Genomic DNA, 57,671 nt, shown 5'->3' on the forward strand with positions numbered 1-57,671 from the left:
ACCCTTCCATGCCAGAAATACGATCATTTCCAATTCGAATTCGTATTTGGCTGTGCAATATTTCATTTTTCCTATGCGATGGAGCGGATAAAGGCGGTAGCCGGATTGGGTGTCTTCCAGCTTTATACCTGTTTCCAGCTGAAACCAGAAGTTCGAGAATTTATTGGCAAATGTATTTTTACCCGGCATGTTATTGGCTGTCAGATTCCGTGCCCCCACAAGCATCGTATCAGGATGCATTTCTATTTCATTCACAAAGGAAGGTATATCAGCAGGGTAGTGCTGTCCGTCGGAGTCTATCGTTATCGCATATCTGAATCCCTGTTCTTTTGCTGCTGATAATCCATTTTTGAGAGCATAGCCTTTTCCCTTATTTTTTGCGTGGGTAATGATCTGAATGCCGGAGATGGATTTCAGTATTCCGGATGTTGTGTCCGTAGAACCGTCGTTGACCACTATAATATGTTTGCTGTATTGTTTTACCCCTTCAATAACGGATAGGAGAGTCCTGTCGTTATTGTATGTAGGGATAATAACAACGATACCGAGATTATTTAATTTCTCCTGCCATATCATAGTATCTACGGATTCATTCATTTTCAATCTCTTTCAAAGTTGCTTTTACTTTGATGAATACGGTATCTGTACCTTGATATTTTCCTTCTGCAGACAGAGAAGTACGGTTATCGTCCGTATCTTTTAACGAAATATTAAACTCTATCAGGCCATTAACCATCGGGTCGACCAATGACAGGAATTTTGAAGAGGATATATATGAATACATATACTCTTTACCGGATAGTTTTTCGGCGCAGTCTTTTATGATTTGTAATGTGCATACCCCCGGAACTATCGGTTGTCCTGTGAAGTGTCCTTCATATATACGATGCGAAGGATTCAGCTTCACTCTTAAACGGTGAGCGGGGCCACCTTTCATTACATCGGTTATTTCGTAAAAATCATTCAATAACATTGTTCTCTCCCATTTTCTCCAGTCCGATAGTTAATCGTAACCAGGAGTGCTTTATTTGTATTTTCTCAGAATCGTTCTCTGTCACAGGTGTGACGTAAACCACCCCCTTGGATATACCTCCTCCTGTTACAAATTTAGTATATTCTTTTGTTTTTTCTATTTTTTTAACGTTCCTGTCGGATAAAAATAACAGTTTGAAGTCAGTTTCAAAGATTTTCAGTACACGGTCTTTCCGCATAGGTTCTATACAACTGTAAACATTCCAGTTTTCACCTTTCATGCCAAAATCGAACAGACTAAGCCCGAACATGGTAGTTGCAATAATGCGTATCTCTCCATCTTCCATTGTTTTTGCGATAAGCATGCCATTGAAATGTTTACCTCCGAAATCCAGCGTCATATTGTACTTCTGAACTTCCTTTCCAACGGATATAATAGGGGCTGGCCCTGTTTTCAGCGGATATGTATTCTTAGCACAGGAGGCGAAAGTAAGGCACGCCAACAGGAGACTAATTAACTGAAAACTTCTTGTCATCTGTCAGTGTATTAAACTTTTTGTTCTGAAACAGGTAATCGGTATAATCGGTGGCATTCTCGGATATCCGCAGCTTGGATACCGACATGTCTTTTTTGTCCATATAGATATCGAAGCCTGAGATATATGCTTGTACAGATTTATTGGTTGGTTTTATTTTTATCAGATAGGAGTTGGTATCTTCGAAGTATTCCATATTATAACCTGATATTTGCGAAATATTGCCAGACATACATGCGGCGAGCATACTTCTCATTTCACTCATTACTTTATTCGATTTCAGATTCACTACATTTTTTTTACCATCCGAAACTATCTTTAGTTTATCGGCATTGATAACAATCAGGTATTTTGTAGGGGAACTATAATCGAGGCTTATTTTATCATTGTACCTGTAATAGAATTTACCTTTCGAAGTTATATCTTCATTAAACAGGTCGAGATGCTTTATCTGGGTAAAGTCACTTTCTATACTTTTTATAGATACAGCCTCCCGGAGAACACGTTTGTTAAAGGCTTCCACATCTTTCATCTTTTTCATCTGCGCGTTTATCTGCGGTAAACAAATGAAAATAAGTAAATAACAAATATATATGCGTTTCATTTCGTTGTTTTAGGTATATCAAATAATTTATCTACTCTCTGTATGGTGTAATCATTTTCTTTCAGAAGCTCGAGCACTTTTAGTAACAGGCTGTCACTCATAGGTAATGAGTCGTGTAAAAGAATGACGGCTCCCGGCTTTAGTCCTCGCTTTATTCGCTTCAATACCGTGTTTTCTTTCTTACATGTATCTAAAGAGCGGATACTCCAGCCAATAGTCAGACAACCCATTGTCCTGACCACCTTTGCTACGGTCGGATTGGTGATGCCGAAAGGTGGACGAAACAATATCGTTCTTTCTCCCGTTACCTCCTCAATAGCTTTTTCGCAATCGTTTAGCTCTGCTTTCATCCGTTGGGATGTATACAAAGGAAACGAAAAAAAGTGATTAAAAGTATGGTTGCCGATCAAATGGCCTTCCTCTTTCATCCTTGACAGGATACTCTCATTGCCTTTGATCTTACTGCCGATACAAAAAAAAGTAGCTTTGACATCATATTCTTTCAAAATATCGAGTATTTTGGGCGTCTGCTCTTTGTCGGGCCCGTCGTCAAATGTGAGCGCTACTACTTTTCCTTTCTTTTCATTCCGGCATAATGCTTTTAAGTATATTCCCGACCGAATGCTGTAAGAGGCATAGATAAGGAATATAAGCAGTATAGCGGCTATGGATGAAATGAAAATCAGCATTTTTTCAATAATATCAATGAATGATTTACAGTGTAATAATGGTTGTAGATAAGCAGGTATCGTATATCACCGGATTCTTTCAATCGACCTAATCCTTTCCACATACCGAAAGCCGAAGCGGTCGGGTATTCCCCGCAAATGTCTTTGAATGTCGAGTATGAGGTGGATGGGAATAATTGTCCTATATTATTATAGATGGAATCATCCGCAGTGTTGCCATTACGTCCGGTGATAAGATGCTGAATAGAATCGGGCTCTAAATTATTTTCTTTCAAAAATATCTTTATCTTTTGCAATATTTCCTCCGAAGACATCTTTCCTGTAAATGTCCTGACAGCTGCCAGTTCTGCAACAGTATATAATTCTTTGTCAGCCGCTAATGTAAAAAACTGGGAGCCTTCGCCCAATATAATATTATTCAGCATACCCAGCCTTTTCAAAATAGTATGTTCGGCCGGTAACGCTTCATCGGCAGCGCCGACCAGGATCTGATTGTCACCTTCCCATATTCTCATCATGCCGTCGATCAGGGCGCTTTCGAAGCTAAGGCCACGGTGCACATAGGTATTGTTATAAAAATGGCTGCCTGTAATCAGGGCGATCTGAGCGCCTATGACATTGAATGTAGATTGTATAAAAGCCGAAGGATTCAGCAGTTGCTCCTCATTTTCTATGAGATTATCCAGAAACTTTTCTGTATCGGCCAGGCATCCTAGTCCGGTGGCTGTAATAATGGCATCTATATTTTTGTTTCCACTTTGTTCCAGACAAACCAATCCGCACGCAACACCCATCTTTACAATGTGGCTCATACGGCGGCGCATATTTGCGTTGGTTATGATGTGCTTGTAATCCGGCTCAACCGCATGCAGCATCCCATCCTCTCCGGTAATACCATCGGGGTGGATAGATGCAAATGAGTTTATATAACAAGGTCTTTTCATAACTAAGTGTTGTAAAATATTTATAGATATATTTTAATATTCTATTATTTAATGTGATTATACTACGCGCAATCAAAGATTGCTTGTGTTCCTTTTGCCCAAAGCCGCAAAAGGAACCAAAAACGCTTTAGCGCCCCGCCTCAAAGGCCGACCCGTAACGGACAAAAGGACGAAACGGAAAAACTCGCACTGAAAATTCTATAATCCGAATCGGCAGATAAGCTCAAACACGTTTCCGTTTTTTTCGTCTTTTCGCCCTACGGGTACCCCGTCCGTGAAGCTAACGGCGCTGGCTGACGCACTATCGGAGCAAAGCCCCTAAATCCAATATGCGTCAGCCTTGTCGTGCGTCAGCATCTGCGCATTAATTCCGCAGGCGGGGCACCCACGCGGTGCAGCTGGCGTTGAAAGGGATGGCGCGATAGCCCATTTGTCCCTTTCAGCCGGCAAACCGGTTGTGGGTCGCCGAGGAACGAAGCGCTAGCTTTTTGCTTCCTTTTGGGCAATGCCAAAAGGAAGGACAAGCCCGGGAGGGCGCGGCAGGAGTGAGCCAAGTCTCTAAAAATAAACAAAGACGGTAGCTATGCATTAAACAATTGAACATTATAAATATATCATTATTTTTTTGTTTACTTAATAATCTATTCTATTGCCGAAAAAAGTAAAGAAGAATCATTCCCTCCGAATCCGAAAGAGTTGGATAAGACATGTTTGATCGGTAAGCCTTCGTCCCATTCTGTAATAGGAATAAGATTCGTATCTTCTATCGGTTCTTTAAAGTTGAGGTTCGGATAAACGATTCCTTTAGATATGGATAATACGGATAAGGCCGCCTCTATCCCTTCTGAAGCTCCTAATGTATGCCCTATGAACGGCTTTAAGGAACTGAATCCAGGTGTACTTTCGCCGAAAAGGCGTATGATTGCTTTCCCTTCCGAAAGGTCGTTGTTAGGCGTTCCCGTACCATGCACATTGATATAATCCACGTCACGGGGTAGTATATTTGCCATTTCAACAGCTTCTCTCATACACAGGTACGGCCCGTCCCCCTCGGGGGAAGTGGCTGTCTGGTGATAAGCGTCATTTGCATTGGAATAGCCGGAGAGGATACAATAGGGTTTTCTTTTTAATGTTTTTTCTGATTGTAATACTAGATAACCAGCACCTTCGCCCAGATTCAGGCCTTCACGGGATTTGTCAAACGGTTTGCATAGTTCTTTATCCAGAATCATCAGCGAGTTAAAGCCATTTAGGGTAAACTTACATAAAGCATCGGTTCCTCCGACGATAACAGCGTCCAGCAATCCGTTTCTGATCATCCTTGCCCCCAGCATTATAGCGTTTCCTGCGGAAGAACAGGCTGTACTTATCGTTGTCATATAATCGGTTATACCCAGATGGGACGCAATCTTTTGAGTGCTGTCGCCGCAATCGTGCGAAACAATATCCCTTAAACGGCCCTTTGCCTTATCTTTTCGGAAGTCAACATAAAAGTTTTCACTTAAATCCATACCACCCACCGAGGTAGAAGATATAAGTCCGGTGCGTTGGGCGTTTACGGCTATATCTGAATCCGATAAGGCCTCTTTTGCCGCCAGTATTCCGAGCAAAGCAGTCCGGGAGCATGTTTTACCGGAAGGTAGAGCTAATAACTCTTTAAGCTGCTCATTTGTATATTTCACCTCACTTACAGGAACATCGAGGCTGGTAGGGAAAAGAGTGACTTTGCCCATACCATGACTTTTGTGCCGGATAGCATACAGGTTTTCTTCTGCATTTATACCTATACCCGATACAATACCTGTTCCTGTAATGTAAATCTTCATTATTTCTGATATGTAGAAATAAATTCGGCTAATGATCTTACCGACTTGAATATTTCGCGTCCTTCACCTTCTCCCGGCTTTTTGATTTTGATGCCATAATTACGTTCGAGAATAAGGATAATTTCGAGAGCGTCGATGGAATCCAGCCCCAAGCCATCTCCGAATAACGGGGCATCAGAATCTATATCTTCTGGAGTCATTTCTTCAAGATTTAATTCCTGTATCAGTTCTTTTTTCAGTTTTTCTATCAATTCTTCCATATTTTATCTTTCTTTATGAGTCTGAATTCAGCTTTGTATTTATTATTAAGATATTCGCACCGGCCGGTGATGCAAAATTGTAATTTACTCCTGTTCATGGCGAGTTTTACATATTCTTCCTGTCTTTCCGGATTATCGGGATATTCGATAAAGAAGGTATTTTCGCCCTGTATTTTATGACGGATACATATTTCACCCGCGACAATATTAGGTAGTGTATAAACAAATACAGCCGGACTGGCAGCATCGTCTCCACCTTCATCTATTATCCGCTGATGTTTTAAATCCGTATCTGATGACGAAAAGTAATTGGATAAGATAATCCCCATTTCATCAGGATTAAAGATAATCCCATCGAGTAAATGTAGCGCTGCTATATATCCCAGTTTGCAGAGATCATCCATCTTATAGAACTTCTGGTTGCTGTCACCTGTATTTTTGAATGCTTCGCGGATGAAAACGGCAAAATCACCGGATGCGGAGTTAAATATGACTTCATCATTTACTTTTATAGAACTATTCTCTATAATACAGCGCTTTATTTCGTTGAATAAATATGTTCCCTGCTCAATTGACTTATGCGAAGGTATTTTGGACAATATAATAGCGGCATTACAACCTCCAAAGCCGGAAGCTGTTTTAATACAGGTGTTTATCGTTTTTCCACAGATGTGGTTATTACTTACATTCAGGGATTGTGAAACACCGTTTGTTTTATAACCTGATGTGCCGTATATGACGTTCTCTTTTAATTGATGTGCGCAAATAATTGTTTCAATGATTCCCGATGCGCCTAATGTATGCCCGAAATATGGCTTTAGGCTATTGACCGGAACTTTTTCCAATTGAGCCAGATGAACAGCTTTTGCTTCCATTTCATCGTTGAAAACGGTTGCAGTGCCGTGCAGGTTTATGCAGTCGATGTCATTGGCTGTTACTCCGGCTTCATCCATCGCGTCCCTTATTGCATAGTACAGACCGTCACCTGTGCGTGAAGGGCCTGATATATGATTGGCGTCGTTGCTTATTGCCCCGCCTCTGATAATTATATTATCCGTTCCGGATTCTGCGGACAAAAGGATGCTACCACAAGCTTCTCCCAGATTTAACCCGTCCCTTTCACTGTCGTAAGGCCTGCAAAGGTTTTCACTCAGGGAACGGAACGACCGGAAACCACTGGTAATAAAATGAGAAAGGACATCTACCCCCGTAACGATTATATGCTTATAGTCTCCATTCAGAAGTAAGCGGCGGGCAATAATAAGAGCCGATACTCCCGATATGCAGGCATTGGAGACAACCATAGCCTTATCGTCCATTCCGAAATAACCTGTAATTTTAGACGCGCTTTCTCTGAGAAAAACGTTTCTGTCAATGTTCTCTGTATGATGTTTCAGTAAGTCTACATTCCCTTTTGTCGAGGAAAGAATGAAACCACACTGCGTCAAATCTATATCTTTTTGCGATAATAAGTCCCTAATCGATAATATGGCGAGTTGTTCGGCCTTGCTGAATTTTTGCAGGCTATACTTTTCTGTCAGTTCATTCAGGATACCGGAATTAATTAATCCGGCAAGAATTGGTGCATCGGAGATTTTTCCTGCTTCGACAGAGGCAATCCCGGATTTATTCAGGCTAATGGCACGGACATTTTCTTTAGTCGTAAATCCTAAAGAACTGATAATGTTATCGGCGGTAATGTATATGTCATTCAGATATTCCATTTCTTCTTCCATTCCTGATAAAAATCGGGATTTGTCCACTCCAGTTCATTATTAGAATTTAAGAATACCTGAACTGTGCTGCCTGTAGCGACAACTGTCTCACCATCACTTTTGTAAACAGTATATTCAAATATTATTTTCGCAGCGTCCGAAGCGATATAGTTTGTTTCCACAATGGCTTCTTCCCCGAATGATAAGGATTGTTTATACTGGCAGGTGAGGTCGACAATGGGCGCGGTGTATCCGTTTTCGTAAATGTCGCAATAACCGATTCCATATCGTTTTCCAAAGGTTTCCCGGCCGTCCTCAAAATACTTGATGTATTGGCCATGCCATACAATACGCATGGAGTCTACTTCACTAAAACGGACTTTTATAGTGGTTCTGTCTGTTAGCGCAGGTTCTTTAGCTTTGTATTTATGTTTTTTCATTCCTTTTTCAAAAATATTTTCATGCGGCATTCGGCGATAAGGTTATCTCCGGTTTTTACTGTCGCGCTTATCAAGGTAATTTCGGCGACTTCCTGTATTATCTTTATCTCGGTATCTAATTTTTCTCCAATCTTGGGCAAGGCGTGAATCGTCATCTTGTCTACAGATCCGATAAAGCCGAGTGGTACAGGTACGTTATTTTGCTTACAGATATATCCCACACGTGCTGCGGCAGATTGTGCGATATGTTCTATAATACCGGGTTCCTTGAAATAATTGTTTTCAATGAAAATATTATCTGGGCTGATTGTCAGTCCCGTATATGAACAATCATCCTCAATCCCGTAAAACTTATCCACCATCACTATTGGCGGACGTTGCGGAATTAAATCTAATATACCTTCACCTCTTATTATTACTAGCTTACTCATATTCGTTTACAGACCATAATGCTATGTCCCAATCCCAATCCATCGTATATTCCGGTAACTTCCAGTCCGGCAGCTTTTATGCAGCGTATCATATCATCAGAATGATACATCTTGCTGTTGCCGTTTGCCAGTGCCGTGAAATACAGGCTGGTGAGGGTGAGGCAATAAGCTGCTGTTTCAAATTTCTGACGGTCCCAGAATGTTTCCATAATGTAAAGGAACGAAGATTTTTCCATAGATGCTGCGGCACGGGACAAAATACTTGTAGCCTCTTCTTCCGAAAAACAATCAAGGAACTGACTCATCCATATAGCATCGAAGCCTCTTGGGAAAGGAACATCTTTGTCCAGCAGATTACAACCATGCCCGTGTATACGGTCGGAGCCGGATTGCCCGGAAGTTTGTTTCTTCATCAATTCAAGTTGCTGGGGTAAATCCATGATGGTTACATCTACTCCTGTGTCGAATTCAACACACTTCATGGCCCAACGGCCTGTATTACCTCCCACATCGAGCAATGTGCGGGGACTGTTTGCAAAAACGATTTCCAATGCTTGTGAAAAAGAATTATCGGAATAGAAATGATCGAAATCGAACCAGCTTTTTTGTACATTTTTGGGCAACTTTGACAGGCCTTCATATATTGTCGGCCATTCGCCAAAAACTTTCAGCCCTTCGGGTTTCCCATTCAGAAGTGCTTCTTCCAGATTGAATAGCCCGAGGTAATTCACATCATGATTGAAGTTCATATTGATACGCGCCATTTCGTCGTTCAATAAGAACCACCCGACCTTAGACAGAGTATATTTATCATCCTTTATCAATACAGTACCAATCGAAAGCGAAGCCTCCAGCAATACTTGCGCTGCATAACGGGATAGTTTTCTATGTTCCGATATTTCATTTAATGTTAGTCCTTCACGCTTCTCTGCTAACAATTCGAATATACCGAACTTGAGCATAAGCCGTGATACCTGAAAAACAATAGGACCAAAGGCTATTTCCTGCGCCATCCGCTGTGCTTCGGCCGCTGAAAATTGCTCTTCGGAATATCTTTTTTGTAAGGAAGGAAATAAGTTCATGATTGATTATATGTTAGTCGGATTATTCGGATTTATTTTTCGTTCCAGAAATTATAATAGTTGAACCACTGTTCCGGATACTTTTTTAAGATAGCTTCAAGGGCTGAAATGTATTGGTGTAATAATTGCTGTTCAGGTCTTATCTCTTCATTCCTATAGACTGGTGTAGCCATCGTGAAATGAAATGTATATGTTTTCTTAGGCTCGCGCATGGAAAAATAAAATACAACAGGCACCTTCATCTTTGCCGCTAATAGAAAAGGCCCTAAAGGAAAGCTGGTTTCTTTTCCCATGAATATACCTTTCAGGCGTCTCTCTTCGTTGATATACCGATCGCCTTGAAAACAAATATACTCCTTATTATCTAAGGCTTCTTTTATAGCGAATACATGGTTTAGATCAGTATCGTTTACGGGAATTACTTTGAAATCAGCAGACGCAGAATTCTTTTGAAGCAATTCTTTTATTCTTCTATACTCAGCATCGTATAAAACGATATTGATCTTCTTACCATAATCATCAAAGAACGGTGTGCCCATCTCCCAATTGCCAACATGCGCCCCGATTATTATCGTACCCGTGTCGGTATTCAATATATTGAGGAACTCATCATAATTCTCGAAACGGAAATTGTATTTGTCTTTCATTCCGTTGCCGATCGCAACCTTATCTATCAGGGTTTGCCCGAACTTGTAATAGCTGCGGAAGAGCATCCCGATAGAAGATAGTAGGCTTTTGTTTAGTATCTTACGGGAATAGATCCAGATGCTTTTGGATGCCTTGGGCGCAAAGGGGATAAAGTATAATACGATAGTGCTTAAAAATGCATAAGCAGCTGTAATTCCTATTTTCTTTATCAGGAAGATAAAGAACAGGTATCCGAATACTCCTCCTCTGGTTTTACCCTTCCATTCCGTCATTTGGCTTGTCGAGATGTTCTATGATGAAATCATAGAAATCCTGAAAAGTTTTTATATTTACAAAGTCATTACCATTTACGGTAAATCCGAAATTCTGTTCTATCAGTACGACCATATCTACAAAGTCGAGGCTATCCATTTCCAGTGTCTCGATCAAAGGCGCATCCGGCTGGATAGTTTCTACATCTACTTCAAACTCTTCGGCTAAAGTCGTTCTTATTTTCTCTATTATCTCTTCGTTCGTCATTTCCATCAGGACTAGTTACTCTTTGAATTTTTTAATTATTAGGGTTGAATTTGTTCCTCCAAAACCGAATGAGTTGGAAAGAAACATGTCAAATGAAGTATCAATACGTTTATTAGGTATATTAAGCAAAGCCGAGGCTTCGTCTGCTTCTTCAAAATTAAGATTCGGAGCGATGAAGTTATTATTCATCATCAATATCGAATAGATCGCTTCGCTGGCTCCTGCCATCCACATTTCGTGTCCTGTCATCGACTTTGTGGACGTTACAAAAGGTTTATGTTCCCCGAGTACCGTGCTGATCGCTTTAGCCTCATTCATGTCCCCGATAGGGGTAGATGTGGCATGCGCGTTTATATATCCGATTTCCTCCGGCTTTACATTCGCATCTTTCAGGCACATCTCCAAAGAACGGATTGGCCCGTCTATATTCGGGGTAGATATATGATCCCCGTTTGAAGAGAATCCATATCCTATTACTTCTGCCATAATGTTAGCTCCACGTCGCACTGCGGATTCGTAGCTTTCCACTACCAGACTGGCGGCACCGCCACTGGGAACAAGCCCGTCCCTGTTCTTGTCGAATGGGCGGGATGCCTTGGTAGGTTCATCTATTAATTTGGAAAATGTACCCAATCCATCGAAACTTCCAACTGCATATGGGTTTACTTCTTGTGCGCCTCCGCAAAGGATACAATCCTGTAAACCGTTTTTGATGAGAAAGTATGCTAATCCGATAGCATGTGAACCACTGGCACATGCGCCTGAAACAGTGAGATTGATTCCTCTCAGCTTGAAAATAACCGAGAGATTCATTGTTACGGTCGAGTTCATTGACTGGAAGATTGATCCCGAGCCAACGAGTACTGTATTCTTTTTGTTACGGATAATGTCGGCGGCTTCTATGACGGGGAGTGCGCTGCTATCGTTACCATAGAGTACACCTACTTCATTCGCTTCGAGGAATGCTTCGTCTATTCGTGCATTCCGGAATGCTTCGAGTGTAGCGACATATGCATATTCGCCTTGTTCGGCTAAGAAGTTACGCTTTTTACGATCGAGAAGTTTTTTCATGTCAGGCCTTTCTATTATGCCTGTCAGTGGAGAAAGGAAACCGAAGTCCGGTCTTTCGGGATCGATGCCTATACCCGATTTGCCATGATATAGCGAATCTTTTACCTCATCAAGATTTTTTCCGATGCAGGAATAAATTCCCATGCCTGTTATAACAACTCTCCTCATTTATGTATTTATAGTATTATCAGGTATATATACCGCCATTAATGGAAATCACCTCGCCTGTAATATACGATGCTTCTTTCGAGGCCAGAAATCCGACTAATGAAGCCACTTCTTCTGCTGTGCCGAAGCGTCCTACAGGTATCAGTTTTTTCAACTCTTCTTCGGGCAGATCTTTTACCATCTCCGTTTGTATGAATCCCGGAGCTACGGCGTTTACGGTCACATTTCGGGGACCGACTTCAGCTGCAAGCGCTTTTGTCGCTGCTATAAGGCCGCCTTTGGCCGCCGAATAGTTTGCCTGCCCCTTCATTCCTTTAATGCCGGACAAAGATACAATATTTATAATTCGGCCGAATCTCTTTACCAGCATATTTTTCAACATATACTGGGTCACATGGAAGAAGCCGTTGAGGCTGATGTTTAAGACACTTGTCCAGTCTTCTTCGGGCATCCATATCATCAGGTTATCTTTTCTGATACCTGCGTTGTTTACCAGAACTTCTATATATTCGTTTTTATGTTGGGCTGTCCAGGTATCGAGGGTTGACTTTGTTTCGGCGGCATCCGATACGTCAAATTTCAACAGTTCCCCGTCAGAACCTATTTCCTTCACCAACTCTAATGTCTTTTCCGCTTCTTCACGGCTCGAATTATAGTTGATCAGGATAAAATATCCCATTTCGGCAAGTCTGAGGCTCGTTGCTCTGCCGATTCCTTTGCTGGCTCCTGTTACTAAAGCGTATTTCATAATGAAATTTTTTCTATTTCTTTATTCGTTAGGTAATTCGTCAGCTTACTTATCTCTTTGTATTTCGGTGTATCCTCTACAAATTTAGGGAAGATATCCCTAATTTCATCATAGATTACTTTTGTATTCTTAGATAAATCATCTTGTATATTCAGGCAGTCTATGGCCTGTGTTATCCCCATAAACAAAACAGACATTACCTGATACCCATTGTCTATTACCGTTTTGGCAAGTAGGGCTGAATTTGTACCCATACTTACAATATCCTGATTGTCATTGTTATTCGGTATACTGTGTACATACATAGGATAGGAGAGTGTCTGGCACTCTGCCGTGGTGGAGGTTGCTGTAAATTGCGCAGCTTGTAACCCGTAGTTCAATCCCAGTACACCCATATTTACAAAGGGAGGAAGTATATCATTTATCCGGTCGTGAAACAGGTAATTGAGCTGTCTCTCGGAAAGCATGACCATTTTTGTCACAGCTATTTTTAGTTTATCCATTTCAAAGGACACATAATCGCCGTGGAAATTTCCGCCGTGATATACATTTCCGCTTTCTTTGTCTACAATGGGGTTATCGCAGGCCGAATTGGTTTCATTTGCCAATACCTCCTCCGCATTTACCAAAGTATCGTGTACGGGGCCTAATATCTGAGGAACGCAACGTAATGAATAATATGGCTGGACCTTATGTTTAAGTATTTTTTCTTTGTTTTCTTTATTATACAGGTAATTCTCACGCTTGCGTAAGCTGGAACTTCCGTCACTCCATTTACGCATCATCCTGGCTATCTCTTTCTGACCTTTATGGTGTTTTGTCGCATTCAGTTCTTCGGACATAAAGTCATCATACGAAGAGGCTATCTCATTTATCATCACTGATGCCGCAACAGCCCAGTGCAGCAATCTCTTTGCGTATATAAGGTTTACAATGCCGATTCCTGTCATTACAGAAGTTCCGTTGGTAACCGAAAGGCCCTCACGTATATGCATGGAGATTCGCTTCAATCCGTTTTCTTTCAATACCCCGGCCGTATCTCTCAATTCACCCTTGTAAAACACTTCACCCTCACCTATTAAAGCTAATGCGATGTGTGCCAATTGTACAAGGTCGCCACTTGCTCCTACGCTGCCATGCTCGGGTACAAACGGACAGATGCCGCGGTTGATAAATTCCGCTAATAAATGAATCAGTTCGGGATGGATACCTGATTTTCCTTGTAACAAATTATTCAGGCGTACTATCATTGCCGATTTCACATAGAGGGCGTCCAGAGGTTTGCCTGCTCCTGTGGAATGGCTGCGGATAATATTGTATTGAAGATTGGTCAGGAAGTCATCATCGACACGGTATTGAGCCATCGGGCCAAATCCGGTATTGATGCCATATATGATTTTATCCTCCGAAAATTTTTTCAGAAAGTTGTAGCTTTGTTCTACTTGGGCAATGCTTTCTTTATTTGGTACTAGTTTTTCTCCTTTGAATAAAAGTGTGTATATAGTATCAATGTCAAGGGCTTTTATCATTTTTCTTTATAATCTGATTAAAGATTTGCAAAAGTATTACTTTTTGACATCTCTTGCAATGCGCTAAAGAAAAAAACAGTTAAATATAAAGACCGGATATTAAAATAAAACTGGTTTTACTTGATAAAGCTAAAAAAAGGTTGTATTAATGCAAGTATTTCATCATGTATAACAGTATTATTCGATGCTACGATATGATGGTTATTGAAAAGAAGTTCCTGTCCTTCAAAATTTGAAATACGGCCACTTGCTTCTTCTACTATGAGTGCGCCTGCCATAAAGTCCCAAGGATTGATGAAGGCTTCACACCAGATATCGAACCGTCCGGCAGCGACATAACATAACGACATGGCGGCCGAACCATTCACGCGGATACTGGATGCTTTGCCGTATAACTGATCCATAAAGTGGTTCATCAGGGGTTTGTACTCTTTGTCGTTGTATGGCAAATCAAGGCCGACTAAGGCTTTGTTTATATCGTTTGTGGCAGATACTGATATCTGTTTTCCATTCAGGTACGCGTTGCTGCCTTTCCATGCATAAAAGCATTCATCACGGCATACTTCATATACAACGCCTACTAATGGCTTCGATTTGTAGGTAAGGGCTATGCTTACACAGTACGGAGCGTTGTCGTGAATAAAGTTGGTTGTTCCGTCCAGCGGATCAATAACCCAGCAATAGTCTTTCTCTTCGGTTTTTATAGTTTCTTCTTCTGTGACAAATCCGGCTTCCGGCAACAGCGCCGATAATTTTTTTACCAGAAGTTTTTCGGTTTCCTTGTCTACATACGATACATAGTCGTGTGCGTTCTTTTCTTCTACTCTGTTTCTTTGAAAAACTTTTCTCTCCTTTGCGAGAAAATGTCCGCCTTCGGTAGCTATTTTGCAGACTTCGGATGTTATATGTTCTAAATTCATAAGTTTATATTAAATACGGTTCAAATTTAATGAAATAAAAAAGAGTTGTAACTTTATATCGCTATTTATTGTTTAATATTATCTATTAAAGTGTACATCGTTCATTATTCTGTAATTGCATGGTATACTTTTTGCTAGTTTATAATATATAGATAAATTTATGGAAGTATTATACATAAAGAATATGGTTTGCAACCGTTGCATTATGGTTGTGGAATCCGAGCTTGAAAAACTGGAGATACAACCGCTTTCGGTTGAATTGGGTGAAGTCCGTCTCGATAAAAAATTAACCACAGAGCAAAAAAATAAGTTGAGCGGGAGGCTCGAATCTCTGGGATTTTCGTTGATAGACGATAAAAAAGGCCGTTTGATAGAACAGGTAAAAAACCTTATTATAGAGTTGGTGCATTATAATAACAATAATCTGAAAATCAATCTGTCCGATTATATCAGTGATAAACTTCATCACGATTATAATTATATCAGCAATCTGTTTTCGGAAGTAGAGGGCACTACGATAGAAAAGTACTTTATAGCCCAGAAAATAGAAAAGGTAAAGGAATTGCTGGTGTACGACGAACTCACATTGAATGAAATAGCTTTCAACCTGAATTATTCCAGTGTTGCTCACCTTAGCGCCCAGTTCAAGAAAGTAACGGGCCTCACCCCGAGCCACTTCAGGCAAATAAGAACAAACAAGCGAAAACCATTGGATGAGGTGTAAATCTCATAAACTTTCCAAAGAATAGTATAACAACTTCCGGCTATTTTGTTGCCATCTTTGTACAATCAAAAGATGAAGATTATGAAAGCAACAGATAATACAGTAAAGAAGACGTTCCCCGTACTCCAGATGTCATGCGCGTCGTGTGCTATAAGTGCGGAGAGTATTGTTAAGGGACTGAAAGGAGTGGTAAATGCATCGGTTAACTTTGCTACTGCAACATTGGCTGTAGAATATTTACCGGATGAAATATCTCCCGAGAATATGCGTGATGCGATTCAGGACGGGGGGTATGACCTGTTTATTGAAGAAGACAGGAATACAACGGCTGAAACTTTGGAAGAAATTCACCGGAAGAAATTCGGCGATCTCAAACGGAGAACGATATTAGCCATCGTCCTTTCTATACCGGTAGTTGTGATAGGGATGTTCTTTATGCATATGCCCTATGCCAACGAAATAATGTGGGTGCTTTCCACTCCTGTTATTTTCTGGTTGGGTAAAGATTTCTTTATCAATGCATGGAAGCAGGCAAAGCACAGATATGCAAATATGGATACGCTCGTGGCATTGAGTACAAGTGTGGCTTATTTGTTTAGCGTGTTCAATACGCTGTTCCCTGATTTCTGGATAACAAGAGGAGTAGAACCCCATGTCTATTTCGAGGCTGCCAGCGTTATCATTGCATTTATTCTATTGGGACGGTTGCTGGAGGAAAAGGCAAAAGGGAATACTTCGTCTGCCATAAAAAAGCTGATGGGCTTGCAACCGAAGACCGTTACTATTATACAAGAAGATGGCAGTCACAATCAAATCCCGATTGAAAATGTAAATATAGACGACCTTATTCTGGTAAAGCCCGGAGAAAAGATTGCAGTGGACGGACGGGTTACGGAGGGGACATCATATGTGGACGAAAGCATGCTGAGCGGAGAACCTGTACCCGTATTGAAGGAAGCAGATGAAAAAGTATTTGCCGGAACAATAAATCAAAAGGGAAGTTTCTGCTTCAAGGCTGAGAAAGTAGGCTCCGAAACCATGCTTGCCCAAATCATAAAGATGGTGCAGGAAGCGCAGGGCAGCAAAGCTCCGGTGCAAAAACTGGTTGACAAAATAGCCGGAATCTTTGTTCCTGTGGTAATAAGCATTGCTGTTGTGTCTTTCATTGTTTGGCTCGTACTAGGTGGTAGCGGAGGTTTTACACATGGCTTACTTGCATTGGTAACGGTGCTCATTATTGCCTGCCCATGTGCTTTGGGACTTGCCACGCCGACAGCGATAATGGTCGGAGTAGGGAAGGGCGCTGAAAAAGGCATCCTGATAAAAGATGCTGAAAGCCTTGAACTGGCAAAGAAGATAAACGCAGTTGTGCTGGACAAGACCGGAACCATAACAGAAGGTAAACCTCAGGTAACCGATATTCTCTGGCTGAATAATGATGACAGCCCGAAAGCCGCTTTACTAAGCCTGGAGAAACAATCGGAGCATCCGTTAGCGGAGGCTGTGGTACGATATTTCGATGCAGAGGCGTCTATTCCTGCCTCCGGCTTCGAAAGTATTACGGGAAAAGGAGCTAAAGGCTTTGTTGGCGGGCAGTTATACTTTGCCGGAAATTATAAATTGCTGAATGATAACAACATTGTTATAAATGAAGCCTTAGGCAAAAAGGCCGAAGAACTTAGTTCCCAGTCTAAAACTGTAATCTGGTTTGCTGATGATAAGCAGGCGATTGCTGTCGTTGCCATTGCAGATGAGATAAAGATGACTTCGCAAACCGCTGTGCGGGAATTACAATCCTCAGGAATAGAGGTGTATATGCTCACCGGAGACAACGAATCCACTGCAAAGGAAATAGCTACACGAACGGGCATAAAACACTATAAAGCTGAAGTGTTGCCTCAACAAAAAGCTGAATTTATAAAGCAGTTGCAGGCGGAGGGTAAAATAGTAGCGATGGTCGGAGACGGGATCAATGACAGTACAGCACTGGCTCAGGCAGATTTGAGCATAGCGATGGGTAAAGGCAGCGATATTGCTATGGATGTGGCAAAGATGACAATTATATCGTCGGACCTCACCAAAATACCCGAAGCGATTAAGCTGTCGCGGCAAACAGTTACTACTATACGGCAAAACCTGTTCTGGGCATTTATATATAACCTGATAGGAATACCTGTTGCCGCGGGCATCCTTTTCCCAATCAATGGCTTTTTACTTAATCCGATGATAGCAGGTGCTGCGATGGCGTTGAGTAGTGTCAGTGTGGTTAGCAATAGCTTACGCCTGAAATGGAAGAAATAAGAATTTATAAAAAAACGAAAAACGAAAAGTGAAAAATAAATTTTAGCCTACTGGTATCCGGTACACTGGGATTCTAAAAACTTTTCACTTTTCATTTATCACTTAATTAAACATATGGAAACAAAGACATTTACATTTAAGACCAATATCAATTGTGGCGGATGTATCGCCAAAGTAACCCCGTTCCTCGATGAAGTGAAAGGTATTTCAAACTGGAATGTAGATACTGAAAATAAGAATAAGATACTGACTGTAGTATCGGACGGCATCACCGAAAGTGAAGTGATAGATACTGTACAGAAGGCGGGATTTAAGATAGAAACGATATAAAGTATTATTTAACGGGCGGCTGATCAAAATATATGATCAGCAGTCCGTTTTTTACCTATTCCCTAGCCGCTTGAGTTATTCCAATTATCACACCGAAATCACCGTCCATCGGATTCAGATGTTTCTCAGGCAGATACATACGTGATACGAACCCATCGAGATACAAAGCGTTTCTACAGCCAAGTGATTTGAAATAAGAAGCAAAGTCATAAAAATTTACTTTTGCCGTAGATATAACAAACACCACATTATTATCCGGTAAAATACCAACTCCATTCCGTATTTGCAGATTTGTCGAACCATCCTTAAACTGAGGATGTATCTCTCCGTCTATAACAAGCATTGGGCCCGATTGGGTAGCATACTTTATTTGTCCGTTATCCGTGAAATTTTCGGTTTTACATACAACTGCCGTATTATTGGATGTGATGTAGAAAATTCCGTTTGGCTTCATATAAAAATTGCCTGTATTGGAAGATGAATCCAGCTTTTTTAATGTTTTAAACCGTTGTATAAAAAGTCCTACCGGCGCATAATTGGAATCGAACATACCTCCGTTCATCGCAAATATCAGTTTCAAATCTTTCCTTTCAACATACGTTTTCAGATTTTGTATACTGCGTATAATTTTGCTGCTATCATCTTTCCAGTAAAAATCAATATCCTGCGATTTTGTATCTACGACGTAACTAATGATCTTATCATCAATAGGATTCTTATCCGGAGAGAATGAAATCGCCACAGTGACCGAAAATATAAATAAAGAAAATAATATTAACTGTTTGTATATAGTCATTATGATAGTTTGTTTTGTGTGCAGGCAATTTAGTGATTAAAATGATAAGTTGCAAAATTACTTTTTTATTATAAATTCTACGTTTATATCTCTGATTATATTGAAGTTTTATAAACATTTCAAAGAACGGTTGCTTTTTACATATAGATAAAGCTTTTCTGAGAATATTCAGATAGTTACCACAATTTTCACCTGTACAATATTGGCGCATTCGTTTTTATTGTCTTACCTTTGTCGCAGCATTTCTAACGTTGTGTAATGTCATGGATTGGTTAATGGAGACCATTTTTGAGCCCTCGTCGGTTCAATCTATTATAGTTATTTCGGTCGTTTCGGCCATTGGGTTGCAACTAGGCAAGCTGCAACTGTTCAATATTTCACTGGGTATCACCTTTGTTTTCTTTGTCGGCATTATACTGGGTCATTTCGATCTTGACCTGAATAAAGATATGCTTAATTTTGCTCAAAATTTTGGGCTTATACTGTTTATCTATGCCTTAGGATTACAGGTCGGGCCCGGTTTCTTTTCTTCACTGCGTAAAGGAGGCCTTCGTTTAAATATGCTGGCCTTGGGCGTTGTCTTCCTCGGTTTGGTAATGGCGCTTATATTCAGTATCGTCAGTGATATTTCTTTACCCAATATGGTGGGTATTCTTTGCGGAGCCACTACAAATACTCCGGCTTTGGGTGCAGCACAACAAGCATTGAAACAAATAACCGGCGGAGATATGAAAGCCATAGCTGATATGGCATTGGCTACTGCCGTGGCATATCCGTTGGGAGTAGTAGGCGTAATATTAGCTATCATATTCCTGAAGAAAGTGTTCGTGGCCAAAGGCGCTTATGCTGTTCCCAGTGAGAAGAAAGACCATAATACATATGTAGGCGAGTTTCATGTGACTAATCCGGCTATAGAAGGAAAGACGATCCGCGATATCATGAAGCTGTCTTCAAAGCGTTTTGTCATATCACGCATCTGGCGCGACGGCAAAGTGACCATCCCTACTTCCGAAAGCGTGATGCAACATGACGACCATCTACTGATTATCTCTATCAAATCGGATGTAGAGCATATCAAGGTTTTGTTCGGCGAGCAGGAAAACGTAGACTGGAACAAGGAAGATATAGACTGGAACCATATAGATAACAGCCAGCTTGTATCGCGCCGTATTATCGTAACCCGCAGCAAGGTTAATGGCGTGAAGCTGGGTACGTTGAGGCTCAGAAACAATTACGGTATCAATATTACCCGTGTTAACCGTGCAGGTATAGACCTGCTTGCTTCGCCGGACTTGTCTCTACAGATCGGCGATAAGCTTACAGTGGTCGGAGAAAAGGCGTCGATAGACAATGTGGCTAAAATACTCGGTGACGAAGAGAAACGCCTCGACCGTCCCAACCTCATCGCTATCTTTGCCGGTATTGCCTTAGGTCTTATCCTGGGAGCATTGCCCCTTCCTTTCCCGGGTATGACATTCCCCGTGAAGCTGGGTATAGCCGGAGGACCTATCATTGTAGGAATACTGATGGGCGCATTTGGCCCCCGCTTCCGTTTTACCACATATACGACTCAGAGCGCAAACTTACTGATGCGCCAGTTCGGGCTCACAGTCTATCTGGCATGCTTGGGAATCAGCGCCGGAGAGCATTTCTTCGAGACTGTATTCCAGACAGAAGGACTTCTGTGGGTTGGCTTCGGTTTTATACTGACTGTTGTCCCTGTCATTGTTGTAGCCTTATTTGCCATGAAAATGTTCAAACTCAACTATGCCAAGTGTGTTGGGATGCTTTGCGGCAGTATGGCAAATCCAATGGCGCTCAACTATGTAAACTCGATAATAGAAGACGATGAACCATCTGTAGCATATGCCACTGTTTATCCCGTATCTATGTTTGCCAGGATAATCTTCACGCAACTGCTTCTGATGTTCTTTATATAGAGATACAGTTAAGAGCCTGTATACAGGCAATCTCTATTCTTCCGGTTTAGCACCATTATAGCAATATGTACAAACGCATTCTTTGGGCAGACCAATTGATGCGATCAGATCCTCTACCGTAATAAACTTCAGTGTGGTTATATTCAGCTTTTTACGGATGCAGTCTATCATATTCTTATATTGAGGCGAATCGGTGGTCGCGTACTTATCCAGATCTTTCTCGTGATCACCTTCGAGTTCCTCCACTGTACGGCGTGCAATCAGTTCCAATGGTGAACGTGACGCCGAAAAGCCCAGAAAAGGACATGAGAACAAAATCGGCGGGCTGCCTAAACGGATATGTACTTCTTTGGCTCCGTATCCGTAGAGTATATTCACATTGTCGTTGAGCTGTGTGCCCCGCACAATCGAATCGTCACAGAATATTACCCGCTTGTCCCTCAGTAGTTCACGGTTAGGGATTAGCTTCATTTTAGCTACCAGGTCCCGCACTTTCTGATTGGCAGGAGTGAAACTGCGCGGCCACGTAGGCGTATATTTGATAATGGCACGGCGGTAAGGAATTCCCTTTCCTTCGGCATATCCCAAACCCATGCCGATACCAGAGTCGGGGATGGCCGCCACATAATCTGCTTCCGTATCATCTTTCTTAGCCATGGCTTGCCCACTGGCATAGCGCACAGCATCCACGTTTATACCTTCATAATCGGATACCGGATAACCATAGTAGACCCAGAGGAAAGAGCAGGCTTGCATTTTCTTGTTTGGTTTGCGCAGTTGTGTCATGCTATCGGCAGTAAGCATAACTACTTCTCCCGGACCGACATTGTATTCCAATTCGTACTCCAGATTAGGAAAGCTGCAAGGTTCGCTTGTTGCCGCATACGCTCCGTCTTTCTTCCCTATAAGGACAGGTGTACGCCCCCATTTATCACGTGCCGCGATAATTCCTTCTTCGGTAAGGATAAGCATGGAGCAAGAGCCTTTTATCTTTTCCTGAACCAGCTCTATCCCCTCTACAAAAGTATTGGCCTGTGAAATAAGGAGAGCTATCAGTTCCGTTTGATTAATTTGTCCGGCATTAAATTCCGAAAAGTGGCATCCTTTATCGAGCAGTTCCTTTTCCAGTTCGTCTATATTGTTTACTTTAGCTACCGTTACTACAGCATATTTTCCCAGATGGGAACTGATAAATATAGGCTGAGGGTCGGTATCACTGATAATTCCAATGCCTGAGTTGCCCTGAAACTTATCTAAGTCGGCTTCGAAGCGCAGACGGAAATATGAATTTTCCAGATTATGAATTGCTCGTTTAAAAGTCCCGTCATGGAGTGTAACCATACCTCCCCGGCGGGTTCCTAAATGTGAGTTGTAATCTGTGCCATAAAAAAGGTCTGTAGCACAGGCTGTTTTAGATATTGTTCCAAAGAAACCACCCATTTTCTATTGTGTTTTTTTAATTATAGTCGTAAAAAGTAATTTTATACCGTGTCTTAAAGTCGTAACTGCCAATCATTGTTCTCTTTATAAGAATGACATAAGGCCTGATACCTCAATTTTTTTAGATTGGGATATAAAAGTACTAGTTTTCGGGGAAATATCAGTCCTATAAGTAACAGATTAATATTTTAAATTAATACACTTAATTTCAGTTGTCAGGAAACAATGCCTTTCTCCTAACTGCCCGAAGGGCGCAGTAGCTTGTAGCTATTTTAAAAAGGTAACAAAGGTAACACTATTTACAGTTAACAGTAAACAGTCAACAGTCAACAATTAGAACTCTTTTATACTTATTACTTAAAACTTACTGTTTGTTAAAAGGTTACAGGTTTTATGGCTTTTGTAGGGGCGAAACATCTTTCGCCCCTACAGTTTTCCAAAAAGGTAACAAAGGTAACACTATTTACAGTTAGCAGTAAACAGTAAACAGTAAACAGAAATGCAGGTCTTTCTACTTACTACTTATTACTTACTACTTTCTACTTCCTCAATCTGTCCTCGATGTATATCCCGGAGGCAGAAACGGATAAAGATTGACCTTGGGTTTCTCTAGCGGAGCGGCGGATGGTTGAGCGACAGGCGGCTGTTCCATGACTTTACCTTGTTCACTTTCCACTTTTATTTCTTCACTTTTCACTTTTTTCTCCTCTTCCAGTTTCCTGTCCACGGCCGCCACTACCTCCGCATTGAGCGAGCCGCCCGGACGGAAGCCGTTCTCCTGTAAGATCATCAGTTGCCGTTTGGTTTCTTCATCCTGTACTTCGATGACCAGCGGACGGCGCTCCGATGCCAATAATCGGTCTTTGTCTTTCTTCCTTTCCTCCCGGTCAAGTACGTACTTTATAGCACGGATACTCGGCGGACAGAATTTCTTTTCCACTACACGGCATTTCTCCACATCGTTCACCGGATCGTTTTTGTCGGGGACATAGGTAATCTTCTCTTTTTTCTGCACATAACCTTCGAGCAGTTGTTTCAGGCCTATACGTGCCGAGGCTACCATCACATCTTCGCGGTGGTCGATGGCTTCTTCTACCGCTTCTTTAAACCCGGGCTTTTCTTTTTTCCATTCATAAAATGTCTTACGGCTGATTTTAAATGATTTGCAGATTTCAGATATGCTGCACAAATCCTGTTCTATCATCCGGATAATCTCTGTAGCGATTTTTTCTTTATACTTCATAAGATACTTAAATATTAATGTTTAATAACTAGTTTCTTATATAGATAAAGATGTTTTATTTTGATAAATATTTTTGTAAAAAATAGAGACTATGCAGCTAATATTGTATATGCTGCATCATCTATATATACCTAAGATAATTATTATTAAGTAAAAGAAAGTATTTAATACAGCATTATTTAGTTATAGCTAATAGACCTGCGACTTTAAACAGAAAAATACAGAAATTATGAAAAGAAAAATTCTTCTTTGTGTGTTATTGTTGACCGGATATTTATTCTCCTCTTGTGATAGCGAGGATTTTAAATATGAAGATGATTTTAATAAAAGCCATAAAGTGTGGCTTAACTTTAAATCTCAATCAAATAATTCGTATAAGTATACAGTTAAAGGCGGTACGTGGGTAGGGGCCTCGTGGGAAACCACCATTACTGTTAAAGACGGAAAAATTGTAGAACGGCATTTCGAATATACACATATAGCTGAAGAGCTTACTCCTGTCGAAGATGAGGAAATGGAATGGACAGAAGGTGAGGATGAAATAAATACTCATAAAGAAACACACGCCTGGATAGCCATGACTTTGGACGACATTTATGTAAAGGCGAAAGAGGATTGGCTGAAAGAAAGAAAAGATGCAAATATTCTCTTTGAAACAAAAAACGACGGCATGATATCGTTATGTGGATATACTCCCGGTAACTGTGCTGATGATTGCTTCAGGGGAATAAGTATTAAGCAGATAGAAGCGTTGGAATAAAAGGTACATAATTTATTTATACTAATCAGTAGTTGATTTTTAACCTTGGATTTTTTCTAACACACCAGCCTTTCTGTTTTTTCATTTTGCCTTGATGCAAAACGAAACAAAAAATCAAGGCTGCATCCCTCCGGCGACCCAAAACCGCAGCTCCGGTGGGGCAAAATAATACGGAGTCATCTTTTACCGGATTATCAGCCGTGTATAGCAGCTACCCTATTTTGCCCTACACCTCCGCTTTACGGATTGGGTGCCCCGCCTGCGGGATGAGGCCGTTACCGCGATGCAGCGACAGGACAGAGGCTTCTCATGCTTTAGCCTCACGTGCGTCAGCCCTTGCGCATTAGTGACGCAGGCGGGGTACCCAATCCGTTGCAGGCGGCGTAGAATCAAACGGGGCGATAGCCCATGTGTTTGATTCAGCCGTCAAAACGGTTTTGGGTCGCCGAGGAGCGGAGCGCTAGCCTTTTGGTTCGTTTTGGGCAATGCCAAAATGAACATTTAGACGGAACGAAGTGGAGTCAATAAAAATTGAACGTTAAAAATCAACTACTGATTTACATTATTGAATTTCTATAAACATAAAAGCATGGGAAATATCCCATGCTTTTATGTTTACTTTCATGATCATCTTTTATTTTTTCAGAGTAAAGAAGAACTCCAATCCTCCTCCGGCACGGTTTTTAACCTGTATCTCTCCCTTATGGAACAGAACAGCATTCTTTACAATGGATAAGCCTAAACCCGAACCGCCCGTATCACGTGTGCGTCCTTCGTTAACACGGTAGAACCGTTCGAAAAGCCTAGCCAGATATTGTTCGTCAACACCCCGGCCTGTATCGCAGAAGCTAAAATACAGATATTCATTATCCTCCATATAGTTTTTAATGTTGATTTCTATATGTTGCCCTGCGTAGCTGATCGAATTATCTACAAGGTTGCGGAAGATGGAATAGAGCAGGGTATAATTCCCGTCTATAGTCAGGTCGTCTTTGATAGAGACGTTTAGTTTTATATCATTTGCAGCCAGTCCGTCGGTTAAATCTATCCTGACTTCATCAACGAGCTGTGCCAGATTCACTCTCTCCAGCTTAAACTGTGCAGGAGCCTCTTCTATCTTGCTGATAAGACTTACATCATCTATCAGGTTCGACAGGCGGATGGTCTGCTGGTGAGCTCTGTGAATAAACTGTGCCTGTTTATAGGCTTCCAGTTTTTGAGAATCCAGTGTCTCAAGATATCCACGCAGGCTTGTCACAGGAGTTCTCAGTTCATGGGCGATATTGTTTGTCATCTCTTGTTTCAGCAGGCGTGTTTTCTCTGTACGTGTAATGTCTTTTATTGTAATCTCGAAACTGTCGTCTTCGAAAACAATTGTCTGGATAGAGAAAGTCTTTCCATTTTTTTTCAGTTGGAATGTATGGAAGTTCTCATCCTTTGTCCGTTTACTGATAAAGGCTATCGCAGGATCGAATACTTCTTCTTTGATGATGGCTTCCAGATTGAAAACAGGCTGGTCTACAATAAAATTGAAATACTGGAAGAAGTGTGTGTTGGCATATATTTTCTTGAAGTCTTTGTCGAAGATGCAAATACCTTCATGCGAAAACTGGAAATGTTGTATCAGTTTTTCCCTCTCCACTTCTATTTCCCGCTTACTGTTTTCTTTCTGTTTGAGTATGGTTACCAGTTGCTTGCCGATTTCTCCCAACTCATCATCAGGGAATTCAATTTTCTCGGTGAGTGGCTTGTCATCTTTAATCTTGGTAGTCAGCGTTTTTAGCTGCGAGATAGACTTTCCGAATCGTCCCGCCGCATAATTCAGCAGAACCAGTACTATAACAAACATACCGATAACAATATATATAAAGAAGCTGTCGGCTTTGAGCATGCTTTTTGTCTCCACGGTATATGGCAGGGCTACACGTACATAGTATTTTTTGTAATGTTTGGCATAATAGAGATATTCGTGCTTGGTAGATACTGACATCCGGATATTGGAACCTGTATTCTGATACAAGGCATTGCGTATCTCGGGACGGTCCAGGTGGTTTTCCAATGTGCTGATATCCTTAACATCCTTGTCGAAAGTAACCTTTCCATCCATATTTATAATGCTGATACGGATATCTTCAGGTAATATATAGGCCAGGGTATCTATGTGTGCCATGTCGCTATCGGTCAGGTGACGCATTTCTATATAAGTATGTATCATCTCGGCATAGCTGTCGAGCCTGTCTTCCAGGGATTTTGTACGTTGAGCCTTTTCTTCCTTCTGTTCAAATACTATAATGGACACTGTAAAAAGTGCGAATATGATGAAGAAGTAGGAGAATATCCGTTGCTTATAAGTCAGTTTCATAATCTTTTCGGTTACGAGTTACAAGAATAGAACTTATAACTATTTATTTTGTAAATTGAATGTATATCCATATCCGGTACGGTTTACGATATAATCGCCATAAGCACCAATCTTTTTCCTGAGACGCGCGATGTGTACATCTACAGTTCTTTCCAATACGATGCCGTCATCCTTCCACGCCTTATCCAATATATCGGTACGTGAAAATATGCGGCCTGTGTTTTGTACGAGCAATACCAATATATTGAACTCGGTTTTGGTAAGTTCTATTACCTCTTTGTCGACAGAAACAGTTTTGGTATCGAAATCTATCTCCAGATTGTTCACTGTCAGTACATTCTTGTGTGCTGCGCTAGTCTGGTTTTCTGTCCTTTTCAACACACTTCTTACGCGGGCAACAACTTCCTTTATGGAAAAAGGCTTGGATATATAATCGTCTCCTCCGATGGAGAAGCCTGTCAGCATATCATTCTCGGTATCCTTTGCCGTAAGGAAAATAATAGGGATGTTATTACCGTCTTTTCTTAGCTGGTCGGCGAATTTAAACCCTGAGATTCCTCCCATCATCACATCCAGCAATATTAACCGGTGTTTAGGGGTTAACATTTTTGCAGCCTGTTCAGACGATTCGGCGAGGTCTATATCATAACCTTCATTTTGCAGGTTGAATTGCAAAATTTCGCGGATATCCGGCTCATCGTCTACTATCAAAATAGATATATTCTTATTGTTTGTTTCCATGCCTGATGTCTTTTCCTTCTGTTAAATAAATAGTGGCTTCGGCAATATTAGTAGCGCTGTCGCCGATACGTTCCAGATTGTGAGAAATGGAATTTACATTTATCATATTCTGTATCTCTTGTTTGCTTAACTTCTTGTCGGCAAAAGTCTCTTGTAAAGATAAGCCTATTTGATGATATAATTCATCCACTTTGTCATCATCTTCTATTACCTGATAAGCTATATGGCTATCTTCATTGGAAAAAGAGAAAATTGCGTTCCGGAGCATTTCGCTGGTATATTGTACCATCTTGCTGATAAGTTTTTTTATATCTTCGAAATATGGAGTGGATAGATCGACCTTTTTCAAGAAATGGATTATATTCAACAGCATATCGCCTATCCGTTCCAGATTGGTAGTCAAATCCTGATATGTTATTATCTTACGCAGGTCGGCGGCAATAGGATTGAACTGGAAAATGGTGAATACCACCTCTTCACGAACTTTTATTTCCAGCCTGTCCATGATTATTTCGTTCGATTCGGCTTCCTCATATAGCGATTCTATTGTATTGTCATTGAGTAGTTTGGTGGTTATCTGCATCTGTATCATGGCTGTCCGTGACAATAGTTCGAAGTCGTGGAGAAGAAGTTCTAATTGTTTGGCTTTTATATTTGTTGTCATGCTTTTTAGCTTTTAGCCACTAGCTTTTAGCTAATAGCTTATGGTTGTTTTTATATTTCTTAGAGGCTAATAGCTATCAGCTATCAGCTAAAGGCTTTATTAACTAAATACCCCTGTCAGGTAATCCTCCGTACGCTTATCTTTTGGCTTGGTGAACATCTGCTTGGTGGTACCATATTCTACCAGTTCGCCAAGGTACATGAACATCGAGTTGTCCGATAAGCGGGCTGCCTGCGACATGTTGTGCGTAACGATTACTATTGTATATTCTTTCTTTAGTTCAAATATCAATTCTTCCACTCTGTTGGTCGATATAGGGTCGAGGGCCGAAGTCGGTTCGTCCATCAACAGTAACTCAGGCTTCAGGGCTAATGCACGTGCTATGCACAATCGTTGTTGCTGTCCTCCCGAAAGGAATGTTCCTTTCTTATTCATCGAATCTTTCACCTCGTCCCAAAGGGCGACACTGCGTAAACTGCTTTCTACAACCTCGTCACGTTCTGTTTTGCCCAACTTAATGTTGTTAAGTTTATATCCAGCGATAACATTATCATAGATACTCATCGTAGGAAATGGATTCGGACGTTGGAATACCATTCCTGCAAGGCGGCGAACCTTCATTGGGTTCATATCAAAGATGTTTTGTCCTTTTAGCAGGATTTCTCCTGTTGTTTCAATCTCAGGATACAATTCATGCATGCGGTTTATAGCGCGCAGAAGTGTACTCTTACCACAACCCGACGGTCCCATGATGGCTGTAACCGTATTCTCCCTGATATTGGCATTCACCATATTCACTGCGTTTTTGCCGGGAGTATATGAAACAGATACATCCTTGAGTTCCAATATATATTGTTCGTTCAAATTTACTGTATTTTCCATTTTTTTGCTATACTTTTTGCGAAAAGATTAATACCCAATACAAACAAGAGAAGCAGTAAGGATGAAGACCATACCAGATTTGCAAGATTAGGGTCGTTGTAAAATTCCCATATCAGTAAGGATATGGCACTTGTAGGGTTGGTTGCATCCCAGTTTACTGTAGATGCACCTAAGGCCGTAACCAACAGAGGGGCGGTTTCGCCCATCACACGGGATATAGCCAGTAGCGATCCGGTAAACAATCCGCTGAATGCCGAAGGTAATAATACCCGCAACACAACGGTTGTATATGAACCGCCTAAAGCTAGTCCGGCTTCTTTTAATGATGTCGGCAGCATCTTTATACTTTCTTCGGTGGAACGTATTATCATCGGCAACATCATTATGGCGAGGGCAATACTACCTGCCAGTGCCGAATAACCCGACATGGGGATAACGATCCATATATAAACTACCACCCCGATGACTATCGAAGGTATTCCCTGCAAAAGGTCGCTAAGGCTGCGCACAAGGCTGGCCATACGTTTTTTTGGGTTTTCGGCAAGATAGACGCCGACCATTATCCCGATAGGGATAGCTATTACAATTGCAATAGCAAGAATAAGCAATGTACCGGTGATACCATTCAGTATCCCCCCCGGTATAGGGCTGTCGCTGATACGGGCAAGCATGGCTTCCATAGAGGTAGGCGCTACTTCCGTAAACAGGCTTAGATTGAATTGTTTGTATCCTTTTTTTACTAGTTCCCAGAGGATAAGAAAAAGAGGAATCATGGTGATAGCCGACAAGGTGCAAACGGCGAAGAAGAATATTTTACTCTTCGTCAGCCTGTATTTGGCAGTGGATGTCAATCTCTTTTTCTTTTTCATTTATTTACCATTTTCATGATGTATTTGGCTACGAAATTGATACATGCTGTGATTAGGAACAGCAATAAACCGATAGCCATCAACGAGCTTAATTTCAGTCCGCTCGATTCTCCAAATTGATTGGCAATGATACTTGCCATTGAATTTCCGGTATCGGATATACTGGTAGGTATGTTATTCGTATTTCCTATCAGCATGGTAACGGCCATTGTTTCTCCCAATGCCCTCCCGAATGCCAGTACATAGGACGCGAATATACCTGAACCTGCAACGGGCAGGTTTATGGAGGTTATTACTTCCAGATTGGTGGCACCGAGGCTATATGCTCCTTCTTTAAGGTCGTTAGGTACCATAGCGATGAACTCGGCGCTGAGCGATGAAGCATAGGGGATAATCATAATAGCCAGAACGATAGATGATAATAATATACCGAATCCCTGATCGCTCACTCCCATATCAATCAGTATAGGGCGCAGGGTATAAAAACCCCACAACCCATATACTATCGACGGTATTCCTGCAAGCAGGTCTACGACAGAACTTACTATCGTCGATATCTTTTTATTTCTGAAGTACTCTCCGTTAAACAATGCTACGGAAAGAGAGAACGGGATACAGAACAGCAGGGCTAAGATAGATGTCATCATCGTACCTGCAATGAAAGGCAATGCGCCGTATATATCGTTCCGTGAATCCCATTCGGTAGAAGTTATAAAGCCTAATCCAAATTCGGAGAATGCTCCGAGGCTTTTGCTTACCAGTCCGTATATAACTCCTGCTGTGAGTAATATTATCAGGCAGGCTGCAATGAATAATATGGCTTTAAATATTTTATCTTTCATTTATGTTAGCTTTTAGCCGTTAGATAGCTTTTGACTTCTTAGTGGGCTGCTCCTTTTGCTACAGACAATTGGTAAGTCTCTATTTTCTTCCCATCGTATGTCATTGATTCGATGATAGCTTTTGTTTTTTCCAATGCTACCTGAGGAAGCGGTGCATAGTGTGTTTTTGTAGCTATATCTTGTCCTTCGGGGCTGATAATGTAACTCAAAAGACCTGCCAGCGCCTTAGCCTGAACTTCAGACCTTGTATTGTAATTCTGCTCTTTATAAGCTATGATCCATGTAAATGTGCTGATTGGATATGCCTCAGGATTTGGAGAATTAGTGATAACCACACGTGTATCGTTTGGTATATCTACATTGGCAGAGGCCGAGATACTTTTGCTATCAGCTGCTATAAAGTTTCCGGCGCTGTTTTGTAGTAATGCTGCGGACATATTTAATGCCAGTGCGTATTCAGAGCCGATATATCCTATCGCGCCTTCTGTTTCGGCAATAATTCCTGCTACGCCCGGATTACCTTTAGCTGCAATACCGGCAGGGAATTTCAGGGATTTGCCTTCACCTATCTCTGTTTTCCATGCTTCGTTCACTTTCGACATATATTCGGAGAATACGGATGTGGTTCCACTACCATCCGAACGGTAAACAGCTGTGATGCCTTTGTCAGGTAAATTTAAGTCCGGATTTATTTCCTTAATTTTAGAGTCATTCCAATTGGTTATTTTACCTCTGTAGATATCTGAAATAATATTTGCAGTGAGTTTCAGTCCTTTTACATCTTTCAGGTTGTATGATAATACAACAGCTCCCAGACAGGTTGGGATATGTACTATGTCTGCTCCCATATCTTTCAGTTCGGTATCCGATAAGAATACGTCGGTTGCACCGAAGTCCACTGTCTGGTCTTTGAGGCTGCGGATACCGCCGCCGCTGCCGATAGCTCCATAGGTAACAGGGCTACCTATTTTTGCATATTCTTTAAACACTATGTTGTAGAATGGTGCGGGGAATGTAGCCCCGGCTCCGGATAATGCCGACTCTTTCTTTCCGCACGAACTTAGTGCGATAGCTAATGTGATTGCTGTAAATAGTAAAACTTTTTTCATTTCATTTTGCTTTTAAATTCTGATGCAATATTATTATGTTATTATAACAAATGGACTAAGGATTTGTTACGAAACGGTTAAGATTGAAAACGTTTCTTTATAATAATTCCGGAAATGATTTGGTGTAGAGGATTTGTATTTAGTTTATTACATAATAAGATGACAGCGAAGTCTGTACTTTTGATACAATAAACATATTATCTGACAAAAAATCTATATAACTGTATATGAACGGGACGCATTCTTTGCCTGAAGTATCTACTATTCCCCATTTATCATTTTTCTTGGTTGCAAAATATTGTTTTGTGTTTTCAAACGAATGCAGGACATCGTATACAAAAGGTGTAATGTTTTTACCTCTATTATTTATTAATCCCCATTTCTTATTTTTTCGTAACCAAAAAGAATTATCCGTGCAAGGCATTATATCTACCGGTTGGTAATTGCATGGTATAATTATCTCATCCTGTATATTTATTACACCTGCATCCCTGTACTTTTGTACAACAAATAAATCTTTTCCTATCTGGTCAATCTGGTGATATTTGGGTGGAATTATAATATTTCCCTTATTATCTAAAATGACATCCCGATTGTTTCTTCTCGCTATAATCCAGCCATAATCCGAGTAGTCTATATATTTATATATCGCGGGTATTATCATTTTTCCCGAATTGTTGTAAATTCCGTATTTTTTGTTGATTTCTACCGAAAACAGACTTTGATTTTTATAATCTAAACAATGAACATTGTCATATTTGACCGATACAATTATTTTCCCTAAGCTGTCGATAATTCCTCCCTTTCCGTTCTTTACCACTTTGATATATTTCCAGTTATTGGGTACAAAGCGAAATCCTAATATCGTTATTTCGTCATATATAGAAGGGCTGATTTCACAACCTTTGAAGTCCATAAGACTATATTTATTATTTTTTTTAACTGCTAAAAGATTATTTCGAAGATATTCTATGCTGTCATATACAAATGGTGCGATATTCTTACCCTGAAAATCAATAAGCCCCCATTTGTTATTCTTTTTTGTGGTAATCAGATTTTTACGTGGAATACAATAGTAGCTAATATAATCATAAATAAAGGGAATGATAGTATCCCCGCTTTCATTGATAGTACCCCATTTGTCATCTTTACAGGCTCTGTATTTGTCGGGGGAAATCCTTGATATTTCATCATATAGAAATGGAACGACTTCTTCCCCTATACTGTCTATGATTCCCGTATTGCCGTTTAAGGATACTATGTACCTGTCTTTTCCATCTATGTATCTTAGCGCATCGTAAACAGGCGGAATCATTTCTTTTCCTGTTTTATTTATTACTCCGTACTTGTCATTTTTTGTTGTGCGAAATATATGACCGGGATAAAATTCATATATTGTGGAATCCATTTTATCTTCTTCACCCCAAAAGAAAAGACCAAGACGTCGGCTTAAAAAACTTATATCATCATATATAAAGGATGTCGGCTTTTTACCTCTGGCATTAATAAGAGCGTATTTGGAATCTTTAAGTGCAATCAGCACTTCATTTGTCAAAGGATCCACCTCGTCATAAATCATGGGGACTATAATTTTCCCTTCGGAATCTACAACTCCGAAGCCTTCCTGTTTCTGACAAGAGGGGTGTACTATGCACAAACAGCACATAAGAAATAGATATATGTTTCTCATCTTTTTTTCTTATATAGATAATGTAATGCGGGAAATTCCATATTCCATAAAAAAACGCCCATTAAAAAAAATGAGCGTTCAAGATTATTTTTGCGTATCAGAAAGTTTACAAATTAATCTCTAAGTTTATAAAGAAATACTGTTCTGCTTTACCTCTGTCTGCGTTTATGTTGCGAAAGTTGGGAGCGATTTTCAATTGTTTCAATGGCTGGAATTCTGCACCTATCATCATTAGTTGGCCATCGAGGCTGTTCCATGGAGAGGTGAAATTATCGGGATTGGACGAGTCCATCAAATCGTACCGGGCAAATGTCCTCCATTTCGGGGCTACCTTGGCCGATGCATAAACGGAATAACCGTAATAGTCTTTTTTGTCGATAAAGCCTTTGTTGTAAACCCTGTTATATTCCACACCTCCCGATATTTTCTTATCCTGATAACCCGCAAACAGGGATAATGAGTACTGGTCTTTATATTTAGCGTCTGTTATTCCGGTAGGCAGGGCGTCACGTTGAGTTTCATCATCGTTATATACGTCTGCGTAAACTCTCAATATTGTATTTTTTATAGGGTGCAGGCTTAGTCCGGCAGCATAACGCATGCTATTGTCTTTTTTTACTTTTTTGTATCCTTCTCCATTGGTAAGGCTGAGGTCGGCAGAAATATAGTCGTTGAAAGCATATTCTGCAGTAACACCTAAGTCTACACTGGGAGCCATTTTATTCAGATCTTGAAACGATTTCATCACATAGCGGTGCATCCAGTATTTTTCCTGAATGCTGAATTGCATCAGATTGGTTTGCCCGAGATTTACATTAAAGCCCTTGTCATTCCAGTTTACAAAAGCATTGCGCAGGTATACTTCAAGCCCGTCGGATGATGTTTTTCCTGCCGCGCCGTCAATTATGACCTGTGCCTGTATCGTACGGGTAAATTTATAGTTATATCCGAGGAATGCCCGTGTGATATCAAATCCTTTTTCTTTATTCACGTGTCCAAAACCTGTACTGTAATCTAAAAATCCCCTGGCAATAACATTACCTGATGGTTTGAAAGAAACGGAGTCCTTTTCCTGGGCGAAGCAAGGGCTGATGGCCTGTAAAATTATGAGGCTGAAAATAAAATAAAGTTGTTTCATATCGATTTCCTATTTTTTTTCTGCAAAGTAAAGCTTAAAGATTTGAAAACAGCTTTGTATCATCATTAAGGTTTGGTTAAGATAACGTTACAAAAATACGGACTTGGACAGTGCAATGATTATTTTGTTTTTATAAGCCCGGATTCTTGCAAAAATAATAATTTATTTATACTGTTGGATGATAAAATAAAAAAGCTGTTTGAGCAAATACCCAAACAGCTTTTTTTACCGAAAAAAATTATAATAGAATTATTTCTTAGGATTCATTATCACTTCAATAAAGTTGCCTTGAGATATGAGTTGTTTTGTGATATTTTTGATATCGTCTTTAGTCAAAGCATTTACGATCGACAGATAATTTGAGTAATTATCCTCTCCATAGAAATGATATGCACTCAGGGTACCCACCCAGTAGCCATTTTGCTTTTCGTCTTCCTGGAATTTTTTCACCATATATTCTTTCACTTTCTGGAAGTCGGCATCTTCAGGTCCTTTTTCTGCTATGTTTTTCACTTCACGGTCAACAATAGGAGCTATCGATGAAGCTCTTTCAGGATCGGTGTCGAATGTCATTTGCAGAGTAGTCTGCCCTTCCGGTATACGGCTGATTCCTGCTTGAGCACGTACTCCATATGTTCCGCCAGCTTCTTCCCTGATAGTGCGTACATATACGATATCCAGGATTTGCTTCAAGGCGGATAATGCAATCTGGGTCTTCTGATCGCGATTCAGTGTTCCGCTATATAATTCGAATACAGAAGTCTTAGGTGTTTTCATTTCCTGCTCGAATACGTCTTCAAATTTTCCTTTGCGTATATCTGCTTTTACATTTTTGTACTTAGCATCTTTGTTTCCTGATGGAAGAGAAGCCAGATACTGTTCTACCAGCGGTTTGAAAGTAGCTTCGTCTATGGTTCCCACAAAAGTGAAAGTGAATGAACCCGGATTAGCAAATACTTCTTTGTAGATTTCGATGATACGGTCATAATTCAGCTTCTCTGCATCTTCCAGAGTCATTTCCTTCATACGTGGGTTGTTCTCGTATTTAGCCTCGTTGGTACGCAGCCCCATAACATAAGATGGCTCTGAACTCAGGTTTTTCAACTGGTTCTTTATTGCATCCATCAATGTTGTGTATGCCCCCTCATCTTTACGAGGCGCGGTAAAGTACAGATATGTAAGCTGCAACAGGGTTTCCAGGTTTTTGATATTTGATGAACCATTCAATCCTTGAGTCCATCCCGATATATACGCGTTTACATTTGCCGACTTTCCGGCTAATACTTTTTTCAGGTCTGTAGAGCTGAAATTTCCGATACCACCTACATATGGCACCATAGATGCCATGTTCGCATTGTTTATGTCTGCATCAGCTATAATGGATGTACCACCATAAGCATGTGAAGCCATAATGATTTCGTCATCTTTGAAATCAGTCTTTTTGATAACGACTTTCATTCCGTTCGACAAAGTCCAGACTGTAGCGCCCAGTTTCTCGTCTGTTGTCATACTAACCACTTTACCTGCTTGCGGTATCTGGCTAATAAGCGGTTCATTCGAAACGGTTTCCGCATATGGAGTGATATCTTCGGCTTCTACAGTTTTGAATACATTAAGTAATTCGTCTGTGGTAGGATACACGACACCATCTTTTTCCGGTCCTGTAACGGTAATAATAATATTTTTGTTGCTAATAAGCCTTTGAGACATTGTGTTGATCATCTGAGCATTAAGTATAGGGACGATCTGTTTCAGGAAGTTGTATTCATATTCTATGCCGGGAATACCTTCATTGTCGGAGAAACTGCGGACATATTCCTGTACATACCTTCTGTTCAGTTCTTTACTTCTGTTGTTATACATATCTTCATATCTTTGCAGAAGGGTTGCTTTCGCTCTTTCTACTTCGGCTTCGGTGAATCCGAATTTGCGGATACGTTCGTTTTCCCTTACCATACTTGCTAAGGTTTCATCGACTTTACCCTCTTTACTCAAAGCCATTGTAGTCCAGGCATCTTTGGTTTTCGATACAAAGAAATTACCATCGTAAGCATATGATGCTGCAAATGGAGCATCGGCTTTTTGGGAGATTTCGTTCAACCTGTCAGATAACATGCTTGAGGCCATGCTTTTTACGATACCAGTCATTAGTTCAGCTTGTGTCTTCTTCAGATTTTCGGGCAGAATATCATGCTTTATATACAAGCTAACAACGGTTTGCACGGCTTCGGGGTCTGTTATTACCGATACGATAGGTTCTTCATTGTCCGGTACAGGGAAATATACCCTTTCAGCAGGATCGACAGGTTTAGGTATATCGGCGAACATGGTTTTCACCTGTGCCTCCACTTCATCTACATTTATATCTCCTACAACAATGATCGCCTGCAAGTCGGGTCTATACCATTTGTGATAATAATCTTTTAGTGTCTGATAAGGGAAATTCTCCACTATCTCCATTTTTCCGATAGGCATACGGTCAGCATATTTACTACCCTTGAAGATGATAGGTAGCTGTTTGTCCCAGATGCGGGATTGGGCTCCGCTACGTGTACGCCACTCTTCTTTTATAACCAGGCGTTCTTCATCTATCTGTTCATCCTTGAGTGCAATAAAGCTCGACCAGTCGTGCAATACAAGCAGACAAGAGTCGATGATAGTCTGGCGCACAACAGGTACATCGGAAAGGTTATATACTGTTTCGTCGAAAGACGTGTATGCATTAACGTTTGCTCCAAACTTTACACCGATACTCTCCAGGTAATTGAGCATTGTCTTTTTGCCCGGGAAATTCTTAGAACCGTTAAAGGCCATATGTTCGAGGAAGTGAGCCAGTCCGGCCTGATTATCTTCTTCCTGCATCGAACCTACTTTCTGAGCGATATAAAAATCGGCTCTTTTCTCAGGATATGCATTGTGCCTGATATAGTATGTCAGGCCATTCTCCAGTGTGCCGAATCTTACCTGCGGGTCTACCGGTAACGGTTGAGGTGCTTGCGCTTTTATCAGGCCTGTTATGGCTAATAAAGCAAATAGAATAATTGATTTCCTCATACTTAAATGTTTTAGTTTAGTGAACATATTTGTTATGATGTGGTTAATTGTATTTTTTAGTTCAAGTCTGAATATTTGTATTCAATATTTATTATTAGTCTTAATTTTATGTAAAAAAATCACAAATCTTAGGCAAAAAAATAATTATACCGCAGGCAACCGATATCATGGCTGCCAGAAAAACAGCTGCAGCAGCCAGATCTTTTATTTTTTTTATCATTTTATGCCATTCGGGCGATATATAGTCACATATATTTTCGATGGAGGTATTAATAATTTCGAGAGATAAGACCAGACCTATCAGTACCAGGATAACTAACCATTCGGTAAGAGATATATTGAGTAGAGCGCTTAATATTATAACAATGACCGATGTAATAATATGGATGCGGGCATTGTGTTCCTCAGCCCACAATACTTTGAATCCATAAAATACATGCTTAAATGTTAACAACCTCTCTTTTATAGAAAATCTTTTTTCGCTTTTTTCCATATTTATCTGTTGGTTCATCCTTCTTAAGGATGTGCTAATGTATGAAATTATGCTGTTATTTTTTATATTGAGGTTGTATTTAAATTAAAATTATTTATTGTTCAACATCCAATTATGTTGATCCGGGCTTGTATCGGCGACTTTTAATTCTTAATTTTGGAAGACTTCGGATAATTAAGGAGAAGGTCTGTTAAGTTCGCTGGAAACTAAGGCCGGACAAAATCCGTTTACATAAAGAGTATATTATCTCAAAAAATATAAATAGTATGGATATAGAAGATTTACAATCTGATTATGAGTCTATGACTGTATCAATAGCCCGATGGATGCAAGAAACGCTATCTCATTTGGGGGTTCCCGAACAATGGGTTGAATATGTAAAATTGATAGTACTGCTGGCTATTGTTACAATAACGGTGTATCTGTTGCAATTGGTGGTCAGGAAGATACTGACATTTGTTTTTCACCGTGTGGAAAAGATAACCACACTTTCTTTTTTCGGATACACCATAAACAATAAACTGCCTCATTATCTGGCTCTGGTTGTACCATATTCATTTGTCAGGGGAGCCATACCAATTGTATTTTACGACTTCAAGGGCCTGATAAGTCCGCTGATAAAGCTGACCGATATTTATTTGGTCTTCATGGTGATATGGACTGTGATGGCATTGGTAAGATCGTTTGGAGATGTTCTGCAGGAAAAGCCTGCGTTCAAGAATAAACCGATGAAGAGTTATTTTCAGGTAATACAGATCATTCTCTTCATCTTCGGAGCAGTAGTTGTATATGCCATTCTTACAGGGCGGTCTGCCACGGCGTTTTTTGCCGCTATGGGGGCGGCTTCGGCAGTGTTGTTACTGATGTTTAAAGATTCTATTATGGGTTTTGTAGGTAGCATACAGATTACGACAAACGACATGGTACAGATAGGAGACTGGATAACAATGAACAAATACGGGGCGGACGGCAATGTGGAAGAAATAACGCTGACAACAGTGAAAGTCCGCAACTTCGATAAAACGATAACTACAATTCCTACTTATGCCCTGATATCGGATTCGTTCCAAAACTGGCGTGGTATGCAGGAGTCGGGTGGCCGGCGGTTCCGGCGGGCATTGAATATTAAATATGACAGTATCCGCTTTTTAACCGAAGAAGAAATTGAAAAGTTCAAAAAAGTAGATGGACTTGCCGATTATATAAAGGAGAAGCAGGGGATATATGCGAAGTTAAACAAACAAACAGCCAGTGATCTGCCGTTGAATAAGCATGCCATTACCAATTGCGACCTGTTTATGCAATATGGAATTTATTACCTGCGCAATCATCCGAATATAAATAAGGATATGACCCTTCTGGTAAGGCAACTGGCTTCAACAACACAAGGCTTGCCGATAGAACTATATACATTTACCAGCACAACTATATGGGCAGAATATGAGACTATATTGGCCGAGATCATGAATCATCTGATAAGTGTGGTGCAATATTTCGGCTTGACAATATATGAAGAATCATCGGGAAGTGATGATTACAATGTATATATGAAACGGATGGAGCAATAAATATTTCGGTGTTATTCTTGAATTTTTTTAACTAAAACAAGTATGAAAAAGTATATATTTTCCGTAATCGTTCTTTTTTGCACCTTCTCCTTGATTTCTTGTCAAAGTGACCTGGATAAAATGGGACAAGCTGTGAAGAGCCATTTCAAATACAGGGATGCCGACAATGGGACTATCACAAAGATAGAAGAAGTAAAAGCTCTGTCGTATGATAAGATCCCGGAAGATAAACGCGAAAATCCGGATGAAGTCTATCTTTGTAAAGTATATGTAAGAGGTACTTGGAGCTATGCAAACAGTTTTCGTATCTATAATATAAATGACACGCTTGATTGTTTTTTTAGCAAGAACAAGACTTTTTTAAGATTGGGAGAGAATAAAACCGAGTGATATGCTGTTGAGGTAAGGTTGTACGATGAATGTTGTACAGCCTTTACCGGGTCAGCGTAATCTCTAAGATTTCGGGAGGGGCAAAGAACCGGAAAGGTACAGCTCCCATACCAATGCCCGAAGTAATATATAATTTGATACCGCCTTTTTCTTTCCAGCCATAGCGGTATCTCTGTTCTGTATTCAGATAGCCTAGATCTTTTCTGCGTGCATCCGTACTGGGCATAGCCGGTGCATATAAACCGAAGAATGTAATTTGTCCGCCATGTGTATGACCGGAGAGCATCAGGTCTACTTTGTTGGTATTCAATAATTCCACATAATCAGGATTATGGGATAAAAGAATACAGAAATCAGATTTTTCGACATCATTAATTGTATTTCCAATCAACTGCTTATCTTCCCAGAAATCCCCGACACCTCCAACTTTTATACTATCGTTTCCTTCTTTTATCCAATACGACTGATTGTCACAGATAAAGAAACCGCAATCCGTCAGTCCTTTCTGAATGAGTTTCGCATCTTCCCAGTGATCGTGATTTCCCAAAACAGAATAAACTCCATAGGTGCTTTTAAGGTTCTTTATTTCTTTAAAGAATGGATTTGTATATGTTGTATCCTTGAGGATATAATCTCCTCCAAGCATGATAATATCAGGATTCCTTTCGTTTATTTGTTGTACAAGGTCTTTTACATCGGCAGAAGTAAAATAACGGTTGCAATGAATATCAGATACAAAAATGATCTTCTTGCCTGCGAAAGATGCAGCTATATCTTTATCGGAGAAAGTTGTTTCCCGTATCTCTATATTTCGTGCTTCCCGGTATCCGTATGTAAGACAAAGAATACATGCAAGTAAAACAGCAGATACAATAATCAGAAATCTTTTCGTTTTACTTCTCATTCCTATACTCGTTGTCATAATCTTCAATAGACCTCCGGATGACTTCGTGTGCTGTTTTTACATCATATATATCAGTTAAAATGCAGCGTGGCGATTTGTCCCCGGGTAAATCTTTATAAGTGGTGAAATAATGCTTTAGCCTGTCTATTACCATAACAGGCACATCGCATATATCACGGAACGAACCATATATGGCATCATTCTCTAGTACTGCTATCAGTTTATCGTCGGCTTTGTTATGATCCAGCAACCGGAATCCGCCTATAGGACGTGCTTTGACAATAATGTCCCCGTGGGTAATATCTTTTTCTGTCAGCACACATATATCTACAGGGTCATTATCTCCTTCTATATCTGTCCGGTTCAACTGTATATTAGTAATTTCCGCTACCCGGTCGGCACTATATGTTTGAGGAATGAAACCATAGAGAGCAGGTATGATATTCGAATATTTTTGAGGACGATCTATGCTCAGGTATCCGGTTTCTTTATCTACTTCGTATTTTACGGTATCGGTAGGTACTATCTCTATAAAGCAGGTTACGACTTCGGGGGCATTATCGCCGATAGTGACACCGTGCCACGGATGCGCTTTGAATTTCTGTCTGTTCATTTCAACGGTTTATCTTTTTGTAAATGTTGCATTTTGTTTAGCGGATGCAAATTTACATCAATATTTCTGTATCTCCATACTGATTTAGGGCAAACGCATCAAATTGTTCAACTTCTATCGAAGGCCTGTAGGGGCGTATTGCATACGCCGAATTGTGATATTTTGCTATGCGGGCGTATGCAATACGCCCCTACATGAGACTGAAAACAACTTTAGGAATTTTGATGCGTTTGCCCTAATACCGATTGAGAAAACATCTCTGGCAAGACTGGGGGATTTAGTTTTAACCACTGGTTCCCATTAATAATGCGAATCAGTAGTTGAGATTTAATGTTCTATTTTTTCTAACGCGCCTGCCGGCTTGTATTTGGCTCCGCCGATTTCCGCTTCGCTCCAATTCATTTTGCCTTGATGCAAAACGAAACAAAAAATCAAGGCTGCATCCCTCCGGCGACCCAAAACCGCAGCTGCGGTGGGGCAAAATAATACGGAGTCATCTTTTACCGGATTATCAGCCGTGTACAGCAGCTACCCTATTTTGCCCTACACCTCCGCTTTACGGATTGGGTACCCCGCCTGAGGGCCGAGGCCGTTACCGCGATGCGGCGACAGAACTGTGTCTTTTCATGCTTTAGCCCCGCGTGCGTCAGCCCTTGCGCATTAGTGACGCAGGCGGGGTACCCAATCCGTTGCAGGCGGCGTAGAATCAAACGGGGCGATAGCCCGTTTGTTTGATTCAGCCGACGAAACGGTTTTGGGTCGCCGAGGAATGAAGCGCTAGCCTTTTGGTTCGTTTTGGGCAATGCCAAAATGAACGTTTAAGCGCAACGAAGTGGAGCTGAAAAGAATTGAACAATTTTATACTACAATAGTTACTTTGACCACTGATTCCCATTAATAGTTAAAAAGTAACAGATGTAACAGTTTTTAGGGTAAACCCGAAATCGAGGATTTTAGTTATTGAGTTTATTTACATTTATTAACTATATTTGGTTAAAACCTGACACATCTGACAGCTTTTTCATCGTTCTTATCTTGTCATTTTTGTATCCGTTAACAAAAAAAACTCCGTGTTACTCCTTTTACTTCGTGGTTAAAAAACTCAGCAAAGACGCTAAGGAGCAAAAAAGTAACAAAAGTAACACCTTTTTAGCTATTAGCTGATAGTTGTCAGTCAATAGCTTATGTGCAAAACTTGACTACTAGACACATTTTCCACTATTTTTTATCTGTCACTTTTTTCCTCTCTGTAAGTCCCCTTGGGGGATTGAGGAGGCTGCTCATTATTTCAAAGAACTCTTTTTCACAGGTAATATATAGATAAAAAAGATTTGATCTTACACGATTAAAATTCTACTTTGGTATAGAATGTAGATATATCAAGTGCTGCGATATAGAGAACATTTAACAGATTAAACTTGTCATAGAATTATTAAATCTCATTCTTTTTTTATTTCTTTGTTGTGGAAACGATTTCAAAAAAATAAGCACACACAATAAATGAGATATGTATATATAATATTAGGGTTTATATCTCTCGGTCTTGGTTTGTTGGGTATAGTTACACCGGGTCTGCCTACGACTCCTTTTGTTCTTCTTACGGGTGTCTTATTTGCCAAAAGTTCACCGCGCCTGCATCAGAAACTAATGGACCATAAGTTGACGGGTAAATATATTCGCCGTGTTAACGATGGATTTAGCTGGAAAGGGTTAACCGTTTCTATCGGGATCATGTGGTGTATGATTTTTTTCACAGCATTTGTCGTATTTGATTATGGTACCATGCGTTTTGTAATGCTCGGGCTGGGGCTGATCGGCACTATTTCCCAGATAATAGTCCTGAGCAAGAAGAAAAAGAAGAAAGCGGTACTGATGCCGATAGATTTACCTGATAATAATGTAAGTGAAGAGGATGAACTTAAGGTATCCTGAAAGCTTTAAAATATGTGTATTTGTGTTATAAAATATATAGGCTTTCCTTTGATTTTATGCGATATTTCTGTTCCTTTGTAAGAAGGGCTGGAGGAAAGGATATTCTATATAGTTTACAATAGATAATTTTTATAAAAGACATACAAAATTCTGAATTGAATTAACAATCACCTAATGAATGATAGATAAAATCGGCGGAGCTGAATCTTGAATTGAAAAATAGACGCATATCAAATAGAATTTATATAATAGAAAAGTTATGGAAAACAAAAATGAACAAGACAATCAAATACAGATAGAGCTACCCGAAGACGTAGCCCAGGGTACATATTCAAATCTGGCTATTATAGCTCATTCTTCATCCGAATTTGTTATTGACTTTGTTCGTATTTTGCCCGGACTACCGAAGGCAAAAGTGAAATCACGTATAATATTAACACCCGAGCATGCCAAGCGTTTGCTATATGCATTAAATGAAAACATCAACAGGTTCGAAGCCCAAAACGGACCCGTATCTGCCGATAATTCGGCCGGATTTCTTCCGCCGATAACAGGACCAATAGGTGAAGCATAAAGTTATATTTTTAACTAATAAATAAAAAGATTCTTATGAAAATCGGAATTCCTAAAGAGCTGAAAGCTTTTGAAAATCGGGTAGCAGTTACACCGGCAGGTGTATATGAGTTTGTTATTGAGGGACATGAAGTATTTGTACAAAACGGAGCCGGGGTTAGTAGCGGTTTTACCGATTTGGACTATACGGAGGCCGGAGCTACCATTCTTTCCAGCATCGAAGAGGTTTATGCTATCGCAGATATGATTGTGAAAGTAAAAGAGCCGATAAAAGAGGAATATGACTTGGTAAGGGAAAATCAGATTGTATTTACTTATTTTCATTTTGCATCGAGCCTGGAACTCACTAAGGCAATGATAAAAAGTAAGGCAATCTGTATAGCTTATGAAACAGTAGAATTGCCAGACCGTTCTCTGCCTCTGCTTGTGCCAATGAGTGAGGTTGCCGGTCGTATGGCTATTCAGGAGGGGGCACGTTTTCTCGAAAAACCGCATTTGGGAAAAGGAGTTCTCTTAGGAGGAGTACCGGGAGTAAAACCGGCACACGTGATTGTTATCGGAGGTGGTATTGTAGGTGCACAGTCAGCTAAGATAGCAGCAGGAATCGGAGCCAGGGTGACTATCTTGGATAAAAGCCTGCCTCGCTTGCGCTATCTGAGCGATATTATGCCTGCAAATGTGACTACCCGCTACTCGGATGCCCATACAATTAAAGAGTTGTGTAAAGACGCAGATCTGATTGTCGGAGCAGTTTTGATTGCCGGAGATAAAGCTCCGCAGGTGATATCGAAAGATATGCTGAAAATCATGCAGGCAGGAACAGTATTGGTCGATGTGGCAATAGATCAGGGAGGATGTTTCGAAACATCAAAACCAACTACACATCTCGACCCTGTATTCGTTATTGATGATGTCGTACATTATTGTGTTGCAAATATACCGGGAGCCGTACCTATGACTTCTACTCTGGCCCTGACAAATGCGACATTCCCTTATGCCCTCAGTATTGCTAACTTAGGCTGGGAAGAGGCCTGCCGCCAACATAAAGATTTACGGAAAGGACTGAACATTCTGAAAGGTGATATTGTTTACAAAGCCGTAGCCCATACATTCGGCCTTGAATATAAAGAATATTGACATCGGTAATGCAAAGTGAAAAACGGAGAATGATAAATGAAACATGAAAAATATTTTTCACTTTTCGTTTTTCACTTCTACTAATAAATAATAGAAATCCTCATATATTTACTAATATAAAACTAATATTTATGGAACTACTAAGTACATCGTTAATAGACTGGTCTAGAGCCCAGTTTGCTATGACAGCAATGTATCACTGGTTGTTTGTTCCTCTTACCCTCGGGTTAGGAGTCATAATGGCAATCATGGAGACAATGTATGTGCGTACAGGTAACGAGCAGTGGAAAAAAACCGCGAAATTCTGGATGGTCATTTTTGGTATCAACTTCGCTATAGGGGTTGCTACAGGTATTATCATGGAATTCCAGTTTGGTACCAACTGGTCTAACTACAGCTGGTTTGTTGGCGATATTTTTGGTGCGCCATTGGCAATTGAGGCCACGTTGGCATTTTTTCTTGAAGCCACCTTTATTTCTATTATGTTCTTCGGATGGAAGCGGGTTGGCAAAAAAGCTCACTTGACTGCTACATGGCTGACAGTTACCGGGGCAACACTTTCTGCCTTATGGATACTTATTGCAAATGCATGGATGCAATATCCCGTAGGTATGGAATTCAATCCGGATACTACCCGTAACGAGATGATCAGTTTTTGGAATATAGCTCTGTCTCCTGTAGCTATCAACAAATTCTTCCACACGGTTCTTTCGGGCTGGATACTCGGTGCCGTATTCGTAGCCGGAATAGCTGCATGGTATCTCCTGAAAAAGAGAGATACAGAATTTGCTAAACAGAGCATGAGAGTTGCAGCAGGATTTGGATTGGTATCGTCACTCCTTATAGCATGGACAGGACATGGTTCGGCTCAGCAGGTAGCAGATAAGCAACCTATGAAACTGGCCGTAATGGAAGGCCTGTATGAAGGAGGAGAAGGTGTGGGACTCATAGCCTTTGCTATACCTAATCCGGCAAAAGAGTCATACAATGACGGGGTAGACCCGTATTTAATAAATATAAGCATACCAAAAGGCTTGTCTTGGCTTAGCTTTGGAGAATTAGACGCCTATGTTCCGGGAATAAAAGATATTATCGAAGGCGGATATAAAGAGCCGGATGGTTCTACTGCGCTTTCGTTTGCAGAAAAGCAGATCAAAGGAAAAGCGGCGATTCAGGCATTGGCAGATTATAAAAAGGCTAAAAAAGAGGGAAATGAAACTGCTGCCAATGAATATAAAGAAGCATTGAAGGCTAATTATTCATATTTCGGATACGGTTATCTGGATACTCCGGATCAGCTGATACCGAATATACCATTAGTATACTGGCCGTTCCATATCATGGTTTATCTTGGTGGCTGGTTTGTATTATTGTTCGTCGTACTATCATTCTTTGTGTATAGGAATAAAGATATTGAAAACAAGAAATGGCTTCTATGGGCATGTCTGTGGACTATTCCTTTGGCCTACATTGCAGGTCAGGCCGGCTGGATGGTTGCCGAAATAGGGCGTCAGCCTTGGACTATACAGGATGTATTACCATTACAGGCAGCTGTTTCGGCTATTTCCGTTAAATCGGTAATGATATCATTCTTCTTATTCCTGGCTCTGTTTACAGCTTTGCTTATTGCAGAGATCCGTATTATGCTCAATCAGATTAAAAAAGGTCCGGAGGACTCTCACTAATTAAGATTTTAAGATTTAATAATTTCAAGATTTCAAGATTAACCTCAAGAAATCTCTAAAAGATATAAATATGGATTATTCATTTTTACAACATTATTGGTGGTTCCTCATATGCCTGATCGGAGGTCTTTTCGCATTCCTTCTATTTGTTCAGGGCGGGCAATCAATGCTCTTCTCTTTGGCTAAAGACGAAAAAGAGCGCATGATACTTGTTAATGCTTTAGGGCGCAAGTGGGAATATACATTTACTACTCTTGTAACTTTTGGCGGGGCTTTGTTCGCTTCTTTTCCACTATTCTATTCTACCAGTTTCGGCGGTGCGTATTGGGTGTGGATGGCAATCCTGTTCTGCTTTGTATTGCAGGCTGTATCATACGAATTCCAGTCCAAGCCGGGTAATTTATTCGGACGTAATACATATCGTTGGTTTTTGTTTACTAATGGTTTACTTGGTACGTTCCTTGTAGGTGCCGCTTTGGCTACTTTCTTTACTGGTTCGGATTTTACCGTGAATAAAGAAAATATGACAGATGTGATAAACCCTGTTATCAGCCGGTGGGGAAGTGAATGGCATGGCTTGGAAGCTCTGGCCAATCCTCGCAACTGGCTGTTAGGGCTGACAGTCTTCTTCCTTGCACGTACGCAGGCTTGTTTGTTCTTTATCAATCGTCTGCAAGATGAAAAGTTGGTGGACCGTTCACGCAAGTTCTTATTATATAATTGTGTTCCATTTGTAATATTTTTCTTAGCTTTTGTTATCTGGGCATTTATCGCTGACGGATTTGCTGTAAATCCTGATACGAAAGAAGTATTTATGGAACCGCATAAGTATCTTAATAACCTGGTAGAAATGCCTGTCGTGGGTATTGTATTTGTGGTGGGAGTTCTTCTTGTGTTGTTTGGTATAGGAAAAACGTTGTTGACGAAAGGTTATAATAGTGGTATTTGGTTTACAGGAGTAGGCACAGTGTTGACTGTATGTACGTTGCTTCTTATTACCGGATTTAATAACACAGCTTATTATCCTTCTGCAACCGATCTTCAGAGTTCGCTGACATTGGAGAATTCTTCATCGAGTGAATTCACTTTGACAGTAATGAGCGTTGTCTCTATCCTTGTTCCGTTTGTTCTTGCATATATTATCTATGCATGGAACTCTTTGGAAAAGAAACGTTTCGATGTGAAAGATTTTAAAGATGACGGACATGTATATTAATCTGTAGCGTTAAATAAAAATAAGCGGGAATACTGTTAAAGCATTCCCGCTTATTTTTATTTAGTATGATCTGTCCGGTTAATTTCAATGTACATTTGGAAAACAAAAAAGGAAGCTAAAAATTAGCTTCCTCTGTATTTTATATTCCTGATAAAATTATGCAGGGTGAATTGCTTCAGTTGGACATGCATCAGCACAAGTTCCACAGTCTGTGCAAGTATCTGGATCGATCTTATAGATGTCGCCTTCTGAAATTGCGTTTACCGGACACTCATCAATACAAGTACCGCAAGCAATACAATCTTCGTTAATTACGTAAGCCATGATTTTCGATTTTTAATATTATTACTAACTTTGATGTAGCAAATATAAAGAGTTTTTTTTGTCAGCCAAAATAGATAATGTTAGATATTATAAATAAATCATCACTTTTATCTATATTTAAATTTGTGTTGTTGTATAATTGACTGTATTAAAGTGTATTATATTTTTATTGGTCGTTTGGCGTGCTATTTAACGATTTGCTTATTTTTACTCTTTCTAAGTAACAATCAATATCGTTTTTTTAGTATAATAACGTTTGTAGATCTACGTTTTATAAAAAAAGGTTTCTAAATTGAAAACGAAAACATATATATTTATTTTAATAGCCTTCTCTTTTGTTTTTGCCGGTACTACGCAGGCACAGACACGTAAGGCATTAAATCAGCCGTTTGCAGATCAGAAGATGTACCATCTGGGCTTTTCGATAGGTATCAATGCTCCCGATCTGATATTTTCGCATACAGGTTATGTGGGGGAAAACGGAGAAGCATGGTTTGCCGAAATACCCTCTTACTCTGTCGGATTTAGTGTAGGTATGATAGGAGACAGGTACCTGAATGAATACTTCAACCTTCGTTTGTCTCCCAGTATGCATTTGGGCGAAAGACGCTTCGTATTCAGAGAACAGTCTTCCGGCGAAGAATATACCACATCGTTGAAGGCGAGTTATCTTACAGTACCGTTACATCTGAAATTCAGTGCGCCGCGTATGGGAAACTATCGTCCTTATGTATTGGGCGGTGCTTATGCAGCTTTGGACATCGGCTCTAAAAATGATCAGGCAGTACGTTTTAAAAAGATGGATTACGGCTTAGAGTTTGGTGTGGGATGTAATATCTATTTACCACTGTTTAAACTGTGCCCGGAATTACGATTCTCATTCGGTTTGGCCGATTTGATAGACAAAGACAAGTCTGATATAACAGACAGAGAGATGCTGAAATACAGGGATGCAATATCTTCCGGAAAATCACGTATGATTTCACTTATCTTCAATTTTGAATAATTAGCTATTGCATATATGAATTTAAGATACCAAACTGATTGCCGGGGTATATCTTGGGAAAGGCTTCGTGATTTACTGGATATTGTTGGCATGTCTACAGTAGATGTAGATAAGCACCGGATTTCTTTTGAGGCGAGTCATTCTGTAATTTTTGTTTTTAATGATACTGTGCTTATTGGATTTGGGCGTATGATATCCGATGGGGTACGACAGTCTGCTCTTTATGACATTGCAGTAGACCCGACTTATCAGGGGCATAGAATAGGACAGGAGATCGTGACACGACTAATGTCGGTTACGCCCGGTTGTAATTTTATATTGTATGCCTCTCCCGGAAAAGAAGGTTTTTACAAAAAGTTGAACTTTAAGAGGATGAAGACGGGAATGGCTTATTTTATAAATCCCAGAAGGATGGTTGACGGAGGTTTTGTAGAAGATGAATGATACGGAGAAAAAGACGGTGACAAAGATGATAAAGATATACTGTGCCGCCAGGCATGGTACATCGAAAATCTTGTGTGCCGACTGTTCACAGCTCAATGAGTATGCGATGAACAGGTTGGAACGCTGTACCTTTGGTGAAGATAAACCTACATGTCAGCAATGTCCGATTCATTGTTATAAACCCGATATGAAATTGCGAATGCAGGAAGTCATGCGTTACTCCGGTCCACGTATGATATTCTCTAGCCCTATGTTGGCCATAGTCCATCTTGTAAAAGGTATGAAGCCTGCAAAGAAGATATCACATAAATAAAAAAGCTGCCGGAATTTAATCCGACAGCTTTTTTGTAGTATATAAAACTGTGTATATGCTTATTTCACTTCTTCGAAATCTACATCAGTAACATCGTTATCACCGCTTTTTGGTTGCTCTCCGGCATTGCCTCCGGCTTGTTGGCCAGGGTTTGCACCAGTCTGATTATACATTTCCTGACTTAGATTCTGGAACAAAGTATTCAGTTCGTTCATTGCAGTATCTATACCTGCCAGATCCTGAGCCTTGTGAGCATCTCTCAGCTTGTTCAGGGCTCCTTCGATAGGGGCTTTCTTGTCAGCAGGGACTTTATCACCAAGTTCGTTCAATTGCTTCTCTGTTTGGAAAATCATAGAGTCTGCCTGATTCAACTTGTCTATCTTTTCCTTTTCTTTCTTATCAGATTCAGCATTCGCAGCAGCTTCATCCTTCATCTTCTGGATTTCAGCATCGCTAAGTCCTGATGAGGCTTCGATACGGATCGACTGTTCCTTACCTGTAGCTTTATCTTTTGCCGATACACTCAGAATACCATTGGCATCAATGTCGAATGTCACTTCTATCTGAGGTTCGCCACGACGGGCAGGCATAATGCCATCCAGATTGAATACACCGATTTGTTTGTTATCTCTGGCCAGCGGACGTTCGCCCTGTAGTACATTAATCTGTACTGACGGTTGATTATCTGCTGCTGTAGAGAATGTCTCACTCTTCTTGGTCGGTATTGTTGTGTTCGACTCAATCAGTTTGGTCATCACACCACCCATGGTTTCTATACCAAGAGATAGCGGAGTAACGTCTAGTAAAAGTACGTCTTTCACTTCACCTGTCAATACTCCACCTTGTATGGCAGCACCTACAGCAACCACTTCGTCCGGATTTACACCTTTAGAAGGAGTTTTTCCAAAGAACTTTTCAACTTCGGCCTGTACGGCAGGTATACGTGTAGAACCACCCACAAGGATAACTTCATCTATATCAGATGCAGAATATCCGGCATCAGTCAATGACTGACGGCAAGGATCGATACATTTGCGTATCAGGGTATCGGCCAGTTGTTCGAATTTAGCACGTGTCAATGTTTTTACCAAGTGTTTTGGTATACCATTCACCGGCATTATATATGGTAAGTTGATCTCAGTAGATGTTGTGCTCGAAAGTTCGATTTTTGCTTTTTCAGCAGCTTCTTTCAGACGTTGAAGAGCCATTGGGTCTTTACGAAGGTCAAGTCCTTCTTCTTTCTGAAACTCTTCTGCCAGCCAGTTGATGATTACCTGGTCGAAGTCATCACCACCAAGGTGAGTATCACCATTAGTAGATTTCACTTCAAATACACCGTCACCCAGTTCCAGTATAGAAATATCGAATGTACCACCACCAAGGTCGAATACGGCGATTTTCATATCTTTATGAGTCTTATCCAGACCGTAAGCAAGGGCTGCGGCTGTAGGTTCATTAACAATACGTTGTACTTTAAGTCCTGCAATTTCTCCGGCTTCTTTTGTGGCCTGACGTTGCGAATCGCTAAAATATGCAGGTACAGTGATAACAGCATCTGTAACTTCCTGTCCGAGATAGTCTTCTGCTGTTTTCTTCATTTTCTGAAGAATCATAGCCGAAATTTCCTGTGGAGTGTACAGACGTCCGTCAATGTCTACACGTGGAGTGTTGTTATCTCCTTTTACTACTTTGTAAGGTACACGTGTAACTTCTGTCTGAACCTGATCCCAGGTTTCACCCATAAATCTCTTTATGGAGTATATTGTTTTTTCAGGATTTGTGATAGCCTGACGTTTAGCAGGGTCTCCTACTTTACGTTCGTTTCCTTCAATAAATGCTACAACAGAAGGAGTCGTTCTTTTTCCTTCGTTGTTAGCGATAACGATAGGCTCGTTACCTTCCAACACGGCAACACAAGAGTTTGTGGTACCTAAGTCAATTCCAATTATTTTTCCCATTTTAGTTTGTTATATTTATTTATTTTTAATTCTGATTGATCATTTCTTACGCTTTGCAGCGACATTATCTGTTATTCAAATGCTGTGCCAAAGTGATATTTTCTTTTGAGAAAATAGGAAATATGACGATTTGTCAGAAATGTTTATGAAGTAAAAAGCCTGAATCTATGCGGTAAGAAACGGGGTTTCTTCATGGCTTCCTCCGCGTTAGGGTGAATGTACGAAATTTACTCTATTCGAAAAACTTTATCTATATTATTAGCCGATAGCTTTTAGCTGTTAGCCGATAGCTCTTTGACGTATTGGGATAAGTAGTAAGTAATAATGCCAATCAGTAGTTGAGATTTAATGTTCAATTCTTTTCAGCTCCACTTCGTTTCGCTTAAACGTTCATTTTGGCATTGCCCAAAACGAACCAAAAGGCTAGCGCTTCGTTCCTCGGCGATCCAAAACCGTTTTGACGGCTGAATCAAACAAACGGGCTATCGCCCCGTTTGATTCTACGCCGCCTGCAACGGATTGGGTACCCCGCCTGCGTCACTAATGCGCAAGGGCTGACGCACGCGGAGCTAAAGCCAGAAAAGACACAGTCCTGTCGCCGCATCGCGATTCCGGCCTCGTCGTCCCGCAGGCGGGGCACCCAATCCGTAAAGCGGAGGTGTAGGGCAAAATAGGGTAGCTGCTGTACACGGCTGATAATCCGGTAAAAGATGACTCCGTATTATTTTGCCCCACCGGAGCTGCGGTTTTGGGTCGCCGGAGGGATGCAGCCTTGATTTTTTGTTTCGTTTTGCATCAAGGCAAAATGAATTGGAGCGAAGCGGAATTGAAAATCGGCGTTAGCCAAATCGGCGGAGCCAAATACAAGCCGGCCGGCACGTTAAAAAAATTGAACATTAAAATCCAAATAATGATTCGCATTAATAGCAAATGAATGAAATAGTGTAACCTTTGTTACCTTTTATTTTTAACCACAGAGTGAACGGAGTAGCACGGAGTTCTTAGAAGAAAAAGTGACAATAAAAATTGTGTGAAAAGTCGTCAGGTTTGTCAGGTTTTGTACATAAGCTATCGGCTAACGGCTATCAGCTAAAAGCTGAAACATGTGTTACCTTTGTTACTTTTCAACTATATATAGTTAACAAATTTAAAAATAACAAGTGAAAAATAGAGAAAAAGCTGTCAGATGTGTCAGATTTTAACAAAATATAGTTAATGAATGTGAATGAGGTAATAGGCTATGGACTATGAGTTATAAGTGATGAGTTAGACTCTGCGGCTTAGCGTTCTTGCAGGAGAATACTGTTTTCTATTTCGGACTAATAGAAACTTTTTGTAAATTTGGGTTATGATAATCTCAAGAAATATATGAGCCAGCCATTAGCAGAACGTTTGCGTCCACGTACATTGGACGAATATATAGGACAAAAGCATCTTGTAGGTGAAGGGGCTATCCTGCGCAAGATGATAGAATCGGGGCGCATACCGTCTTTCCTCCTTTGGGGGCCTCCCGGAGTGGGGAAGACTACATTGGCCCAGATTATAGCTAATACGCTGGATACCCCTTTCTATACGCTGAGTGCTATAAATTCAGGGGTGAAGGATGTGCGTGAAGTGATAGAGCAGGCCAAAAAGAGTCAGTTTTTCAATACGAAAAGCCCGATTTTATTTATAGATGAGATCCACCGTTTTTCAAAATCGCAACAAGATTCGTTGCTCAATGCGGTAGAAACGGGGGTGATTACATTAATAGGCGCCACCACGGAGAACCCTTCTTTTGAAGTTATACGGCCCTTGTTGTCACGTTGTCAGGTGTACGTCTTACAGTCCTTAGATAAAGATGATTTAATAGAGTTGGCACATCGTGCCGTGACACAGGATATTATACTTAAAGAGCGAAATGTAGAATTACAGGAAACCAATGCATTGCTTCGTTTTTCGGGAGGTGATGCCCGTAAACTGCTGAATATACTCGATCTGGTAACAGGCGCGGATGTGAGTGACAAAATTGTTATTACCGATAAACTTGTAACGGAGCGCTTGCAGGAAAATCCTGCAGCATATGATAAGGGAGGTGAAATGCATTATGACATTATTTCAGCCTTTATCAAGTCTATCAGAGGCAGTGACCCCGATGCGGCGATATACTGGCTGGCCCGGATGGTGGCAGGTGGTGAAGACCCTAAGTTTATTGCCCGGCGGTTGGTTATATCAGCGGCCGAAGATATAGGATTGGCAAATCCGAATGCTCTCTTACTGGCCAATGCCTGCTTCGATACTTTACAAAAGATTGGCTGGCCCGAAGGCCGGATTGTTTTAGCCGAAGCTACGGTTTATCTGGCAACTTCCCCAAAGAGTAATTCGGCATATATGGCTATAGATGAGGCGATCGCATTGGTGAATGAAACAGGTAACCTGCCGGTTCCGTTGCATTTGCGTAATGCACCCACCAAGCTTATGAAAGAGCTGGATTATGGCAAAAACTACAAGTATGCCCACAGTTTCGAGAATAACTTTGTACAGCAGGATTACGTGCCAAAAGAAATAAAAGGACGCCAATTTTGGAAACCACAGCAAAACGCATCTGAGAGCAAAATTGTGGAATGGCTGAGAAAATTGTGGAAAGACAGGTATTGAAGCAATTAAGATTTCTAAACTATATACTATGAAGAAAGCAGTAATTAGAATATGTGTGATTTTATTATCACTCTATATATTACTATGTGGATTCTTTTACTTTTTTCAGGAAAAACTGATTTTTTACCCAACAAAACTTGATAATAATTATACTTTCCGGTTTAAGCAGGATTTTGAGGAAATGTATGTAAAAGCACAGGATGGTACACCTTTGAATAGCCTATTGTTCAAAACAGAAAATCCGAAAGGATTGATTTTCTATCTGCATGGCAATGCCGGGGCTCTTGATTTATGGGGACATCAGGCTTCTGTGTATACGGATTTAGGCTATGATGTATTCTTCCTCGATTACAGGGGATTTGGCAAAAGCAGGGGTGAGATCGATAGCCAGAATCAGTTATTCAGCGATATTCAGCTCGCTTATAATGAGATGAAGAAGCAATACGATGAAGACCGGATAATTGTGCTGGGTTTTTCTATCGGAACGGGGCCGGCTGCAAAGATTGCAGCAACCAATAACCCCCATATGTTGATTTTGCAGGCTCCTTATTATAGTCTTACGAATGTGATCCAGGATATTTGTCCTGTTATCCCCGGTTTTCTGGTCAAATATAAGTTGGAAACATATAAATATGTAAGTGAATGCAAAATGCCTGTTGTCATCTTTCATGGAAATAATGACAAGGTGATCAGCTACAATAACTCTATAAGATTGAAGGCTGCCTTGAAAGATTCGGATTTGCTGATCACATTAGAAAATGAAGAGCACAATGGTATAACCGAAAATGAAGTATACAGGGAGGAAATAAAAAAGCTGCTTACAAAATGAAGTAGAACTTTGTAGAATTCTTAATCATCTTTACAACATTCACAACCCTCATGTTTATCCAATACCCGATGCGGAAAATCTCCATGACCGACAATTTCGATAGGGCAGGAGGAATATGATTCTTCGAGCCATTCGGTCGAGATATTGGTACCTGAATGATAATGGAGTCCTTCGTTTACACAGGCTATATTTTTAACCAGCGATATTACCGTACCCACATCATGTGAGACAAGAACGATGGCGGTGTCTTTATTAATATCTTCCAGTATCTTATAAAAATCAGTTTCGAAGCGTTTATCTACATACGAATTAGGTTCATCAAGCACCAACAGATCCGGCCCGTCTATAATAGCGCGTCCAAGCAATGTACGTTGGAGTTGGCCTCCCGATAAGGCACCTATAGACCTGTTGATAAGTTTGTCCAGTCCCATCTGATGCGCTATTAGACCGACTTTCTCTTTTTGCTCTTTGGTATAAGGCGAAAATATGCTGTGTTTGATTGTCAGCCCCGACAGTATGACATCATGCACAGATATAGGGAATTTTTTGTCTATCTGGTTTATTTGCGGTAGATAGCCGATATTTATCTTATCCGTTTTTACATTATTCCTGAAAAAAGAAATGTGACCGTTCGTAGGTTTTACGAGTCCGAGAATCGTTTTCAATAGAGTGGTCTTCCCTCCGCCATTAGGGCCGATAATACCAAGAAAATCATCGTGGAAAACATTCAGATTCACGTTTTTCAGTACATAAGGATTGTCATCATATCCTACCGAAAGGTCTCTTATTTCAAGTATTTTGCTCATTCGTTTTCTTGTGCCAAAGCCTTGGCTATTTTTATCATTTCCTCACTCCAGTTATATGATAACGGGTTTATGGGGATGGTTTTTCCATTTATTGCTTCTGCTATAGTTTCAGCATTTTTTGTATCGAACTCCTGCTGTATGAAAACAGCTTTTATACCTTCAGCTTTTGCTTTATCTATAAGCTCCTTTAACTGTGACGGCGATGGGTTTTTTCCTTCATGTTCGATCGAATATTGGGTCAATCCGTATTCATCGGCAAAATAACTGAGTGCAGGATGATATATTATAAATGATTTGCTCGGAGCCTTATCCAGATACGATTTGATGATACTGTCGGTGCTGCTTATCTCTGCTACCAGCTTATCGTAATTGGCAGTATAGTCTGCTTCATTGCTGGCATCCAATTCCAGTACAGCCTTATACATGTTTTCGACTATAATCTTAGCAGATCTTACCGAACTCCATGTATGCGGGTCACCTGCAGCATGTGCGTGCGTATGATTGTGGTCATGATTATCATCTTCACAATGTATATGAGCATCGCCTATAAGTTCAATACCTTGCGAGCAATTTACGACTTTAAGTTCGGGATTACTTTGGGATACTTTATCTATCAATGTGTTCTCTATTCCCAGATATCCGATTTTGAAGTAGGCTACGCTCTTATCCAAAGCCATCATCTGCGATGGGGTGAAATCGGCACTTTCGGGATTGGAGCCAGATGGCACAATACAGTTTACTTCGTAGTGATTTCCTACGATTTTACTTAGAAAATATTTTTGAGGCTCTATAGTGACTGATAGAGTACGGGCTTTATCTGCTTTAGATGGTTTACAACCACTAAGAGATAGAATAC

Annotated in this window: 55 protein-coding genes (2 of these 55 only partly in view); 17 read left to right on the forward strand and 38 right to left on the reverse strand. The window is 40.5% G+C overall.

Annotation, left to right across the window (positions count from 1 at the left end; genetic code table 11):
* The 18 genes from IR083_RS20045 to IR083_RS20130 all read right to left on the reverse strand — a co-directional run.
* Positions 1-597, reverse strand: partial view of a DUF2062 domain-containing protein gene (locus IR083_RS20045; RefSeq protein ID WP_006801495.1) — the start only. 603 nt of this gene lie to the left of the window's left edge; only the first 597 of its 1,200 coding nucleotides appear in the window; it begins with the start codon at positions 595-597; the stop codon falls past the left edge of the window.
* Positions 590-973 carry a hydroxymyristoyl-ACP dehydratase gene (locus IR083_RS20050; protein ID WP_194225641.1) on the reverse strand — a complete coding sequence of 128 codons (384 nt, stop codon included), beginning with the start codon at positions 971-973 and terminating at the stop codon, positions 590-592. The genes IR083_RS20045 and IR083_RS20050 overlap by 8 nt, the downstream gene beginning before the upstream one ends.
* On the reverse strand, positions 960-1,508 hold the full coding sequence (locus IR083_RS20055; protein ID WP_194225642.1) for a hypothetical protein: 549 nt from the start codon (positions 1,506-1,508) through the stop codon (positions 960-962). Before IR083_RS20055 ends, IR083_RS20050 begins: the two co-directional genes overlap by 14 nt.
* Positions 1,483-2,112, reverse strand: coding sequence for an outer membrane lipoprotein carrier protein LolA (locus IR083_RS20060; protein ID WP_006801498.1), 630 nt, complete (start codon positions 2,110-2,112; stop codon positions 1,483-1,485). The genes IR083_RS20055 and IR083_RS20060 overlap by 26 nt, the downstream gene beginning before the upstream one ends.
* A complete protein-coding gene (locus IR083_RS20065) occupies positions 2,109-2,801 on the reverse strand; it encodes a polysaccharide deacetylase family protein (protein ID WP_194225643.1) in 693 nt (230 codons plus the stop codon). The genes IR083_RS20060 and IR083_RS20065 overlap by 4 nt, the downstream gene beginning before the upstream one ends.
* Positions 2,795-3,745, reverse strand: coding sequence for a beta-ketoacyl synthase chain length factor (locus IR083_RS20070; RefSeq protein WP_194225644.1), 951 nt, complete (start codon positions 3,743-3,745; stop codon positions 2,795-2,797). The genes IR083_RS20065 and IR083_RS20070 overlap by 7 nt, the downstream gene beginning before the upstream one ends.
* A gap of 641 nt (positions 3,746-4,386) precedes the next feature.
* Positions 4,387-5,571 carry a beta-ketoacyl-[acyl-carrier-protein] synthase family protein gene (locus IR083_RS20075; RefSeq protein WP_194225645.1) on the reverse strand — a complete coding sequence of 395 codons (1,185 nt, stop codon included), beginning with the start codon at positions 5,569-5,571 and terminating at the stop codon, positions 4,387-4,389.
* Positions 5,571-5,831 carry a phosphopantetheine-binding protein gene (locus tag IR083_RS20080; protein WP_194225646.1) on the reverse strand — a complete coding sequence of 87 codons (261 nt, stop codon included), beginning with the start codon at positions 5,829-5,831 and terminating at the stop codon, positions 5,571-5,573. The genes IR083_RS20075 and IR083_RS20080 overlap by 1 nt, the downstream gene beginning before the upstream one ends.
* Positions 5,819-7,555: a beta-ketoacyl synthase N-terminal-like domain-containing protein gene (locus tag IR083_RS20085; RefSeq protein ID WP_194225795.1), complete on the reverse strand. Its 1,737-nt coding sequence runs from the start codon at positions 7,553-7,555 to the stop codon at positions 5,819-5,821. Before IR083_RS20085 ends, IR083_RS20080 begins: the two co-directional genes overlap by 13 nt.
* A complete protein-coding gene (locus IR083_RS20090; protein WP_194225647.1) occupies positions 7,543-7,986 on the reverse strand; it encodes an acyl-CoA thioesterase in 444 nt (147 codons plus the stop codon). The genes IR083_RS20085 and IR083_RS20090 overlap by 13 nt, the downstream gene beginning before the upstream one ends.
* Entirely contained in the window at positions 7,983-8,417 is a 435-nt protein-coding gene (locus tag IR083_RS20095; protein ID WP_194225648.1) for a hydroxymyristoyl-ACP dehydratase, read from the reverse strand. Before IR083_RS20095 ends, IR083_RS20090 begins: the two co-directional genes overlap by 4 nt.
* Positions 8,414-9,499: a class I SAM-dependent methyltransferase gene (locus IR083_RS20100; RefSeq protein ID WP_194225649.1), complete on the reverse strand. Its 1,086-nt coding sequence runs from the start codon at positions 9,497-9,499 to the stop codon at positions 8,414-8,416. Before IR083_RS20100 ends, IR083_RS20095 begins: the two co-directional genes overlap by 4 nt.
* Positions 9,500-9,531: 32 nt before the next feature.
* Complete coding sequence (locus IR083_RS20105) at positions 9,532-10,419, reverse strand: acyltransferase (protein ID WP_194225650.1); 888 nt, start codon at positions 10,417-10,419, stop codon at positions 9,532-9,534.
* Complete coding sequence (locus tag IR083_RS20110; protein WP_006801508.1) at positions 10,400-10,666, reverse strand: acyl carrier protein; 267 nt, start codon at positions 10,664-10,666, stop codon at positions 10,400-10,402. The genes IR083_RS20105 and IR083_RS20110 overlap by 20 nt, the downstream gene beginning before the upstream one ends.
* A 15-nt stretch (positions 10,667-10,681) precedes the next feature.
* Entirely contained in the window at positions 10,682-11,905 is a 1,224-nt protein-coding gene (locus tag IR083_RS20115) for a beta-ketoacyl-[acyl-carrier-protein] synthase family protein (RefSeq protein WP_194225651.1), read from the reverse strand.
* Positions 11,906-11,924: 19 nt separating this feature from the next.
* Positions 11,925-12,653, reverse strand: a complete 729-nt coding sequence (gene fabG / locus IR083_RS20120; RefSeq protein ID WP_194225652.1) for a 3-oxoacyl-ACP reductase FabG — start codon at positions 12,651-12,653, stop codon at positions 11,925-11,927.
* Complete coding sequence (gene hutH, locus IR083_RS20125; protein WP_194225653.1) at positions 12,650-14,182, reverse strand: histidine ammonia-lyase; 1,533 nt, start codon at positions 14,180-14,182, stop codon at positions 12,650-12,652. Before hutH ends, fabG begins: the two co-directional genes overlap by 4 nt.
* Positions 14,183-14,298: 116 nt before the next feature.
* On the reverse strand, positions 14,299-15,102 hold the full coding sequence (locus IR083_RS20130) for an inositol monophosphatase family protein (RefSeq protein WP_194225654.1): 804 nt from the start codon (positions 15,100-15,102) through the stop codon (positions 14,299-14,301).
* Positions 15,103-15,262: 160 nt separating this feature from the next.
* Here IR083_RS20130 and IR083_RS20135 point away from each other — a divergent pair, with 160 nt between their 5' ends.
* The 3 genes from IR083_RS20135 to IR083_RS20145 all read left to right on the forward strand — a co-directional run bounded on the left by IR083_RS20135 (position 15,263) and on the right by IR083_RS20145 (position 18,457).
* On the forward strand, positions 15,263-15,826 hold the full coding sequence (locus IR083_RS20135; RefSeq protein ID WP_194225655.1) for a helix-turn-helix domain-containing protein: 564 nt from the start codon (positions 15,263-15,265) through the stop codon (positions 15,824-15,826).
* 81 nt (positions 15,827-15,907) lie between these two features.
* Positions 15,908-18,127, forward strand: a complete 2,220-nt coding sequence (locus IR083_RS20140) for a heavy metal translocating P-type ATPase (protein ID WP_194225656.1) — start codon at positions 15,908-15,910, stop codon at positions 18,125-18,127.
* Between the two features lie 114 nt (positions 18,128-18,241).
* Entirely contained in the window at positions 18,242-18,457 is a 216-nt protein-coding gene (locus tag IR083_RS20145) for a heavy-metal-associated domain-containing protein (protein ID WP_006801515.1), read from the forward strand.
* 55 nt (positions 18,458-18,512) lie between these two features.
* Here IR083_RS20145 and IR083_RS20150 read toward each other — a convergent pair whose 3' ends face one another.
* Positions 18,513-19,253, reverse strand: a complete 741-nt coding sequence (locus tag IR083_RS20150) for a phosphodiester glycosidase family protein (protein ID WP_194225657.1) — start codon at positions 19,251-19,253, stop codon at positions 18,513-18,515.
* Positions 19,254-19,516: 263 nt separating this feature from the next.
* On the opposite strand from IR083_RS20150, the gene IR083_RS20155 reads away from it, so the two are divergent.
* Positions 19,517-21,193 (forward strand): putative transporter, encoded by a 1,677-nt coding sequence (locus IR083_RS20155; protein ID WP_006801517.1) that lies wholly within the window; start codon positions 19,517-19,519, stop codon positions 21,191-21,193.
* A 33-nt stretch (positions 21,194-21,226) separates the two neighbouring features.
* Here IR083_RS20155 and IR083_RS20160 read toward each other — a convergent pair whose 3' ends face one another.
* Both IR083_RS20160 and IR083_RS20165 read right to left on the reverse strand, forming a co-directional pair.
* Entirely contained in the window at positions 21,227-22,633 is a 1,407-nt protein-coding gene (locus tag IR083_RS20160) for an amidophosphoribosyltransferase (protein ID WP_006801518.1), read from the reverse strand.
* A 547-nt stretch (positions 22,634-23,180) separates the two neighbouring features.
* Positions 23,181-23,876, reverse strand: a complete 696-nt coding sequence (locus IR083_RS20165; RefSeq protein ID WP_194225658.1) for a helix-turn-helix domain-containing protein — start codon at positions 23,874-23,876, stop codon at positions 23,181-23,183.
* A gap of 229 nt (positions 23,877-24,105) precedes the next feature.
* Between IR083_RS20165 and IR083_RS20170 the strand changes: the two genes are divergently transcribed.
* A complete protein-coding gene (locus tag IR083_RS20170; protein WP_194225659.1) occupies positions 24,106-24,636 on the forward strand; it encodes a hypothetical protein in 531 nt (176 codons plus the stop codon).
* A 634-nt stretch (positions 24,637-25,270) separates the two neighbouring features.
* Here IR083_RS20170 and IR083_RS20175 read toward each other — a convergent pair.
* From IR083_RS20175 to IR083_RS20225, 11 genes are all read right to left on the reverse strand, one after another.
* Positions 25,271-26,998 carry an ATP-binding protein gene (locus IR083_RS20175; protein WP_194225660.1) on the reverse strand — a complete coding sequence of 576 codons (1,728 nt, stop codon included), beginning with the start codon at positions 26,996-26,998 and terminating at the stop codon, positions 25,271-25,273.
* A 39-nt stretch (positions 26,999-27,037) separates the two neighbouring features.
* Entirely contained in the window at positions 27,038-27,739 is a 702-nt protein-coding gene (locus tag IR083_RS20180) for a response regulator transcription factor (RefSeq protein ID WP_006799579.1), read from the reverse strand.
* On the reverse strand, positions 27,723-28,403 hold the full coding sequence (locus IR083_RS20185; protein WP_006799578.1) for a phosphate signaling complex PhoU family protein: 681 nt from the start codon (positions 28,401-28,403) through the stop codon (positions 27,723-27,725). Before IR083_RS20185 ends, IR083_RS20180 begins: the two co-directional genes overlap by 17 nt.
* Before the next feature lie 99 nt (positions 28,404-28,502).
* On the reverse strand, positions 28,503-29,285 hold the full coding sequence (gene pstB, locus IR083_RS20190) for a phosphate ABC transporter ATP-binding protein PstB (protein ID WP_006799577.1): 783 nt from the start codon (positions 29,283-29,285) through the stop codon (positions 28,503-28,505).
* Positions 29,270-30,154 (reverse strand): phosphate ABC transporter permease PstA, encoded by an 885-nt coding sequence (gene pstA / locus IR083_RS20195; RefSeq protein WP_006799576.1) that lies wholly within the window; start codon positions 30,152-30,154, stop codon positions 29,270-29,272. The genes pstB and pstA overlap by 16 nt, the downstream gene beginning before the upstream one ends.
* A complete protein-coding gene (gene pstC / locus IR083_RS20200) occupies positions 30,151-30,996 on the reverse strand; it encodes a phosphate ABC transporter permease subunit PstC (protein ID WP_006799575.1) in 846 nt (281 codons plus the stop codon). Before pstC ends, pstA begins: the two co-directional genes overlap by 4 nt.
* A 38-nt stretch (positions 30,997-31,034) precedes the next feature.
* A complete protein-coding gene (pstS, locus tag IR083_RS20205) occupies positions 31,035-32,105 on the reverse strand; it encodes a phosphate ABC transporter substrate-binding protein PstS (protein WP_194225661.1) in 1,071 nt (356 codons plus the stop codon).
* Positions 32,106-32,244: 139 nt separating this feature from the next.
* Positions 32,245-33,795, reverse strand: coding sequence for a WG repeat-containing protein (locus IR083_RS20210; RefSeq protein ID WP_006799573.1), 1,551 nt, complete (start codon positions 33,793-33,795; stop codon positions 32,245-32,247).
* 106 nt (positions 33,796-33,901) lie between these two features.
* Positions 33,902-34,933 (reverse strand): hypothetical protein, encoded by a 1,032-nt coding sequence (locus IR083_RS20215; RefSeq protein WP_194225662.1) that lies wholly within the window; start codon positions 34,931-34,933, stop codon positions 33,902-33,904.
* Between the two features lie 249 nt (positions 34,934-35,182).
* Positions 35,183-37,987: a M16 family metallopeptidase gene (locus IR083_RS20220; RefSeq protein ID WP_194225663.1), complete on the reverse strand. Its 2,805-nt coding sequence runs from the start codon at positions 37,985-37,987 to the stop codon at positions 35,183-35,185.
* 106 nt (positions 37,988-38,093) lie between these two features.
* Positions 38,094-38,480 carry a diacylglycerol kinase family protein gene (locus tag IR083_RS20225; protein WP_242052494.1) on the reverse strand — a complete coding sequence of 129 codons (387 nt, stop codon included), beginning with the start codon at positions 38,478-38,480 and terminating at the stop codon, positions 38,094-38,096.
* 266 nt (positions 38,481-38,746) lie between these two features.
* Between IR083_RS20225 and IR083_RS20230 the strand changes: the two genes are divergently transcribed.
* On the forward strand, positions 38,747-40,048 hold the full coding sequence (locus IR083_RS20230; protein WP_006799569.1) for a mechanosensitive ion channel family protein: 1,302 nt from the start codon (positions 38,747-38,749) through the stop codon (positions 40,046-40,048).
* A gap of 42 nt (positions 40,049-40,090) precedes the next feature.
* Positions 40,091-40,438 (forward strand): hypothetical protein, encoded by a 348-nt coding sequence (locus IR083_RS20235; RefSeq protein WP_006799568.1) that lies wholly within the window; start codon positions 40,091-40,093, stop codon positions 40,436-40,438.
* 43 nt (positions 40,439-40,481) lie between these two features.
* On the opposite strand, the gene IR083_RS20240 is transcribed toward IR083_RS20235, so the two are convergent.
* Positions 40,482-41,360 (reverse strand): metallophosphoesterase, encoded by an 879-nt coding sequence (locus IR083_RS20240; protein ID WP_194225665.1) that lies wholly within the window; start codon positions 41,358-41,360, stop codon positions 40,482-40,484.
* Positions 41,332-41,955 carry an inorganic pyrophosphatase gene (locus IR083_RS20245; protein WP_194225666.1) on the reverse strand — a complete coding sequence of 208 codons (624 nt, stop codon included), beginning with the start codon at positions 41,953-41,955 and terminating at the stop codon, positions 41,332-41,334. Before IR083_RS20245 ends, IR083_RS20240 begins: the two co-directional genes overlap by 29 nt.
* 1,500 nt (positions 41,956-43,455) lie before the next feature.
* Here IR083_RS20245 and IR083_RS20250 point away from each other — a divergent pair.
* The 5 genes from IR083_RS20250 (at position 43,456) to cydB (ending at position 48,498) form a co-directional block, all read left to right on the forward strand.
* Positions 43,456-43,887: a YbaN family protein gene (locus IR083_RS20250; protein ID WP_006799565.1), complete on the forward strand. Its 432-nt coding sequence runs from the start codon at positions 43,456-43,458 to the stop codon at positions 43,885-43,887.
* A gap of 259 nt (positions 43,888-44,146) precedes the next feature.
* On the forward strand, positions 44,147-44,461 hold the full coding sequence (locus tag IR083_RS20255) for a DUF3467 domain-containing protein (RefSeq protein ID WP_006799564.1): 315 nt from the start codon (positions 44,147-44,149) through the stop codon (positions 44,459-44,461).
* Between the two features lie 35 nt (positions 44,462-44,496).
* On the forward strand, positions 44,497-45,597 hold the full coding sequence (ald, locus tag IR083_RS20260) for an alanine dehydrogenase (protein ID WP_006799563.1): 1,101 nt from the start codon (positions 44,497-44,499) through the stop codon (positions 45,595-45,597).
* Between the two features lie 131 nt (positions 45,598-45,728).
* Positions 45,729-47,282 (forward strand): cytochrome ubiquinol oxidase subunit I, encoded by a 1,554-nt coding sequence (locus IR083_RS20265; protein ID WP_194225667.1) that lies wholly within the window; start codon positions 45,729-45,731, stop codon positions 47,280-47,282.
* Between the two features lie 70 nt (positions 47,283-47,352).
* The gene (gene cydB / locus IR083_RS20270) at positions 47,353-48,498 is read left to right on the forward strand and encodes a cytochrome d ubiquinol oxidase subunit II (protein WP_194225668.1); all 1,146 of its coding nucleotides are present in this window, start codon (positions 47,353-47,355) and stop codon (positions 48,496-48,498) included.
* Between the two features lie 156 nt (positions 48,499-48,654).
* On the opposite strand, the gene IR083_RS20275 is transcribed toward cydB, so the two are convergent.
* Positions 48,655-48,822, reverse strand: coding sequence for a DUF362 domain-containing protein (locus tag IR083_RS20275; RefSeq protein WP_006799560.1), 168 nt, complete (start codon positions 48,820-48,822; stop codon positions 48,655-48,657).
* Between the two features lie 292 nt (positions 48,823-49,114).
* On the opposite strand from IR083_RS20275, the gene IR083_RS20280 reads away from it, so the two are divergent.
* The 3 genes from IR083_RS20280 to IR083_RS20290 are packed head-to-tail and all read left to right on the forward strand — an operon-like array spanning position 49,115 to position 50,585.
* The gene (locus IR083_RS20280) at positions 49,115-49,828 is read left to right on the forward strand and encodes a porin family protein (RefSeq protein ID WP_006799559.1); all 714 of its coding nucleotides are present in this window, start codon (positions 49,115-49,117) and stop codon (positions 49,826-49,828) included.
* Positions 49,829-49,843: 15 nt separating this feature from the next.
* A complete protein-coding gene (locus IR083_RS20285; RefSeq protein ID WP_194225669.1) occupies positions 49,844-50,272 on the forward strand; it encodes a GNAT family N-acetyltransferase in 429 nt (142 codons plus the stop codon).
* Complete coding sequence (locus IR083_RS20290; RefSeq protein WP_194225670.1) at positions 50,265-50,585, forward strand: nitrous oxide-stimulated promoter family protein; 321 nt, start codon at positions 50,265-50,267, stop codon at positions 50,583-50,585. The genes IR083_RS20285 and IR083_RS20290 overlap by 8 nt, the downstream gene beginning before the upstream one ends.
* Positions 50,586-50,644: 59 nt before the next feature.
* Here IR083_RS20290 and dnaK read toward each other — a convergent pair whose 3' ends face one another.
* On the reverse strand, positions 50,645-52,543 hold the full coding sequence (gene dnaK / locus IR083_RS20295; protein WP_194225671.1) for a molecular chaperone DnaK: 1,899 nt from the start codon (positions 52,541-52,543) through the stop codon (positions 50,645-50,647).
* Positions 52,544-53,911: 1,368 nt separating this feature from the next.
* Between dnaK and IR083_RS20300 the strand changes: the two genes are divergently transcribed.
* Positions 53,912-55,180, forward strand: a complete 1,269-nt coding sequence (locus tag IR083_RS20300) for a replication-associated recombination protein A (RefSeq protein WP_194225672.1) — start codon at positions 53,912-53,914, stop codon at positions 55,178-55,180.
* Positions 55,181-55,208: 28 nt separating this feature from the next.
* A complete protein-coding gene (locus IR083_RS20305; RefSeq protein WP_194225673.1) occupies positions 55,209-56,009 on the forward strand; it encodes an alpha/beta hydrolase in 801 nt (266 codons plus the stop codon).
* A gap of 20 nt (positions 56,010-56,029) precedes the next feature.
* On the opposite strand, the gene IR083_RS20310 is transcribed toward IR083_RS20305, so the two are convergent.
* Both IR083_RS20310 and IR083_RS20315 read right to left on the reverse strand, forming a co-directional pair.
* Positions 56,030-56,815 carry a metal ABC transporter ATP-binding protein gene (locus IR083_RS20310; protein WP_194225674.1) on the reverse strand — a complete coding sequence of 262 codons (786 nt, stop codon included), beginning with the start codon at positions 56,813-56,815 and terminating at the stop codon, positions 56,030-56,032.
* On the reverse strand, positions 56,812-57,671 hold the 3' portion of the coding sequence (locus tag IR083_RS20315) for a metal ABC transporter solute-binding protein, Zn/Mn family (RefSeq protein WP_194225675.1). Its footprint extends 37 nt past the window's final position; 860 of the gene's 897 nt are visible here — the last part of the coding sequence; its start codon lies beyond the right edge, outside the window; the stop codon is at positions 56,812-56,814. The genes IR083_RS20310 and IR083_RS20315 overlap by 4 nt, the downstream gene beginning before the upstream one ends.

Origin of the sequence: Dysgonomonas sp. GY75 (assembly GCF_015234155.1) — a bacterium.
GTDB lineage: Bacteria > Bacteroidota > Bacteroidia > Bacteroidales > Dysgonomonadaceae > Dysgonomonas > Dysgonomonas gadei.

Bases quoted from the DNA above. Each gene is read 5' to 3' on its own strand.
- IR083_RS20245 (WP_194225666.1), bottom strand. From the start codon at position 41,955: ATGAACAGACAGAAATTCAAAGCGCATCCGTGGCACGGTGTCACTATC.
- IR083_RS20250 (WP_006799565.1), top strand. From the start codon at position 43,456: ATGAGATATGTATATATAATATTAGGGTTTATATCTCTCGGTCTTGGT.
- IR083_RS20230 (WP_006799569.1), top strand. From the start codon at position 38,747: ATGGATATAGAAGATTTACAATCTGATTATGAGTCTATGACTGTATCA.
- IR083_RS20185 (WP_006799578.1), bottom strand. From the start codon at position 28,403: ATGACAACAAATATAAAAGCCAAACAATTAGAACTTCTTCTCCACGAC.
- pstB (WP_006799577.1), bottom strand. From the start codon at position 29,285: ATGGAAAATACAGTAAATTTGAACGAACAATATATATTGGAACTCAAG.
- IR083_RS20085 (WP_194225795.1), bottom strand. From the start codon at position 7,555: ATGGAATATCTGAATGACATATACATTACCGCCGATAACATTATCAGT.
- IR083_RS20180 (WP_006799579.1), bottom strand. From the start codon at position 27,739: ATGGAAACAAACAATAAGAATATATCTATTTTGATAGTAGACGATGAG.
- IR083_RS20160 (WP_006801518.1), bottom strand. From the start codon at position 22,633: ATGGGTGGTTTCTTTGGAACAATATCTAAAACAGCCTGTGCTACAGAC.
- pstS (WP_194225661.1), bottom strand. From the start codon at position 32,105: ATGAAAAAAGTTTTACTATTTACAGCAATCACATTAGCTATCGCACTA.
- IR083_RS20220 (WP_194225663.1), bottom strand. From the start codon at position 37,987: ATGAGGAAATCAATTATTCTATTTGCTTTATTAGCCATAACAGGCCTG.
- IR083_RS20070 (WP_194225644.1), bottom strand. From the start codon at position 3,745: ATGAAAAGACCTTGTTATATAAACTCATTTGCATCTATCCACCCCGAT.
- IR083_RS20310 (WP_194225674.1), bottom strand. From the start codon at position 56,815: ATGAGCAAAATACTTGAAATAAGAGACCTTTCGGTAGGATATGATGAC.
- IR083_RS20140 (WP_194225656.1), top strand. From the start codon at position 15,908: ATGAAAGCAACAGATAATACAGTAAAGAAGACGTTCCCCGTACTCCAG.
- IR083_RS20240 (WP_194225665.1), bottom strand. From the start codon at position 41,360: ATGACAACGAGTATAGGAATGAGAAGTAAAACGAAAAGATTTCTGATT.
- IR083_RS20215 (WP_194225662.1), bottom strand. From the start codon at position 34,933: ATGAAACAACTTTATTTTATTTTCAGCCTCATAATTTTACAGGCCATC.
- pstC (WP_006799575.1), bottom strand. From the start codon at position 30,996: ATGAAAGATAAAATATTTAAAGCCATATTATTCATTGCAGCCTGCCTG.
- IR083_RS20135 (WP_194225655.1), top strand. From the start codon at position 15,263: ATGGAAGTATTATACATAAAGAATATGGTTTGCAACCGTTGCATTATG.
- IR083_RS20145 (WP_006801515.1), top strand. From the start codon at position 18,242: ATGGAAACAAAGACATTTACATTTAAGACCAATATCAATTGTGGCGGA.
- IR083_RS20175 (WP_194225660.1), bottom strand. From the start codon at position 26,998: ATGAAACTGACTTATAAGCAACGGATATTCTCCTACTTCTTCATCATA.
- IR083_RS20105 (WP_194225650.1), bottom strand. From the start codon at position 10,419: ATGACGGAATGGAAGGGTAAAACCAGAGGAGGAGTATTCGGATACCTG.
- IR083_RS20170 (WP_194225659.1), top strand. From the start codon at position 24,106: ATGAAAAGAAAAATTCTTCTTTGTGTGTTATTGTTGACCGGATATTTA.
- IR083_RS20080 (WP_194225646.1), bottom strand. From the start codon at position 5,831: ATGGAAGAATTGATAGAAAAACTGAAAAAAGAACTGATACAGGAATTA.
- ald (WP_006799563.1), top strand. From the start codon at position 44,497: ATGAAAATCGGAATTCCTAAAGAGCTGAAAGCTTTTGAAAATCGGGTA.
- pstA (WP_006799576.1), bottom strand. From the start codon at position 30,154: ATGAAAAAGAAAAAGAGATTGACATCCACTGCCAAATACAGGCTGACG.
- IR083_RS20275 (WP_006799560.1), bottom strand. From the start codon at position 48,822: ATGGCTTACGTAATTAACGAAGATTGTATTGCTTGCGGTACTTGTATT.
- IR083_RS20235 (WP_006799568.1), top strand. From the start codon at position 40,091: ATGAAAAAGTATATATTTTCCGTAATCGTTCTTTTTTGCACCTTCTCC.
- IR083_RS20165 (WP_194225658.1), bottom strand. From the start codon at position 23,876: ATGAAGTATAAAGAAAAAATCGCTACAGAGATTATCCGGATGATAGAA.
- IR083_RS20155 (WP_006801517.1), top strand. From the start codon at position 19,517: ATGGATTGGTTAATGGAGACCATTTTTGAGCCCTCGTCGGTTCAATCT.
- IR083_RS20130 (WP_194225654.1), bottom strand. From the start codon at position 15,102: ATGAATTTAGAACATATAACATCCGAAGTCTGCAAAATAGCTACCGAA.
- IR083_RS20065 (WP_194225643.1), bottom strand. From the start codon at position 2,801: ATGCTGATTTTCATTTCATCCATAGCCGCTATACTGCTTATATTCCTT.
- IR083_RS20100 (WP_194225649.1), bottom strand. From the start codon at position 9,499: ATGAACTTATTTCCTTCCTTACAAAAAAGATATTCCGAAGAGCAATTT.
- IR083_RS20300 (WP_194225672.1), top strand. From the start codon at position 53,912: ATGAGCCAGCCATTAGCAGAACGTTTGCGTCCACGTACATTGGACGAA.
- hutH (WP_194225653.1), bottom strand. From the start codon at position 14,182: ATGATAAAAGCCCTTGACATTGATACTATATACACACTTTTATTCAAA.
- fabG (WP_194225652.1), bottom strand. From the start codon at position 12,653: ATGAAATACGCTTTAGTAACAGGAGCCAGCAAAGGAATCGGCAGAGCA.
- IR083_RS20225 (WP_242052494.1), bottom strand. From the start codon at position 38,480: ATGGAAAAAAGCGAAAAAAGATTTTCTATAAAAGAGAGGTTGTTAACA.
- IR083_RS20255 (WP_006799564.1), top strand. From the start codon at position 44,147: ATGGAAAACAAAAATGAACAAGACAATCAAATACAGATAGAGCTACCC.
- IR083_RS20305 (WP_194225673.1), top strand. From the start codon at position 55,209: ATGAAGAAAGCAGTAATTAGAATATGTGTGATTTTATTATCACTCTAT.
- IR083_RS20050 (WP_194225641.1), bottom strand. From the start codon at position 973: ATGTTATTGAATGATTTTTACGAAATAACCGATGTAATGAAAGGTGGC.
- IR083_RS20285 (WP_194225669.1), top strand. From the start codon at position 49,844: ATGAATTTAAGATACCAAACTGATTGCCGGGGTATATCTTGGGAAAGG.
- IR083_RS20115 (WP_194225651.1), bottom strand. From the start codon at position 11,905: ATGAGGAGAGTTGTTATAACAGGCATGGGAATTTATTCCTGCATCGGA.
- IR083_RS20075 (WP_194225645.1), bottom strand. From the start codon at position 5,571: ATGAAGATTTACATTACAGGAACAGGTATTGTATCGGGTATAGGTATA.
- IR083_RS20055 (WP_194225642.1), bottom strand. From the start codon at position 1,508: ATGACAAGAAGTTTTCAGTTAATTAGTCTCCTGTTGGCGTGCCTTACT.
- IR083_RS20210 (WP_006799573.1), bottom strand. From the start codon at position 33,795: ATGAGAAACATATATCTATTTCTTATGTGCTGTTTGTGCATAGTACAC.
- IR083_RS20060 (WP_006801498.1), bottom strand. From the start codon at position 2,112: ATGAAACGCATATATATTTGTTATTTACTTATTTTCATTTGTTTACCG.
- IR083_RS20095 (WP_194225648.1), bottom strand. From the start codon at position 8,417: ATGAGTAAGCTAGTAATAATAAGAGGTGAAGGTATATTAGATTTAATT.
- IR083_RS20090 (WP_194225647.1), bottom strand. From the start codon at position 7,986: ATGAAAAAACATAAATACAAAGCTAAAGAACCTGCGCTAACAGACAGA.
- cydB (WP_194225668.1), top strand. From the start codon at position 47,353: ATGGATTATTCATTTTTACAACATTATTGGTGGTTCCTCATATGCCTG.
- dnaK (WP_194225671.1), bottom strand. From the start codon at position 52,543: ATGGGAAAAATAATTGGAATTGACTTAGGTACCACAAACTCTTGTGTT.
- IR083_RS20290 (WP_194225670.1), top strand. From the start codon at position 50,265: ATGAATGATACGGAGAAAAAGACGGTGACAAAGATGATAAAGATATAC.
- IR083_RS20110 (WP_006801508.1), bottom strand. From the start codon at position 10,666: ATGACGAACGAAGAGATAATAGAGAAAATAAGAACGACTTTAGCCGAA.
- IR083_RS20265 (WP_194225667.1), top strand. From the start codon at position 45,729: ATGGAACTACTAAGTACATCGTTAATAGACTGGTCTAGAGCCCAGTTT.
- IR083_RS20150 (WP_194225657.1), bottom strand. From the start codon at position 19,253: ATGACTATATACAAACAGTTAATATTATTTTCTTTATTTATATTTTCG.